This window comes from Photorhabdus bodei, assembly GCF_003287735.1.
In the GTDB taxonomy this organism is placed as follows: domain Bacteria; phylum Pseudomonadota; class Gammaproteobacteria; order Enterobacterales; family Enterobacteriaceae; genus Photorhabdus; species Photorhabdus kayaii.
The window spans coordinates 1-57305 of record NZ_NSCM01000028.1 but is presented as its reverse complement, the minus strand read 5'-3'; the positions used below and the strand labels follow the sequence as shown (position 1 = coordinate 57305).

Annotated in this window: 47 protein-coding genes and 2 pseudogenes; 35 read left to right on the top strand and 14 right to left on the bottom strand. The window is 41.1% G+C overall.

Annotation, left to right across the window (positions count from 1 at the left end; translation table 11 throughout):
* Positions 1-107 (top strand): annotated as a pseudogene (locus CKY02_RS15240) (IS30 family transposase); the annotation flags it as partial.
* Positions 108-241: 134 nt separating this feature from the next.
* Here the strand turns inward: CKY02_RS15240 and CKY02_RS15235 are convergent.
* Positions 242-1627 carry an amino acid permease gene (locus CKY02_RS15235; RefSeq protein WP_112895946.1) on the bottom strand — a complete coding sequence of 462 codons (1386 nt, stop codon included), beginning with the start codon at positions 1625-1627 and terminating at the stop codon, positions 242-244.
* Between the two features lie 170 nt (positions 1628-1797).
* Here CKY02_RS15235 and queE point away from each other — a divergent pair, with 170 nt between their 5' ends.
* The gene (queE, locus tag CKY02_RS15230) at positions 1798-2469 is read left to right on the top strand and encodes a 7-carboxy-7-deazaguanine synthase QueE (RefSeq protein WP_112895945.1); all 672 of its coding nucleotides are present in this window, start codon (positions 1798-1800) and stop codon (positions 2467-2469) included.
* Positions 2470-2513: 44 nt separating this feature from the next.
* Here the strand turns inward: queE and queD are convergent, their stop codons facing one another.
* Positions 2514-2876: a 6-carboxytetrahydropterin synthase QueD gene (gene queD, locus CKY02_RS15225; RefSeq protein WP_112877133.1), complete on the bottom strand. Its 363-nt coding sequence runs from the start codon at positions 2874-2876 to the stop codon at positions 2514-2516.
* A 266-nt stretch (positions 2877-3142) separates the two neighbouring features.
* Here queD and cysJ point away from each other — a divergent pair, with 266 nt between their 5' ends.
* From cysJ to CKY02_RS15145, 16 genes are all read left to right on the top strand, one after another.
* Positions 3143-4945 carry an NADPH-dependent assimilatory sulfite reductase flavoprotein subunit gene (gene cysJ / locus CKY02_RS15220; RefSeq protein ID WP_112895944.1) on the top strand — a complete coding sequence of 601 codons (1803 nt, stop codon included), beginning with the start codon at positions 3143-3145 and terminating at the stop codon, positions 4943-4945.
* Positions 4945-6675, top strand: a complete 1731-nt coding sequence (gene cysI, locus CKY02_RS15215) for an assimilatory sulfite reductase (NADPH) hemoprotein subunit (RefSeq protein ID WP_112895943.1) — start codon at positions 4945-4947, stop codon at positions 6673-6675. Before cysJ ends, cysI begins: the two co-directional genes overlap by 1 nt.
* Positions 6672-7406 carry a phosphoadenylyl-sulfate reductase gene (locus tag CKY02_RS15210; RefSeq protein WP_112895942.1) on the top strand — a complete coding sequence of 245 codons (735 nt, stop codon included), beginning with the start codon at positions 6672-6674 and terminating at the stop codon, positions 7404-7406. The genes cysI and CKY02_RS15210 overlap by 4 nt, the downstream gene beginning before the upstream one ends.
* A 224-nt stretch (positions 7407-7630) precedes the next feature.
* Positions 7631-9043, top strand: coding sequence for a siroheme synthase CysG (gene cysG / locus CKY02_RS15205; RefSeq protein ID WP_112895941.1), 1413 nt, complete (start codon positions 7631-7633; stop codon positions 9041-9043).
* Between the two features lie 9 nt (positions 9044-9052).
* On the top strand, positions 9053-9961 hold the full coding sequence (cysD, locus tag CKY02_RS15200) for a sulfate adenylyltransferase subunit CysD (protein ID WP_112895940.1): 909 nt from the start codon (positions 9053-9055) through the stop codon (positions 9959-9961).
* An 11-nt stretch (positions 9962-9972) separates the two neighbouring features.
* On the top strand, positions 9973-11415 hold the full coding sequence (gene cysN, locus CKY02_RS15195) for a sulfate adenylyltransferase subunit CysN (RefSeq protein WP_112895939.1): 1443 nt from the start codon (positions 9973-9975) through the stop codon (positions 11413-11415).
* A gap of 1 nt (position 11416) precedes the next feature.
* Entirely contained in the window at positions 11417-12049 is a 633-nt protein-coding gene (gene cysC, locus CKY02_RS15190; RefSeq protein WP_112895938.1) for an adenylyl-sulfate kinase, read from the top strand.
* A gap of 146 nt (positions 12050-12195) precedes the next feature.
* Positions 12196-12516 (top strand): cell division protein FtsB, encoded by a 321-nt coding sequence (gene ftsB / locus CKY02_RS15185; RefSeq protein WP_065390098.1) that lies wholly within the window; start codon positions 12196-12198, stop codon positions 12514-12516.
* Between the two features lie 5 nt (positions 12517-12521).
* Positions 12522-13253, top strand: coding sequence for a 2-C-methyl-D-erythritol 4-phosphate cytidylyltransferase (gene ispD, locus CKY02_RS15180; RefSeq protein ID WP_112895937.1), 732 nt, complete (start codon positions 12522-12524; stop codon positions 13251-13253).
* 13 nt (positions 13254-13266) lie between these two features.
* A complete protein-coding gene (gene ispF / locus CKY02_RS15175) occupies positions 13267-13740 on the top strand; it encodes a 2-C-methyl-D-erythritol 2,4-cyclodiphosphate synthase (RefSeq protein ID WP_112895936.1) in 474 nt (157 codons plus the stop codon).
* A 3-nt stretch (positions 13741-13743) separates the two neighbouring features.
* Positions 13744-14793, top strand: a complete 1050-nt coding sequence (gene truD / locus CKY02_RS15170; protein ID WP_112895935.1) for a tRNA pseudouridine(13) synthase TruD — start codon at positions 13744-13746, stop codon at positions 14791-14793.
* Positions 14771-15535, top strand: coding sequence for a 5'/3'-nucleotidase SurE (gene surE, locus CKY02_RS15165; RefSeq protein WP_112895934.1), 765 nt, complete (start codon positions 14771-14773; stop codon positions 15533-15535). Before truD ends, surE begins: the two co-directional genes overlap by 23 nt.
* Positions 15529-16155, top strand: coding sequence for a protein-L-isoaspartate(D-aspartate) O-methyltransferase (locus CKY02_RS15160; protein ID WP_112877122.1), 627 nt, complete (start codon positions 15529-15531; stop codon positions 16153-16155). Before surE ends, CKY02_RS15160 begins: the two co-directional genes overlap by 7 nt.
* Positions 16156-16324: 169 nt before the next feature.
* Entirely contained in the window at positions 16325-17302 is a 978-nt protein-coding gene (gene nlpD / locus CKY02_RS15155) for a murein hydrolase activator NlpD (RefSeq protein ID WP_162120904.1), read from the top strand.
* Between the two features lie 51 nt (positions 17303-17353).
* A complete protein-coding gene (gene rpoS / locus CKY02_RS15150) occupies positions 17354-18352 on the top strand; it encodes an RNA polymerase sigma factor RpoS (protein ID WP_112895932.1) in 999 nt (332 codons plus the stop codon).
* 321 nt (positions 18353-18673) lie between these two features.
* Entirely contained in the window at positions 18674-18910 is a 237-nt protein-coding gene (locus CKY02_RS15145) for a HigA family addiction module antitoxin (RefSeq protein ID WP_193493140.1), read from the top strand.
* Positions 18911-19411: 501 nt separating this feature from the next.
* On the opposite strand, the gene CKY02_RS15135 is transcribed toward CKY02_RS15145, so the two are convergent.
* From CKY02_RS15135 to mutS, 3 genes are all read right to left on the bottom strand, one after another.
* Positions 19412-20086 (bottom strand): hypothetical protein, encoded by a 675-nt coding sequence (locus CKY02_RS15135; RefSeq protein ID WP_112895929.1) that lies wholly within the window; start codon positions 20084-20086, stop codon positions 19412-19414.
* Positions 20087-20483: 397 nt separating this feature from the next.
* On the bottom strand, positions 20484-21245 hold the full coding sequence (miaE, locus tag CKY02_RS15130; RefSeq protein WP_112895928.1) for a tRNA isopentenyl-2-thiomethyl-A-37 hydroxylase MiaE: 762 nt from the start codon (positions 21243-21245) through the stop codon (positions 20484-20486).
* A 4-nt stretch (positions 21246-21249) separates the two neighbouring features.
* Positions 21250-23805 (bottom strand): DNA mismatch repair protein MutS, encoded by a 2556-nt coding sequence (mutS, locus tag CKY02_RS15125; RefSeq protein WP_112895927.1) that lies wholly within the window; start codon positions 23803-23805, stop codon positions 21250-21252.
* 302 nt (positions 23806-24107) lie between these two features.
* On the opposite strand from mutS, the gene CKY02_RS15120 reads away from it, so the two are divergent.
* A complete protein-coding gene (locus CKY02_RS15120) occupies positions 24108-24881 on the top strand; it encodes a type IV toxin-antitoxin system AbiEi family antitoxin (protein WP_065390107.1) in 774 nt (257 codons plus the stop codon).
* The gene (locus tag CKY02_RS15115) at positions 24874-25791 is read left to right on the top strand and encodes a nucleotidyl transferase AbiEii/AbiGii toxin family protein (RefSeq protein WP_112895926.1); all 918 of its coding nucleotides are present in this window, start codon (positions 24874-24876) and stop codon (positions 25789-25791) included. Before CKY02_RS15120 ends, CKY02_RS15115 begins: the two co-directional genes overlap by 8 nt.
* Positions 25792-26178: 387 nt before the next feature.
* Here the strand turns inward: CKY02_RS15115 and CKY02_RS15110 are convergent, their stop codons facing one another.
* From CKY02_RS15110 to CKY02_RS15080, 7 genes are all read right to left on the bottom strand, one after another.
* Entirely contained in the window at positions 26179-27309 is a 1131-nt protein-coding gene (locus CKY02_RS15110) for a PLL family lectin (RefSeq protein ID WP_112895925.1), read from the bottom strand.
* Positions 27310-27961: 652 nt separating this feature from the next.
* On the bottom strand, positions 27962-29077 hold the full coding sequence (locus CKY02_RS15105; protein ID WP_112895924.1) for a PLL family lectin: 1116 nt from the start codon (positions 29075-29077) through the stop codon (positions 27962-27964).
* A gap of 594 nt (positions 29078-29671) precedes the next feature.
* Positions 29672-30790 carry a PLL family lectin gene (locus CKY02_RS15100; protein WP_112895923.1) on the bottom strand — a complete coding sequence of 373 codons (1119 nt, stop codon included), beginning with the start codon at positions 30788-30790 and terminating at the stop codon, positions 29672-29674.
* Positions 30791-31371: 581 nt separating this feature from the next.
* Positions 31372-32499: a PLL family lectin gene (locus tag CKY02_RS15095; RefSeq protein WP_112895922.1), complete on the bottom strand. Its 1128-nt coding sequence runs from the start codon at positions 32497-32499 to the stop codon at positions 31372-31374.
* Positions 32500-32932: 433 nt separating this feature from the next.
* Positions 32933-35536, bottom strand: coding sequence for a TonB-dependent receptor (locus tag CKY02_RS15090; protein WP_112895921.1), 2604 nt, complete (start codon positions 35534-35536; stop codon positions 32933-32935).
* 64 nt (positions 35537-35600) lie between these two features.
* Positions 35601-36641, bottom strand: a complete 1041-nt coding sequence (locus tag CKY02_RS15085) for a FecR domain-containing protein (RefSeq protein WP_112895920.1) — start codon at positions 36639-36641, stop codon at positions 35601-35603.
* A complete protein-coding gene (locus CKY02_RS15080; RefSeq protein WP_112877108.1) occupies positions 36620-37129 on the bottom strand; it encodes a sigma-70 family RNA polymerase sigma factor in 510 nt (169 codons plus the stop codon). The genes CKY02_RS15085 and CKY02_RS15080 overlap by 22 nt, the downstream gene beginning before the upstream one ends.
* 703 nt (positions 37130-37832) lie before the next feature.
* Here CKY02_RS15080 and CKY02_RS15075 point away from each other — a divergent pair.
* The 10 genes and pseudogenes from CKY02_RS15075 to CKY02_RS15030 all read left to right on the top strand — a co-directional run.
* The gene (locus CKY02_RS15075) at positions 37833-38864 is read left to right on the top strand and encodes a hypothetical protein (RefSeq protein WP_112895919.1); all 1032 of its coding nucleotides are present in this window, start codon (positions 37833-37835) and stop codon (positions 38862-38864) included.
* A gap of 502 nt (positions 38865-39366) precedes the next feature.
* Positions 39367-39921: a dihydrofolate reductase family protein gene (locus tag CKY02_RS15070; protein WP_112895918.1), complete on the top strand. Its 555-nt coding sequence runs from the start codon at positions 39367-39369 to the stop codon at positions 39919-39921.
* Between the two features lie 165 nt (positions 39922-40086).
* Entirely contained in the window at positions 40087-40575 is a 489-nt protein-coding gene (locus tag CKY02_RS15065) for a Fic family protein (RefSeq protein WP_238399197.1), read from the top strand.
* Between the two features lie 520 nt (positions 40576-41095).
* Positions 41096-43813 carry a CRISPR-associated helicase Cas3' gene (cas3, locus tag CKY02_RS15060; protein WP_112895917.1) on the top strand — a complete coding sequence of 906 codons (2718 nt, stop codon included), beginning with the start codon at positions 41096-41098 and terminating at the stop codon, positions 43811-43813.
* Positions 43814-43827: 14 nt separating this feature from the next.
* Positions 43828-45432 carry a type I-E CRISPR-associated protein Cse1/CasA gene (gene casA / locus CKY02_RS15055; RefSeq protein WP_112895916.1) on the top strand — a complete coding sequence of 535 codons (1605 nt, stop codon included), beginning with the start codon at positions 43828-43830 and terminating at the stop codon, positions 45430-45432.
* Positions 45432-46013, top strand: coding sequence for a type I-E CRISPR-associated protein Cse2/CasB (casB, locus tag CKY02_RS15050; protein ID WP_112895915.1), 582 nt, complete (start codon positions 45432-45434; stop codon positions 46011-46013). Before casA ends, casB begins: the two co-directional genes overlap by 1 nt.
* Before the next feature lie 20 nt (positions 46014-46033).
* Positions 46034-47068: a type I-E CRISPR-associated protein Cas7/Cse4/CasC gene (cas7e, locus tag CKY02_RS15045; RefSeq protein ID WP_112895914.1), complete on the top strand. Its 1035-nt coding sequence runs from the start codon at positions 46034-46036 to the stop codon at positions 47066-47068.
* Between the two features lie 11 nt (positions 47069-47079).
* Positions 47080-47826: a type I-E CRISPR-associated protein Cas5/CasD gene (gene cas5e, locus CKY02_RS15040; RefSeq protein WP_112895913.1), complete on the top strand. Its 747-nt coding sequence runs from the start codon at positions 47080-47082 to the stop codon at positions 47824-47826.
* On the top strand, positions 47813-48487 hold the full coding sequence (cas6e, locus tag CKY02_RS15035; RefSeq protein WP_112895912.1) for a type I-E CRISPR-associated protein Cas6/Cse3/CasE: 675 nt from the start codon (positions 47813-47815) through the stop codon (positions 48485-48487). The genes cas5e and cas6e overlap by 14 nt, the downstream gene beginning before the upstream one ends.
* A 1053-nt stretch (positions 48488-49540) precedes the next feature.
* Positions 49541-49804, top strand: a pseudogene (locus CKY02_RS15030) (transposase); the annotation flags it as partial.
* A gap of 379 nt (positions 49805-50183) precedes the next feature.
* On the opposite strand, the gene CKY02_RS15025 reads toward CKY02_RS15030, so the two are convergent.
* Positions 50184-50798 (bottom strand): plasmid pRiA4b ORF-3 family protein, encoded by a 615-nt coding sequence (locus CKY02_RS15025; RefSeq protein WP_112895911.1) that lies wholly within the window; start codon positions 50796-50798, stop codon positions 50184-50186.
* A gap of 672 nt (positions 50799-51470) precedes the next feature.
* Between CKY02_RS15025 and CKY02_RS15020 the strand changes: the two genes are divergently transcribed.
* Positions 51471-53048, top strand: coding sequence for a phosphoethanolamine transferase (locus CKY02_RS15020; protein WP_112895910.1), 1578 nt, complete (start codon positions 51471-51473; stop codon positions 53046-53048).
* A gap of 373 nt (positions 53049-53421) precedes the next feature.
* On the opposite strand, the gene CKY02_RS23965 is transcribed toward CKY02_RS15020, so the two are convergent.
* Positions 53422-53661 carry a hypothetical protein gene (locus tag CKY02_RS23965; protein ID WP_146747454.1) on the bottom strand — a complete coding sequence of 80 codons (240 nt, stop codon included), beginning with the start codon at positions 53659-53661 and terminating at the stop codon, positions 53422-53424.
* 468 nt (positions 53662-54129) lie between these two features.
* Here CKY02_RS23965 and CKY02_RS15015 point away from each other — a divergent pair, with 468 nt between their 5' ends.
* The 4 genes from CKY02_RS15015 to CKY02_RS15000 all read left to right on the top strand — a co-directional run bounded on the left by CKY02_RS15015 (position 54130) and on the right by CKY02_RS15000 (position 57031).
* On the top strand, positions 54130-54651 hold the full coding sequence (locus tag CKY02_RS15015) for an AidA/PixA family protein (protein ID WP_112877097.1): 522 nt from the start codon (positions 54130-54132) through the stop codon (positions 54649-54651).
* A gap of 36 nt (positions 54652-54687) precedes the next feature.
* Positions 54688-55278, top strand: a complete 591-nt coding sequence (locus CKY02_RS15010) for an AidA/PixA family protein (RefSeq protein ID WP_112895909.1) — start codon at positions 54688-54690, stop codon at positions 55276-55278.
* Positions 55279-55813: 535 nt separating this feature from the next.
* The gene (locus CKY02_RS15005; protein WP_112895908.1) at positions 55814-56395 is read left to right on the top strand and encodes an AidA/PixA family protein; all 582 of its coding nucleotides are present in this window, start codon (positions 55814-55816) and stop codon (positions 56393-56395) included.
* A 39-nt stretch (positions 56396-56434) separates the two neighbouring features.
* A complete protein-coding gene (locus CKY02_RS15000) occupies positions 56435-57031 on the top strand; it encodes an AidA/PixA family protein (protein ID WP_112895907.1) in 597 nt (198 codons plus the stop codon).
* The last annotated feature ends 274 nt before the right edge of the window (positions 57032-57305 follow it).

Below are 57305 nucleotides of genomic sequence, written 5' to 3'. Positions count from 1 at the left end.
TAAATTTTGTGGTAAACCGGTTAAATCATCGTCCCCGAAAGACACGGGGTGGGAAAACACCGAATGAATTATTTAAGGGAATACGAACATGTTTACTTCCAGATTAACGATGTTGCACTTATTATGTGAATCTACCTATTTTAATTAATATGTTGAAATTATATTAAGATAAATATTAAATATATTTCATTTGGATAAATTAAAATAAATGCCAGATTAATCTGGCATTTATGAATGAAAATTATTTGTTTATCTGATGGATTTGAGAAATATTTTTCTTTTTGCTAAAGAAATAGGTGATTGATAATAAGATCACCCATGTGATTCCCACAATTAATGCAATGCGGGTTTTTTCGAAATAGCCCAGTAATGCAATAACAAATATCATAAAGATAATGGTTAATGCAGGTGCTATTGGCCACATAGGAACGGGGAATTTCAGGGCCTTAACTTCTTCTTTGCTCATTTTGCGACGCATAGCAACCTGAGAAAGTAGGATCATTAACCATACCCATACAGTAGCAAATGTTGCGATAGAGGCAATGATAATGAAAATTTCTTCCGGAATCATATAGTTGAGTATAACCCCAATTAATAGAACTGCTGACATAACGATTACAGTCATCCAGGGTACGCCATTACGGCTCAGCTTGGTGAATGATTTAGGCGCTTGTCCTTCTTGGGCCATGCCGTACATCATACGGCCAGCACCAAAAATATCGCTATTGATTGCTGAAACTGCGGCAGTAATCACTACGATATTGAGAATGTTAGCAGCAGAATTGATACCCAAGCTAGAAAAAATCTGTACGAATGGGCTACCTTCTTGACCGATCTGATTCCACGGATAGATACACATTAAAATAAACAGAGTCAGTACATAGAACAGCAGAATACGGAAAGGGACAGCATTGATTGCTTTTGGAATCGTTTTCTCGGGGTTTTTTGCCTCACTGGCAGTAATACCAATGACTTCAATACCACCAAAAGCAAACATCACAATGGCGAGTGAAGCTATCACGCCACTGATGCCATTAGGCATAAAACCGCCATATTCCCACAAACTGGCAATACCGGTTACATGATCTGTTTCTTGGCCGAATCCATAAACCATGATGGTCATGCCACCGATAATCATAGCGATAATTGCGGTGACTTTCACAATAGAAAGCCAGAATTCCATTTCACCGAAAATCTTCACATGACAAAGATTAATTGCGCCAATAAAGCAGACAATGCTTAGTACCCAGATCCACTGTTCCACATGAGGGAACCAGAGCTTCATATAAAAACCAAATGCAGTAACGTCAGCCAGGCAGACGATCAGCATTTCGAATATATAATTCCATCCGGTTAGAAATCCGGCTAAAGGTCCGAGGTAATGGCTGGCATAGTGTGAAAAAGAACCGGCTACTGGATGGTGAACAGCCATTTCACCTAATGCACGCATCACCATAAATACGGCAGCACCGCCGATTAAATAGGCGAGTAATACGGCGGGACCAGCTTGCTGAATAGCAGCTGCGGAGCCATAGAACAGCCCTGTGCCTATTGCGGAACCTAATGCCATAAAGCGGATGTGCCGCCCGGTTAGACCCCGTTTCAGCTGAGTTTCATTATTCTGCATTATTTATTCCTGTCACTTTCTCAGTGCTAGATATATTTTAAGCACACAATGCCTCGACAAGTCGCATGTTAGCTAAGCGAAGCAAACCCCGTACCTTATCATAAAGATTGATGTTCGAGGGATAGATATCTGCAATAATGCGCCCTTGCCTAATGAAACCAGAGATTTTTATGTTTTACCCGATTAACGAAATATTCCAGACATTGCAGGGAGAAGGTTTTTTTACCGGAGTCCCGGCAATTTTTATTCGTCTACAAGGGTGTCCGGTTGGTTGTAGCTGGTGTGATACTAAGCACACTTGGGAGAAAGAAGCGGAAAAGCAACGGACACTGGAAACAATTTTGCTGAAGACGAGTGAAAGCAATGAATGGAGTGAAGCATCGCCTAAGCAAATTGCGGCGCTGTTTGTTCAACAGAAATATACCGCACGTCACGTTGTTATTACTGGTGGTGAGCCTTGTCTTTATGATCTTACTCCTCTGACCGAAGAGTTAGAAAGCCTTGGCTACCAATGCCAGATAGAAACTAGTGGAACGTATCATGTTAAATGTTCTGTTGCTACTTGGGTGACAGTTTCACCAAAAGTTAATATGCGTGGTGGTTACCAGGTATTGCAGCAAGCTTTACAAAGGGCTAATGAAATAAAATATCCGGTTGCGAGGGAAAGAGATATTGAAGTATTGGATGAGTTATTGGCGACATTAGATGGCAACTCATCACGCATTATTGCACTGCAACCGATTAGCCAGAAAGAAGATGCTACCCGTTTATGTATTGAAACCTGTATTGCCCGTAATTGGCGGTTGTCTATGCAAACACATAAATATTTGAATATTGCCTGAGAAAAGCTTACTGCACTGGAGGTTTCCTGGTGCAGTAAGTTGTTTCATTTGCCGCGGAAAATACATCCCGCATTACAGGTTTCTTTCACCATAACGGCACTGAGTTGTGGAACTATTGGTTTAACTTTATGCCAAATCCAGGTTGCCAATACTTCGCTGGTTGGATTTTCCAGTCCAGGGATATCGTTCAGGTAATGGTGATCTAGCTGTTCCCAAACAGGTTTGAATAGGGCTTTTAAATCGGCAAAGTCCATAATCCAGCCACTATGAGGATCGACCTCCCCGGTAATTTCCAGTCGTACCATAAATGAGTGTCCATGCAGACGACCGCATTTATGGCCTTCTGGGACATGTGGCAGACGGTGGGCGGCTTCAAACTGAAAATCTTTAAAAATCGTTGTGCTCATAGTGGTTCTCCCTGACTTCAAAAAACCCGCTATTCTACCCGATCTTCTGAATTAAACCTGGTTTTTTCATTTTTTTGCCATTGCTCTTATTAACTGTTTTATAGATATATTAAATCTGTAAATATGGTTAGGCGTTTTGGTTATTTGATATTGCGATAGTTTCTTTAAATAGTAACAAGTTGCTGAGATAACCTTACAAACCATCCCCATTTATTTTCTCTACTAAAAATAACGGACATTGGTAATCGTAAAGGGCAGCACAGGACATGAGCATAAAACCACCTTCAATTTCACTTATTCCGGTTTCACCTGAACAGCTAGTGCGTTTGCAATCGGCAATTGGGGATTTTTCACCAACTCAATTAGCCTGGCTGTCTGGTTATTTTTGGGGAATGGTAAATCAACAACCACAGGTTCAGGCTGTGGCTCCGGCGGTTCCGGCACAGGAGACGATTACATTAATTTCAGCTTCACAAACCGGTAATGCTCGTCGTTTAGCTGAGCAGCTCCGTGAGGATTTGTTGGCACAGAAACTCAATGTCAATCTATTCAACGCTGGTGATTATAAATTCAAACAAATTGCTCAAGAAAAGATACTGATAATTATTGCTTCTACTCAAGGTGAAGGAGAACCTGCTGAGGAAGCAGTTGCATTGTATAAATATCTCTATTCTAAAAAGGCGCCGAAGCTGAATGATACGGTATTTGCGGTTTTTGGTCTGGGTGATACCTCTTATGAGCGTTTCTGCCAGGCTGGAAAAGATTTCGATAATCGTCTGAATGAATTAGGTGCTCAACGGCTTCTGGAGCGTGTGGATGCTGATGTGGAATATCAACAAGTTGCGGCTCAGTGGCGTAAACAATTAACTGGGATCCTGAAACAGCGTATTCCGGCTGAGACAGGAACTGCGATTACTCCTGCACAGAACAGATCGGTAAATGAAGTTTTTTCAACTTCTTATACTAAACAGGCACCATTGACCGCGGCTTTAGCTACTCGTCAGAAAATAACGGGTCGTGGTTCTGATAAAGATGTTCGCCATATTGAAATTGATCTGGGTGATTCAGGTTTGCGTTATCAGCCAGGTGATGCTTTGGGTGTTTGGTTTGAAAATGATCCGGAGCTGGTGGATGAAGTGTTGAATTTGCTCTGGTTGCAGGGAACAGAACAAGTTGAGGTTAATGGTCAGAAATTGTCATTAAGAGAAGCGTTGATCAGCCATGTTGAGCTAACCCAAAATACCAGTGTGATTGTGGAAAAATACGCGGTTCTCGCGAAAGATGAAAAATTACTTTCTTTGATTGCTGATAAACAAGCATTACAGCAATACGCTCACAACAAACCGATTGCCGATATGATAAGAGAAGCGGCTTCTCAACCAGAGGCGCAGCAATTTATTGATTTGCTACGGCCTTTGACACCAAGACTTTATTCAATTTCTTCTTCTCAGGCAGAAGTGGAAAATGAAGTTCATCTTACAGTTGGTGTGGTTCGTTATGAAATTGATGGGCGAGCCCGCACCGGCGGTGCATCCGGCTATCTAGCAGATCGCTTACAGGAAAATGGCGATATTCGTATTTTTATTGAGCATAACGATAATTTTCGTCTGCCTGCTGATCCACGCACGCCTGTCATCATGATTGGGCCGGGAACCGGAATTGCGCCATTTCGGGCGTTTATGCAGCAAAGAGAGGCCGATGGCGCGGAAGGGAAAAATTGGCTGTTCTTTGGTAATCCACATTTTACTGAAGATTTTCTCTATCAAGTGGAGTGGCAGCGTTATGTCAAAGATGGCCTGTTAACCCGTATTGATCTGGCATGGTCCCGTGATCAACAGCATAAAGTTTATGTTCAGGACAAGCTGCGTGAGCAAGGTGAAGAAGTATGGCGTTGGATAAAGGAAGGAGCACATCTGTACGTGTGTGGTGATGCAAACCGCATGGCGAAAGATGTGGAACATGCGTTGTTGGATATTATTGCTGAACATGGCGGTATGGATACCGAACAGGCAGATGAATTTTTAAGTGAACTGCGCCTTGAGCGCTGTTATCAGAGGGATGTGTACTAATGAATGATAAACAACATGGTCCTTTGATTGTCGAAGGTAAACTGGCTGACAGTGAGCGTATGAAGCAGGAGAGTAATTTCCTGCGAGGTACGATCAGTGAAGATTTAACTAATGGCTTGACGGGAGGTTTTGAAGGGGACAATTTCCTGTTGATTCGTTTTCATGGCATGTATCAGCAGGATGATCGTGATATCCGTGCTGAACGCACAGAGCAAAAACTGGAGCCACGTCATGCAATAATGTTGCGCTGTCGTCTGCCGGGTGGCGTGATTACGCCACAACAATGGTTGGGCATTGATAAGTTTGCTGAAGAGAATACCCTTTATGGCAGTATCCGGTTGACTAACCGCCAGACATTTCAATTTCATGGCATTCTAAAAGGGAATGTAAAACTTGCGCATCAATTGCTGAATCAAGTTGGACTGGATTCGCTCGCGACGGCGAATGACGTTAACCGCAATGTGCTTTGTACCTCGAATCCTATTCAATCAGAGCTACATCAGCAAGCTTACGAATGGGCGAAGAAAATCTCAGAACATTTACTGCCGCGTACCCGTGCTTATGCTGAACTCTGGTTGGATAAAGAAAAAGTCGCAACGACCGATGAAGAGCCGATTCTTGGCTCGACTTATTTGCCGCGTAAATTCAAAACCACGGTAGTTATTCCTCCACAGAATGATGTTGATCTGCATGCCAACGATCTGAATTTTATTGCCATTGCAGAAGGTAGCAAGCTGGTTGGTTTTAACGTGTTGGTGGGTGGTGGTTTGGCGATGACTCACGGTGATAAAAATACCTATCCAAGTATGGCGAGTGAGTTTGGTTATATCCCGCTTGTACATACGCTGGCAATTGCGGAAGCTGTGGTGACAACTCAGCGTGATTGGGGTAACCGGACCGAGCGTAAAAATGCCAAAACCAAATATACGTTGGAGCGGGTTGGTGTTGATACTTTTAAAGAAGAGGTAGAGAGACGCGCTGGCGTGAAATTTGAGGCAATCCGACCTTATGAATTTACTGGTCGAGGTGATCAAATTGGCTGGCTGAAAGGCATCGATGATAAATGGCATTTGACGCTGTTTATCGAGAATGGTCGCCTTTTGGACTACCCTGGCAAGCCGCTGAAAAGCGGTGTTGCTGAAATTGCAAAAATACATAAAGGGGATTTTCGCCTGACGGCCAACCAGAACTTAATCATTGCTGGTATTCCTGAAAGTGAGAAACAACGCATTGAAACTATCGCCCGTGAGCATGGGTTGATTGATGATAAAACCACCGTTCAGCGTGAAAATTCAATGGCCTGTGTTTCTTTCCCAACTTGTCCGTTGGCAATGGCTGAGGCTGAACGTTTTTTACCGGAGTTTGTCACTCATGTTGAACAATTGATGAATAAACACGGTATTGGTGATGAACATATTGTTTTGCGGGTGACAGGTTGTCCGAATGGTTGTGGTAGAGCGATGTTGGCGGAGGTAGGGCTAGTCGGCAAAGCGCTTGATCGTTATAACCTTCATCTTGGTGGTAATCGGATTGGTACCCGTATTCCACGCATGTATAAAGAAAATATCAGCTCACAAGAGATCTTATCCATCATGGATGAACTTATTGGGCGTTGGGCGATAGGTCGGCAGCCAAATGAAGGTTTTGGTGATTTTCTGATCCGCACGGATATTATCAAACCGGTACTGGATTCAGCCCGCGATTTTTACGATTGGCAGGAGGCGGTATGAGCCAATTCAGCTTGTCTCAATTTGTTAGTATGACTGCTGAACAGCAAGAGCAATCATTGGCTGAGATTAATCTTCGGCTTGAAATGATGGATGCTCACCAGAGGGTAAACTGGGTATTGGAAAATTTGCCAGGGGAGTTTGTTCTTTCCTCCAGTTTTGGTATTCAGGCGGCGGTATGTCTTCATTTAGTGACACAGGAATATCCTGACATTCCGGTCATTCTTACTGATACGGGTTATCTATTCCCTGAAACTTATCAATTCATAGATAAACTCACAACGCAGTTGAAACTGAATTTGCAAGTATTCAGTGCTGAGTATTCTCCGGCTTGGCAAGAGGCTCGTTATGGGAAATTGTGGGAACAAGGTGTAGAGGGAATAGAGCGTTACAATCAGATTAATAAGGTTGAACCCATGAATCGGGCTTTGAAAAATCTGAGAGCACAAAGTTGGTTTGCTGGTTTACGCCGTCAGCAATCTGAAAGTCGATCAAAATTACCGGTTCTGGTTGTACAGCGGGGAATATTTAAGATTTTGCCGATTATCGACTGGGATAACCGACGTGTGCATCAATATCTGACAAAGCATGGCTTGGAATATCATCCATTATGGGAACAAGGTTATCTCTCTGTTGGTGACATCCATACAACCCAAAAATGGGAACCGGGCATGAGTGAAGAACAAACCCGTTTTTTTGGCTTGAAGCGAGAATGTGGGTTACATGAGAATTAAAAATCCGGTATTTCCTGAGTGGGAATTTTGAAGTCATTTACTTTTCCTGCCCTTAGCAATTTAGTGCAAAAAAACACATTAGCCTTGTTCTAGAGAGGTTGGCTATATTCCATTACAGAACAATTAATTCCTTTTTGTCATTTTATAACTTTACCGCCGACTCATATATTCATTCGAAACAGTTTCAGTACTTATAAATATTTCACTGGATATCAAGGGCAATCGTGGATTACTTACCGATATTTGTTGAGCTGAAAGGGCGGCTTGTATTGCTTGTCGGTGGTGGAGAAGTGGCCGCACGTAAGGCGACTCTACTACTACGGGCAGGTGCATTATTACAAGTTGTAGCGCCTGAATTGTGCTCTGAATTACAACAGCGTTATCAAGCTGGTGAGTTGGAATGGTATAAGGAAGAATTCCAGCCTGAATATCTTGATGGCATCTTTTTAGTCATTGCTGCGACTGATGATCGCATTCTAAATAATCGGGTTTTTTCTGAGGCTAATAAGCGCGGTATTTTGGTCAATGTGGTTGATGATCAAGCTCATTGTTCATTTATTTTTCCATCAATTATCGACCGCTCTCCGGTTTTGGTGGCGATTTCATCGGCGGGAAAAGCGCCAGTATTGGCGCGTTTAATCCGTGAGAAATTAGAAGCGTTACTGCCTTCTAGTCTTGGCGCGATGGCAAACATCGCCGGGAATTGGCGTGATCGAGTAAAACAGCGATTAACTTCCATGCGCCAACGTCGTTCTTTTTGGGAACAGGCTTTCAATGGTCGTTTCGCTATGTTGGTTGCAAACGGTCAGATCCAACAGGCGGAAAAACAGCTTGAGCAACAACTAGAACAGTCTGATTCTCAGGGAGAACTGGCTTTGGTTGGGGCTGGTCCTGGTGATCCGGGATTGCTGACGTTAAAGGGGTTACAGGTTATTCAGCAGGCAGATGTGGTGCTTTATGATCATTTGGTGAGCAGTGATGTACTGGATCTGGTTCGCCGTGATGCAGATAAAATTTGCGTTGGCAAAAGAGCGGGTAATCACTCTGTTTCTCAGGAGGAAATTAACCGATTGATTGTGAAATTTGCCGGACAGGGGAAAAAAGTGGTTCGCCTTAAAGGCGGTGATCCCTTTATTTTTGGCCGTGGCGGTGAAGAACTACAAGTTGCAGCATCGGCAGGTATCCCTTTTCAGGTTGTACCGGGCATTACCGCCGCCATCGGGGCGGCGGCTTATGCAGGAATTCCGCTAACTCACCGGGAACATTCACAGAGTATCACTTTTATTACCGGTCATTGTCGAGAAAAGGGTAATGAGTTGGATTGGCCTGCTTTGGCTAGAGGTCATCAGACGCTGGTGATTTATATGGGGACGGTAAAGGCAGCCTTGATAAGTCATCAATTAATTTTACATGGGCGAGCGAAAGAGACACCAGTAGCCGTCATTGGTTGTGGTACTCGTCCAGAGCAGCAAGTGTTAACCGGCACTTTGCTTGAACTGGAACAGTTAGCACAGAGGGCACCGTCGCCGGCCTTACTGGTGGTGGGAGAGGTGGCTCAACTCCACCATCAGATAGCTTGGTTTGGGCAGCAATCTATTGCCAAGATAAGCCGTCCGGCAGTAGTCGATTTTGCATAAGGAGTTGTAATGGATGAGAAAAGATTGACACACTTGCAGCAACTTGAAGCTGAAAGTATTCATATTATACGGGAAGTGGCCGCCGAGTTTGAAAACCCAGTGATGCTTTACTCTATCGGTAAAGATTCTTCGGTCATGCTTCATCTTGCACGCAAGGCGTTCTATCCGGGAACATTGCCATTTCCTTTGCTGCACGTGGATACGGGCTGGAAATTTCGCGAAATGTACGAGTTTCGTGATCGTACTGCTAAGAATTACGGCTTTGAACTATTGGTGTATCGCAACCCGCAAGGGGAAGCAATGGGAATCAATCCATTTGTGCATGGTAGTGCCAAACATACTGACATCATGAAAACCGAAGGATTAAAACAGGCGCTGGATAAATATGGTTTTGATGCCGCTTTCGGCGGTGCTCGTCGTGATGAAGAGAAATCACGTGCCAAAGAGAGGATCTATTCCTTCCGTGATCGTTCACATCGTTGGGACCCTAAAAACCAGCGTCCTGAATTGTGGCGTAATTACAACGGCCAGATTAACAAAGGTGAAAGTATTCGCGTATTCCCATTGTCTAACTGGACTGAACTGGATGTTTGGCAATACGTCTATTTGGAGCAAATTGATATTGTTCCCCTTTATTTTGCCAAATTACGCCCGGTATTGGAGCGTGGGGGTACGCTGATTATGGTTGATGACAATCGGATCGATCTGAAACCTGGTGAGGTTATCAGCCAGCGCAAAGTTCGTTTCCGTACTCTTGGTTGTTGGCCGCTGACGGGAGCAGTGAAATCTGATGCTGAAACATTGCCGGAAATTATTGAAGAGATGCTGATATCGACGACAAGTGAACGGCAAGGGCGGCTGATTGATAGTGATCAATCTGCTTCTATGGAACTGAAAAAACGTCAAGGTTATTTCTAAGGAGTACAACCATGTCAGCACTTGCACAGAATGAAACTATTGCTCATCAAATTAAACAACAGGGCGGTGTGGAAGCTTATCTGCACGCTCAACAAGAGAAAGGATTACTGCGTTTCCTGACGTGTGGCAGCGTGGATGATGGCAAAAGTACTCTGATTGGACGCTTGTTACATGATACCCGTCAGATCTACGAAGATCAGCTTTCAACATTGCAGAATGACAGTAAACGTATCGGTACTCAGGGTGAAAAATTAGATCTGGCTTTATTGGTGGATGGTCTTGCCGCAGAGCGCGAACAGGGTATCACCATTGATGTGGCTTATCGTTATTTTTCAACAGAAAAACGCAAATTTATCATTGCTGATACACCGGGACATGAGCAGTACACCCGTAATATGGCAACGGGTGCATCGACCTGTGATCTCTCTATTCTGTTGATTGATGCGCGTAAAGGTGTTCAGGAGCAGACCCGTCGTCACAGTTTTATCAGTACATTGCTAGGTATTCGCCATTTGGTGGTAGCGGTGAATAAAATGGATCTGATGGAATATCGTCAGGAAGTTTTTGATCAGATCAAACAGAATTATATGAATTTCGCTGCTCAATTGCCGACAGATTTGGACGTTCATTTTGTCCCAATCTCTGCACTTGATGGCGATAATATTGTCACTAGAAGTCGAAATATGGATTGGTATGAAGGACCAATGTTGTTGGATATTCTTGAGACAGTTGATGTAAAAAAGGAAGCCTCGAAGCAGTTACTGCGCTTCCCGGTACAGTATGTTAGTCGGCCTGATCTCGATTTTCGTGGTTATAGTGGCACACTTTCGTCTGGGATTTTACGTAAAGGGCAGAAAGTTAAAGTCATGCCATCCGGTATCTGCTCTCAGGTGGAGCGGATAGTGACTTTTAATGGTGATTTGAATTTTGCTGTTCCGGGTGAAACCATGACGGTGGTGCTGAAAGACGAAGTTGATATCAGCCGAGGTGATCTCCTGATTTCTGCCGATGATGAGATGATGGTTACCCGGCATGCGCTGGTGGATGTGGTATGGATGTCTGAACAGCCTTTGGTGCAGGGGCAGAACCTTGATATCAAAGTGGCGGGTAAAAAGAGCCGTGGGAAAGTTGAGAACATTCAATATCAAGTGGATATTACTCACCTGACACAGCGGGTGACTGTTGATTTACCATTAAATGCCATTGGATCGGTGGAATTTTCTTTTGAAGAACCATTAATGCTCGATAGCTATCAGCAAAATAGCGACACTGGCGGCATTATTTTGATCGATCGACTGACTAATGTCACTGTTGGTGCGGGGTTGGTACGTGAAATTCAGACAGATGTTTATGAAGGGCCAAAAGAATTCAGCGAATTTGAACTGGAATTGAATCGGTTGATTCGTCGTCATTTCCCTCATTGGGGAGCCAGAGATTTACTGGGAGGTAAATAAATTGGCTGACATTGAAAATTTGCTATCAGAAAATGTTGTCTGGCATCCACATCAACTGACCAGAGTGCAGCGGGAGATTGAAAATGGACATCCTGCATTGGTTATTTGGTTCACTGGTTTATCGGGTTCAGGGAAATCCACTGTGGCCGGGGCTTTAGAGCAGGCCCTGTTTCAACGAGGAATGAAAACTTATTTGCTTGATGGTGATAACTTGCGTCATGGCCTTTGTAGTGATTTGGGTTTCTCCGAACAGGATAGGCAGGAAAATATCCGCCGTGTGGGTGAAGTTGCCAGTTTGATGGTCGATGCGGGTTTAGTCGTGCTGACGGCTTTTATCTCCCCTCATAAAGCAGAGCGGAAAAAGGTTCGTGAACTGTTAGAACCAGGGCAATTTATTGAAGTTTTTGTCGATACACCACTGGAAATTTGTGAATCCCGTGATCCGAAAGGATTGTACAAAAAAGCCCGTGCCGGTGAAATTCGTCATTTCACGGGGATTGATTCAGTCTATGAGGTTCCCGATAACCCGGAAATTTATCTTCCAGGCCAGCAATCCGTTGAAATCTCCGTGGCCCAGTTGCTGGTGGAATTGGAAAAGAGCGGCATTATACGCTCAATGATTCATCACGGATAACGTCAACAAAAAGCACATTATTGCGTTTTCAGTGATGTGCTTGTGTAAAATAGCTGCATTCAACTATTTTTCTCATACCCTGTTTTGTGATAGTGGCGTCATTCTTTGAGTTATGGGATGATTGACAGATATTTTAGGGGGCGGAAATGGGTAAACTGACGCTACTATTACTGGTTTTACTTGGATGGCTACAGTATTCACTGTGGCTTGGTAAAAACGGCATTCATGATTATGTGCGGGTTAAGAATGATGTTGCGATGCAAGAGCGTAATAACAGCAAACTTAAAGCGCGTAACGATCAGTTATCGGCGGAAATTGATGATCTTACGGGTGGACAGGAAGCCATCGAAGAGCGATCCCGTAGTGAATTGGGTATGATCAAACCGGGTGAAACTTTCTATCGTTTAATCGTTGATAAATCTAAAGAAAACACTTCGCGTCCCTCGACTCCAAATAATACTCAATAATTAAAATGAACAATCTATTACTTCGTTCCTGTGCTGATATTATTGCTTTGGTACCAGCAGCGGGTATTGGTAGCCGAATGAATTCGGATTGCCCAAAGCAATACCTGTCTATTGTTGGAAAGACTATTATTGAGCACACCTTGGCTGCATTACTTGCTCATCCCCGTATTCAGCATGTTGTGATTGTTTTAAATCCCGCGGACACACAGTTTCAATCCCTTGAGATTGCATCAGATTCGCGCATTACTACGGTAACCGGTGGTGAACAGCGAGCAGATTCTGTGCTGGCTGGTTTAAATCATCTGGTTCATTTGACTGGCAGTGATCATTGCTGGGTTTTAGTGCATGATGCGGCCCGCCCTTGTTTACACCATGACGATCTTGACCGTTTGTTACAATTAGCAGAAGCCGATGAACAGGGAAATATGGCATGCGGTGGTATTCTGGCATCGCCGGTCCGCGATACGATGAAACGCGGACGGGTTGGTCAGATTATTGACCATACAGTAGAACGGCAAGATCTCTGGCATGCACTGACACCTCAGTTTTTTCCATTGATGTTACTAAGGGATTGTTTATCAAAAGCACTTTCTCAACACGCTAATATTACAGATGAAGCTTCCGCACTGGAATATTGTGGTTATCAACCGGTGTTGGTTAACGGGCGTTCGGACAATATAAAAGTCACGCGCCCTGAGGATTTGGCATTGGCAGAATTTTATCTGTCTAGAAAATAAAGGAACAGACATCATGAGGATCGGACACGGTTTCGATGTACATAAATTTGGTGGTGAAGGACCGATTATTATCGGTGGTGTTCGTATTCCTTATGAACAAGGGTTGTTAGCGCATTCCGATGGTGATGTTGCTCTCCATGCAGCAACGGATGCTTTGTTAGGTGCTGCGGCATTGGGCGATATCGGGAAATTATTCCCAGACACTGATCCAGCGTTTAAAGGGGTGGATAGCCGTAAATTATTGCGCGAAGCCTATTCACGTATCAGAGAAAAGGGGTATCGAATTGGCAATCTGGATATTACGATTATCGCTCAAGCACCCAAAATGTTGCCGCATATCCTACAAATGAGAGTCAATCTGGCAGAAGATCTGCAATGTCACATTGATGATATCAATGTTAAAGCCACAACCACCGAAAAATTGGGATTTGTTGGGCGTAAAGAAGGTATTGCTTGCGAAGCGGTTGCTTTGCTGGTTAAGGAATAATTGATGGTATTGGCTGAATTAAATTGGCTGTATGGGCAATCGGAAGCGACGGGGATATTAAAGGCTTCGCCGGAAGATTTTATTGTCTGTGAAGATTTGGGATTTTCTCCTGATGGAGAAGGTGAGCACTTAATGGTGCATATTCGTAAAACGGGTTGTAATACTCAATTTGTTGCAGATAACCTCGCTCGTTTCGCTGGTATACCGTCTAGATCGGTCAGTTATGCTGGTTTAAAAGACCGTAATGCAGTGACAGAACAGTGGTTTTGTTTGCACTTACCGGGCAAACAGGATCCTGATTTTGCCTCGTTTCAGCTTGAGGGATGTGAAGTTCTGACGACAGCCCGTCAGAAACGTAAATTGCGCATTGGCGCATTGAAAGGAAACTCATTTACACTTATTTTGCGGGAAATCAGTCATCACCAATTGGTTGAAAACAGACTACAGTTGATTCAGCAAAGTGGTGTGCCTAACTATTTTGGTGAACAGCGTTTTGGTCGGGATGGGCAGAATCTGATTCAAGCGCAGCGTTGGGCAAATAATGAAATCCGAGTAAAAGAGAGAAATAAACGCAGTTTTTATCTATCAGCTAGTCGTAGTGCTATGTTTAATGCGGTAGCCAGTGCGCGGGTTGCTCTGAAACAGCAACAACAGGTAATGAAGGGTGATGCCCTACAATTAACAGGGCGTGGTAGCTGGTTTGTTGCTGACGAAGCTGAATTGCCTTTATTGCAACAGCGGGTGATCGATGGAGAATTACAAATAACTGCACCGCTGCCTGGTGACGGTGAATTGGGAACACAACACCAAGCTGTGGATTTTGAACGGCAATATTTGCAGCCTTATGAATCGTTGTGGGAACTTATCAAGCGTGAAAGGGTGGAGGGTTCTCGTAGGGCGATTCTGGTGCAGCCTCAGAATCTGAGTTGGCAATGGCAAGATAATGACACGGTAAAAATCAGTTTCTGGTTGCCTGCTGGCAGTTTTGCTACCAGTGTGGTCAGGGAAATAATCAATCAGGATCAAAATAATGTTACGAATATTGTTGAGTAATGATGATGGTGTGACCGCTCCAGGGATTCAGGCTTTGGCGGCTGCATTGCGTGAAAGTTATCATGTGCAGGTTGTTGCTCCTGATCGTAATCGGAGTGGTGCATCTAATGCATTGACCCTTGATCGTTCATTAAGTGTTAATACGCTGGAGAATGGTGATATTTCGGTATTGGGCGGCACACCAACAGATTGTGTTTATCTCGGTGTTAATCGGCTGGTTCTTCCGCGCCCTGAAATTGTTGTTTCTGGTATTAATCGTGGCCCTAACCTTGGGGATGATGTGATTTATTCCGGTACGGTTGCGGCTGCGATGGAAGGCCGTCATCTGGGGTTGCCGGCATTGGCTATTTCACTTGATGGCGAATTGCATTATGAAACAGCGGCAGAAATCACATGTCGTTTGTTACAAATGCTACAAACAACGCCTTTGAGAGCGGGTAATATTTTAAATGTGAATGTTCCTGATCTGCCACTTGAGCACATTAAAGGTTTTCGGGTGACACGTTGTGGTAGCCGTCATGCCGCGGAAGAAGTTTATTCCATGCAAGATCCGAAAGGTAACATGCTTTACTGGTTGGGGCCACCGGGAGATAAATATGATGCTGGCCCTGAAACAGATTTTGCGGCGGTGGAACAGGGATATGTATCTATTACGCCATTACAGGTAGATCTGACTGCGTATAAAGCGCAGGCGTTAGTAAGAGATTGGTTAGCTAAAGCTGAGGTTGATGGAGAATGCTGAGTCGGGCAATGAAAAATTTGCTGACACAATTACGCCAGCAGGGAATAGATGATGAACGTTTACTGGCCGCCATTTCTGCCGTGCCTAGAGAACGTTTTGTCGATGAAGCACTGGCACATAAAGCGTATGAAAATACGGCCTTGCCTATTGGTTATGGGCAAACAATTTCTCAGCCTTATATTGTTGCCCGTATGACTGAGCTGCTTCAGTTAACACCGGATGCTAAGGTTTTGGAAATTGGTACCGGCTCTGGTTATCAGACAGCAATATTAGCGCATTTAGTCAAACATGTTTTCTCGGTAGAACGGATCAAGGGCCTACAGTGGCAGGCTAAACGGAGATTGAAACAGCTTGATTTGCATAATGTTTCAACCCGTCATGGGGATGGTTGGCAAGGATGGCCGTCGCGTGGGTTATTTGATGCTATTATTGTGACCGCTGCGCCTCCCTATATCCCACAAGAATTGATGCTTCAGCTTGCTGATGGTGGTGTGATGGTTTTGCCCGTTGGCGAGCATACACAAATTCTTAAATCCATGAAACGTCATGGCAATGGTTTTCATAGTGAAGTGATCGAAGCTGTGCGCTTTGTGCCCCTTGTGCAAGGGGAACTGGCTTAAATTCATAGTCTATTGCAACTATTTTTCAATTAATGGTTATATTTGCTTTAATAAGCGAAATTATTTTCGTTTCGAGATTTTTGTGGTTATGTATAACCTTTAAGAATTATTAATTTTTACGCTTATCTTTGCCGTTATGGGGGAAGGAAATATGAATTTGGGAAGCCCAATGAAAAAAATACAGCGGATTGTAACGTGTTTATTGATGGGAGTCTGGTTAGTAGGCTGTACAAATACACCAACTCGTCCTGCACCTATCACTAGTATTGATCAAAAACAAAGCAGCGGGAGTCGTTATCCGGTAATATCTTCCGGCCATGCTGCTGTATCTACGCCAATGCCATCTTCACCTTCGTCGATGAGTGAGGCTGATAGCAATTTGCAGGGGAAAATCGTTTATAGCCGTGATTATGACAGTATTCCTAAAGGTAGCTATAACGGCAGTACTTATACAGTCAAGCATGGTGATACTCTGTTTTATATTGCCTGGATCACAGGTAGTGATTTTCGTGATCTTGCAAGCAAAAATAATATTTCAGAACCTTACAGTTTGACGGTGGGGCAGACTTTGAGGACCGGTAGTAGCGGGATGTTAACCACTTATAACCATAATCAAATTCAAACAACCCTGGTTGATTCTCAATCAACTAATGCGTATCCTGCAGATTCCGGGAAGCAAAAGAGTGTAAAAATGTTGCCACGGGCAACTACATCAACAGTAAACGATACGTATTTAGAGTCACCGACGACAACCGCAAGCAGTGGAAACAGCGCTGTCAGCAGTTGGATGTGGCCGGCTGAAGGTAAAGTGATTGAGAGTTTCTCTGATACCCAAGGGGGTAACAAAGGGATTGATATTGCAGGTAGCAGGGGCCAGTCAGTATTCGCAACAGCAGGTGGTCGGGTTGTCTACGCCGGAAATGCCTTACGTGGATATGGAAATCTGATAATTATAAAACATAACGATGACTACCTGAGTGCCTATGCTCATAACGATACAATGCTGGTTCGTGAGCAACAGGACATCAAGGCAGGGCAAAAAATTGCCGCTATGGGTAGCACGGGTACCAGCTCTGTAAGATTACACTTTGAAATTCGTTACAAGGGAAAATCCGTAAACCCGCTGCGTTATCTTCCGCAGCGATAAACTGGGCAGAGTGCTGAATTCTGCCTGCATTATCATGGGTAGGGGCAGCTTATGAGCCAAAATACGCTGAAAGTTAACGAGTTGTATGATGATGCGGATTTAGATGAAAGTGGTATTGAAGCTGACGACTTCGATGAGAAATTATTGAAGAACAATGAGGGTGATCTAACTGATTTTGAGAATGATTTAGATGTATTGCAGGGCATGAGCCAGCGGGTTCTTGATGCAACACAGCTTTATCTCGGCGAGATTGGTTTTTCTCCTTTGCTGACGGCGGAAGAAGAGGTTTTTTTCGCAAGGCGGGCATTACGTGGTGATGTTCTGGCCCGCCAGAGAATGATCGAAAGTAACTTGCGATTGGTTGTCAAAATTTCCCGCCGTTACAGTAACAGAGGCTTAGCTCTTCTTGATTTAATTGAAGAAGGTAATCTTGGCCTTATCCGTGCTGTTGAAAAATTTGACCCGGAGCGCGGGTTCAGGTTTTCTACCTATGCAACATGGTGGATTCGGCAAACCATTGAACGGGCGATTATGAATCAAACCCGTACTATTCGGTTGCCAATCCATATTGTTAAAGAGCTCAACGTCTACTTGCGTACAGCAAGAGAACTTGCCCATAAATTGGATCATGAACCTAGCCCGGAAGAGATAGCTGAGCAACTGGATAGACCGGTTGATGACGTAAGCCGTATGTTGCGATTGAATGAACGTATCATTTCGGTTGATACCCCTATTAGCAGTGATTCTGATAAAGCCCTATTGGATGTTTTATCGGATGAGAATGAAACCGGGCCGGAGGGAACAACACAAGAAGACGATATGAAAAAGAGTATCGTCAAATGGCTGTTTGAGTTGAATTCGAAGCAACGTGAAGTATTAGCGCGTCGTTTTGGTCTTTTGGGATATGAGGCTGAAACGCTGGAAGATGTGGGCAAAGAGATCGGTTTGACAAGGGAAAGAGTGCGTCAGATCCAAGTCGAGGGTTTGCGACGTCTGAAAGATATTATGCAAACTCAAGGTTTGAATATTGAAGCGTTATTCCGTACTTAATTGTTGAATAGTTTGGCTACTTGGGTTCTGAAGAACAGTTGCTCGTATTTTTGCATTGTTGATGCTTGGTATTATCAAGTTCTTCAGTACCCGGTAGGATTCCTCTAATTTTGTCTGAGATGATGATAGTAAATTTCAATCGAAGATTTCTGATATTTAAATTGCAGTGATGTGATTAACGCCCCTTTTTTAACTTCTTTCCTGATTCCCTTTTTCGGGAAGTTGTGTGGTGGTGATGTCTATATATTGTGAACGGTGAGGATTACTACTAATGGTTATGATGTATAACCCCTGCATCCTGGAATATTGGTTAAAGAGGCTATGGAAGCTCTGAATTTGAGTGTTAGAGGCTTGGTTAGGGCACTGGGTGTAGCGCCATCAACTGTGCAACGTTTGGTTGTTGGCAAGTCTGATGTTTCGCCAGAAATGGCACTGAAATTGTCTGTTGTTATCGGCAGTTCACCTCAAGTTTGGATGGGGATGCAGGTAGACTATGAGTTATGGCAGGCAAAACAGCATATCGATGTGTCTCACCTTCATCGATTGCACATAGCTTGACCAGTTACCAGCCAACTTGAGGTTGTCCTTCTGAACCTAAACGACGCGTTAATAAATTTAATCGAAAATGATTGATAATTGTGTCACAAGTCACTATTTTGATTATTATGCAAACTTAATAGCTTTAAAAAAACTATTATTTTTAATAAAATTGGCTGTATAATTAAAGAAAAATTTTTCAACAAAGGATGTGGAATGATATTTCTGTTATCACGACTCATTGATACCATTGTTTTTTTTCTGTTATTTGTAATAGTTAATTATTTTTTTATTTTAGATAAAAACGTCAAAAAAACATTAATATCATCGGTGGCAAGTGTTATTATTTTCATTTTAGTTGGTATTTTTTCCCCACTGCTACTTTACTGTTTCTTAAATCTATCTGAGTTCCTATATTATGTCGTGCATTAAATGCACGACAGTAAATATCCGCTATTGTTTATCAATTAACGGCTTGATTTTATTATCATATATATTTTTATCGATATTGAAATTTACAGGCTATTTCCATGCTCCAGTTATATCAAATGGGGTTCCATTGGGGTTAAGATCCTTTTTAACCCAATTGAACGTATCATATGGATCTGTAAATTTATCATAAAGCTTGTAATGTATTACCCCAGATAAATTATATTTATTTCCTCTAGTTTCTACTTTAACATCAGTTAATTTTCCACTGACCTTAGCGCCACCGATAGCCCATAATGGGTCATTAAAATGTCTGGATTCAGTGCCAAAATCGTACGCATTATTAAAATGAGTTCGATCACCGTTTTGAATCTGTGAGATAAAACGCGATTGAATACTGGTACCATCTGTTCTTTTAAAAGCACCTGGTGTTTTTATCAAATTGCTAATTTTGTTTTGTACACCTATTTTAGAAAGAGTTATTTCCTGACCTGAATCTCTTCTATAATGATTAAATAGACCAATTGAACTCATGCTTTTGTCGTTTTCTATTGTCTCATGATTGAAATTACTATAATAATGAGAAAAACGTTGCACGCTTATTTTTTTTATCTTAAGCATATCATCTTTAAAATAGGCTTCCACAATTTCGTTCATACTGTCTCTCATATGCTTCATTTTATTGTGGATAGGGCATTCCTTGTCTCCGCATGCCGGACAAAGATTTTTTTCTAACACCTTCATAAAATCAACATCTTTTTTGGGCATATTATTTCCTTAATAAATGTAAATCTATGTTACTGGGTATATATAGCATTATTTAATAAATTAAGTTATATCAAAACTTATATGTTTATTATGTTTAAATATGTAACTTTATCGATATGAAATTTTTTTACATTTCATATAGTAGTATTAAAATGGCATGTATCGTTATCAGTACAATTGGATAGAATAAATTAATAAAAAACTCACCATTTAAGTCTGGTTATTTTTATGGCTTACAATAGCGCATTCGTGGTTAATCAAATTAACCTAATGGGGAAAAGGGGTCTGAACATTTTTAAAAGGAAAAATAAACCCCGTTATTTTGAACGAGGTTTGTCATCGATTTGAAAGGTGAGTATAAGCTCACCTTTCTTTTGTTAATCAATCTACATTCAGTTCAAATTACAGGAATGCCACTGTGAAATTTAAAATCGCTATCTGGATTTTGAATCAATTCAGCTTCAACACGGCCAAAATAGTTTACCCGTTCGGTAATATCTTCATTAGCAATAGATTGCGCTAGTGAAAGATAGTCTTGGTAGTGACGTGCTTCAGAGCGTAGCAGCGAGATATAAAATTTCCTCAGATCTTCATCCAAATGAGGGGCCAGCTTGGCGAAACGTTCACAAGAACGCGCCTCAATATAAGCGCCGATAATTAGCTTATCCACCAATGTATAAGGTTCATGGTTGGTGATATGGCTAAGCATGCCTTTAGCATAACGGCTGGCAGTGATACTTTCATAGCTGATATCGCGTGCGTCCATGATCTCCAGCACTTGATAGAAGTGATGTAGCTCTTCTTTAATCAGCAATACCATTTTATCAATCAGATCCTGGCTATAGGGTGAATTAGCTTTGGCGGTGATCTGTTTGGTCGCTTGGTTTTGACCTCTTAATGAATTGAGATCGCCAACTTTCTTGTAAGCAAAATCTTCATAAGGTTTAAACCATGCCAGAAGTGTATCCTCACTTCGCTGATCTACGGCATACTTGCGGATCAAAAACATAGCGCTCTGTGCTGCTTTCAGCTCGCATAACAGATGATCCCGTAAAAGCACAGGTAAATTTTCAGGCTGTTTTGCTCTATCTACCCACAAATCCGGGGTTTCACATTGCAAAAAATGGTATATCGGTTGTAAGAGGCTTTTGTCAAACATGTTCTTACACCATATCTTTTAGCCGATAAATCCATTCCAATGCTTGACGCGGAGTCAGTGAGTCTGGATTGAGATTTTCCAATGCTTCAATCGCCGGTGATGTCTCTTCTGTTAGTAGTGCAAGTTGTGGTGTATCGACATGACTTGCTGTTGCATGGTTGGATAGCGATTCCAGCTCTTTAAGTTTCTGGCGAGCTCGTTTAATCACTTCACGTGGAACGCCAGCGAGAGAAGCAACTGCCAACCCGTAACTCTTACTGGCTGCACCCTCTTGCACGCTGTGCATAAATGCGATGGTATCTCCATGCTCTACCGCATCGAGATGAATATTAACCACGCCTTCAAGTTTTTCTGGCAACGTGGTCAGCTCAAAATAGTGAGTAGCAAACAGAGTCATTGCTTTAATGCGGTTTGCCAGATTTTCTGCACATGCCCATGCCAGAGAAAGTCCATCGTAGGTTGATGTCCCTCTGCCAATCTCATCCATCAATACCAAACTTTGCTCTGTCGCATTGTGCAAGATATTGGCGGTTTCGGTCATTTCGACCATGAAGGTTGAACGGCCGGATGCCAGATCATCGGAAGCCCCCACACGGGTAAATATACGATCAACCGGGCCGATGACCGCTTTTTCAGCCGGTACAAAGCTACCGATATAGGCCAGAAGTGTAATAAGTGCCGCCTGACGCATATAGGTACTTTTACCGCCCATATTTGGACCGGTAATAATCAGCAGACGCCGCTGTGAAGATAAAGAGAGTGGGTTTGAGATAAATGGTTCACTCAGAACTTGCTCAACAACCGGATGACGACCACCGGTGATTTGAATTCCCGGTTTATCGCTCAATGTTGGGCAAACATAATTCAGGGTTTCAGCGCGTTCTGCCAGATTTGCCAATACATCAAGTTCAGCTAGTGCTTCGGCGCTGGTTTGTAATTTGGCCAAATGAGGCAGCAGCAGATCGAATAATTCTTCGTAAAGCGCTTTCTCTATTGCCAGAGATTTCCCTTTAGAGGTCAGAACTTTATCTTCATATTCTTTTAGCTCGGGGATGATATAACGCTCAGCATTTTTCAGTGTCTGGCGGCGGACATAGTGAATTGGCACCAGATGGCTCTGCCCTCGGCTGACTTGAATATAGTAGCCATGAACACCATTAAAGCCGACTTTCAGAGTATCAAGACCCAGCTTTTCTCGTTCACGGATTTCCAGTTGTTCCAGATAGTTACTGGCACCATCAGCCAGTGTGCGCCACTCATCCAGTTCACTGTTATAACCCGGTGCGATTACGCCACCATCCCGAACTAATACCGGAGGTGTTTCTACAATCGCTTTTTCAAGCAATTCCTGTAATTCATCAAACCTGCCGATATTTTTCTGCAATTGCTTGATATAAGGGGAATCTGAGGAGTCCATAACTTGATGGATATCCGGTAATTGCTGGAATGCATGACGCATTCTTGCCAGATCCCTTGGCCGAGCAGAGCGTAGAGCCAAGCGTGCTAGCACACGTTCGAGATCACCTATCTGTAGCAAAAATGGCTGCAACTCCAACCCAATCTCCTGCAAGGTAGAGATAGCTTGTTGACGATTTTCTAATATCTGGCGGTCCCTGACAGGCGCATGCAACCAGCGTTTCAACATTCGGCTACCCATTGGGGTAACACATAGATCAAGGACAGAAGCGAGCGTATTATCTGTACTGCCAGACAGGTTTTGTGTCAGTTCCAGATTACGGCGGGTTGCGGCATCCATAATAACCGTATCTTGCTGACGTTCCATCGTAATGCCACGGATATGTGGCAGCGCCGTGCGTTGAGTATCTTTGACGTATTGCAACAGGCAACCAGCGGCACGCAGAGCGAGAGCTGCTTTTTCCACACCAAAACCGACGAGATCACGGGTACCAAATTGTAGGTTCAATTGCTGTTTTGCGGTATCCAGTTCAAATTCCCATAAAGGGCGACGGCGCAGGCCATGAAAATTTTCAATTAGAGCCATATGCTCAAAACTTTCAGGATAGAGCAATTCAACAGGGCGGCTACGTTGCAATTCAGCGGCTATCGTTTCCAGCTCTGCCATTTCAGATATTTGGAAGCGGCCAGATGTTACATCCAGTGTGGCATAACCAAACCCTTGATTATCGTACCAAATAGCCGCCAGCAGGTTATCTTGCCGTTCCTGTAATAGTGCTTCATCTGTCACGGTGCCGGGGGTAACGATGCGGACGACTTTACGTTCAACCGGGCCTTTGCTAGTGGCGGGATCGCCAATTTGTTCACATATAGCGACCGATTCACCTAATTGAACCAGCTTAGCTAAATAGTTTTCCACTGCATGATGTGGCACACCTGCCATAGGGATAGGATTGCCGGCTGATTGACCTCGTTTGGTCAGGGAAATATCCAGCAATTTTGCCGCTTTTTTGGCATCGTCATAAAACAGCTCATAGAAATCTCCCATTCTATAAAACAGCAGAATATCAGGGTGCTGCGCTTTAAGACGGAGATATTGCTGCATCATGGGCGTGTGAGTGTCGAAGGTTTCTGTATTAATCATGCAGTGGTCTTAGTTAAGTTTGTGAATCAATTCTTTCGTTATGGTATCGCACCAAGCTTTAAACTTACACAAGTAAAATCTGGAAGCAATTCGCAAATTTAGTTGTAATTTTGGTCTGGTTAATTTGGCTGTGTGTAGAAGATAAAGCTGCGTTGCCGAAGTGGTTGAAAGAATTTCCCAATGTTGACTGGCTTTTGCTTTCTAATACAACGATATTATCGATGAGATGACTGCTCAAAAAATTGACACCTCAGCAACCAGTGGTTTACTATTTGTAATATTGTTACACCAAGGGTGAATCTATGTCATCAAAATTAAACTGGCTTTTGCAAAACACTACGCCGGGCTCCTTAGTGTTGCAATCTTGGCTAACAAAGCACAGCATCAGCCCCTCTTTGGCGAATAAGTATATGAATAGCAACTGGCTGCAAAAATTGCGAGCCGGGGTGTATGTACGAACAGGACGTGAGCCTGAGTGGAGTGATGCTGTGCAATGTCTGCAAAATCAGCTTTCTATCCCGGTTCATTTAGCGGGACTTACCAGTCTGGCGTACCAAGGCCGTTCTCATTATCTACAGTTAAATCAGCAAAAGATCTGGCTCTATGTGGAAGACAAAGCTGCGTTGCCTAAATGGTTTAAAGAATTTCCTGATATTGACTGGTTTTTGCTTTCTAACCAAAAGTTATCCCTACTTGATGAGAAATACCTGACAGAAGTTGAAATCAAAGGAAACCAGCTAAAAGCCAGCACGCCTGAATTAGCTGCTTACGAAGTTTTAGATGCTGTGCCTGTATCGTTTTCTTTTGAACATGCTGCGGAGCTTTTCCAAGGTTTGATTAATCTCAGCCCGCGTAAAGTGGAAATACTTCTTCATTCCAGTCATGCGATCCAAACTAATCGTCTATATCTTTTTTTAACCGATTATTATGCTCACACATGGGCTAAACGTGTTGATAAAACTAAAGTTGACTTAGGGGCAGGGAAGCGTCAAGTCGTGTTAGGAGGAAAGTTGGATAAGCAGTATCAGATTACGGTTCCGGAACAGTATTTGAACAATGGATTATCTCATGGATAAATATTCTCCATATTATCGACAAGTTGTGTTGTTGATGAGTGTACTGCCTGTGGTAGCAACAGAGAGCTGTTTTGCGTTGAAAGGTGGGACGGCGATTAATTTGTTTGTACGTGATTTTCCCCGTTTGTCAGTTGATATTGATCTGGTTTATATACCGTTGGAAAGCAGGGAGCTAGCGTTACCCAATGTTCGAACGGCATTAACTAGGATTGTCGCTTTACTCCAACAACAAGTAGGGGTTTTTGCAGCACTACAGACAAATAATCCTAATGAAATGCGTATTATTGTTACTTCTCAAGAGGCGCAGATAAAAATCGAAGTCTCACCGGTTGCGCGCGGTACTCTGTATCCACCTCAAGGGCGTGATGTTGTTGAAGTTGTGGAAGATGAATTTGGTTTTGCCTCTATTCAGGTCGTTTCGATTGCTGATCTTTATGGTGGTAAGCTATGTGCAGCGTTAGATCGCCAGCATCCACGTGATCTTTTCGACGTCAAAATGTTGCTTGAAACGCAGGGGATGGATCGTTCTATCTTTAATGGATTTGTTACCAATTTACTTAGTCATCCTCGACCGTTGTCTGAAGTGCTTAATCCTCGATGGAAGGATATTTCTGAGCTTTATATGAATGAATTCAGAGGAATGACATTTAACAAAGTGTTGTTGGAAGATCTTAATTCCGTACCTGAATTGATGATTTCAGCACTTAAGGAGCAATTTACCTCGCAGGATTCTGACTTTTTGATGTCTTTCAAAAGTGGCAAGCCGGATTGGCATTTATTCCCAGAAAGCCAAATTCAACATTTACCAGCGGTAAAATGGAAGTTACACAATCTCGATTGTATGCCAAAAGGTAAACATATTCAGGCGTTGGATAAACTAGAGAAAACTCTGGCTGAGTGGCTGGGTTAGTTTATAATTCGTGATATACATTCACTTTAAGTATCACTATATATTTATTTTTAAACCATTGTCATTGGATGATGATAATTGAGTGGGACAGTAATAATAGATGAGTTAATCAATTATAAATGCGTGGTTAAAATATAGTTTTTACATACAGAAATTCAAAAATAAGAAATTATAAATGAATTGTTTTCCAAGTATATTCAACCAAAAGTATATCTTTGTCATAAACAATAATACATGAGTTTGAACCCGTATTGAGCTTACATGTCGAATATTGGGTTAACTCCAGCAAATTAAGTACCACTGGCCCGATGCAGCACAGTGAATATTTTTTTAATGCATCGGGCCAGAAGATTACGCTTGTCTTGTGAGAAGTTGGTTCCTTCCAGATTATTTGATCACAGAAGCGTCGATCAAGGTGATGCCACCGATGAGAGCCCAGGTGGTCCACGATGATGTGGTTGATGAAGTTGTTTGCCAGAGGTGCCAGAGCGCTTTGTCAAGGCCAAGCACAAAGACCTCGATCCGACCGTCTGAATTCTTCGCTACCGTTGGGGCACTGGCGATAATGCCTGTAAATGAGCTCCAGTTAGACCACGGGCCGTTATGGGAAGTTTGCCAGGTGCGCCAGAGCGTGTTATCAGCGCCGCGAGCAAAGACTTCAAGCTGGCCAGAGATATTCTTCACCGCCGCTGGGGCGCTAGTGATCACACCATCCAAACATTGCCAGTTTGACCATGAAACGGAATCAGAACCGATCTGTGAAATGTGCCGGAGTGTGCTATCGGCACCGCGAGCAAAGACTTCGAGCCGACCATCGCAGTTGTCGATGACCACTGGGTCGCTAGTGATTACACTTTTTAGTGACTGCCAATTTGACCATTGATCAGTGTGAGCAGCCGTTTGCCAAATGTGCCAAAGGGCATTATCGGCACCGCGAGCAAAGACTTCAATCCGACCATCGGCGTTGAGATGTGCAGCCGGGTTACTCGTGAGCGTGCCGCCCAGAGATTTCCAGTTTGACCACGAATTGGTATGGGCTGCGGTTTGCCAGATGTGCCATAGCGCGTTATCCGTGCCGCGAGCAAAGACTTCAAGTCGGCCGTCAGAGTTGAGACATACCTCAGGGTTGCTGGTTATACCTCCATACAGCGGCTGCCAGCTTGACCAAGTATTGGTATCAGCGGCGGTCTGCCAGTTGTGCCAGAGTGCATTATCCGTACCACGTACGAATACTTCCAATCGACCGTCCGAATTACGATGAACGGCGGGTTTGCTGGTTACTACTCCGTTAAACTTGTTCCAGCCTGCCCAGGAGGAGTTTGGGAGCGGTGCTGTTTGCCAATTGTGCCACACTGCGCTGTCAGTGCTTACACCGAAAACCTCAAGCCGATTATCGGCATTGTTTGCTACTGAGACAATTCCAGATAACGCTATCGCAGAGTTCTCGATTTCTACTTCACCTGCAACATATGCTTCGGTATTATCTGGATTTGGCATTTTAATAGGTTCTTTTTTCATATGTATATTCTCTTTAAAAATAATTTTTCGGATTTAGAAAATAATCATTTAATGAGAGAGGGATTCGTATTTATATATTGATGTTTTCACTGGTCTCCTATGTAATTTTATTAATAAAATAAAGGGTAGATGTTTTTTTTGTTAGTTATTGACTTGTAAAATGTTAATTAAATATAGTCTCACATTATGTGATTACATATTGTTTTGCACGAAATTATTTAAGTGGAATAAATTTAAAATAAACTGTTTTTCATTTTAAAGTCCCCGCTGTTTTCTATTTTAAATGTATTTGTTTCATGTTTTTTTAATTTTTTTAAAATATTTTATTGAATCATTATTAAAGCACAAAATTCATAATCTGGCTATTGAGAAACGTAGATCCTGATTTAATCATGTACCTAAAAGAGGTTATTCTGTTTGAAGTTGTCTTCCAGGTATATTCGACTAATAGTCTGTTTCAGATAGACAAAATATCTCCTTGTCATCAACGATAATATGCCAACTCGAATCGATGCCAGGTTTGTGTATCGAATATGAGATTTTTACCGGCAAATTAGGTACCACTGGCCCGATGAAGCACAGTGAATATTTTCCTTAACGTATCGGGCCAGAAGGTGACGTTCGTCCTGTGCAAAGCTGGATTCATTCCAGATTATTTGATTGCTGAAGCGTCGATTAAGCTGCCTTTGAGGGATACCCAAGCGGACCACGATGGTGTGGCTTGCCAGATGTTCCAGAGTGCGTTATCGGTGCCACGCGCAAAAACTTCAAGCCGACCATCGGCGTCTTCCACTGCCGTTGGCGCGCTGGTGATCGTGCCATTTAACGTGGCCCAGTTAGACCACGGACCGGAATGGGAAACCGTTTGCCAGATGTGGTAGAGCGCGTTATTGGTGCCGCGTGCAAAAACTTCAAGCCGGCCATCGGAGTTCTTCACCACCGCAGGAGCACTGGTGATCACGCCATTCAACGAAGCCCAGTTGGACCACGGGCCGCCATGGGGAATGGTTTGCCAGATGTGGTAGAGTGCGTTATTGGAGCCGCGCACAAAGACTTCAAGCCGGCCATCAGCGGTGCCGATGACGACAGGATCGCTAGTGATTACACCACCGAGTGAATCCCAACCTGACCACTGATTGGAATCAGGAGCGGTTTGCCAGATGTGCCAGAGTGCGTTATCGGTACCACGCGCAAAGACTTCAAGCCGGCCGTCGGAGTTGATATGAACCGCCGGGTTGCTGGTGATCACGCCGTTCAAAGATTGCCAGCTCGACCACGGACCGGAATGAGCGGCAGTTTGTGAGATGTGCCAAAGTGCATTATCGGTGCCACGTGCAAAGACGTCGAGCCGGCCATCGGTGTTGACATATATCGCGGGGTTACTAGTAATTGTACCCCCTAAAGATTGCCAGTTTGACCAACCGGCATTGGTGGCGGTTTGCCAGATATGCCAGAGCGCATTATCGGTGCCGCGTGCGAATACCTCTAGCCGACCGTCTGTATTGATATAAACGACAGGTTTGCTGGTTACGTTTCCGCTGAGTGAGATCCAGCCGGACCAGGAAGAGCCTGAGTGTGGTGCCGTTTGTCTGTTGTGCCACACGGCATTGTCAGTGCCCACACCAAAAACTTCGAGCCGTCCATCGGAGGTGTTTACTACTGAGACAATTTCAGACAACGCGATTGGTGCGTTTTCGATTTCTATCTCATTTGCAGCAAGTGACTCGGCATTATCTGGCTTTGGTATATTAATAGGTTCTTCTTGCATATATATCCTCGTTAAAAATAATTTTTTAGATTCACTATACCCTATGGATTTCAAGATGCATCGCGACGGCAAGGGAGTGAATCCCCGGGAGCATAGATAACTATGTGACCGGGGTGAGCGAGTGCAGCCAACAAAGAGGCAACTTGAAAGATGACGGGTATAAATAGTCATTTAATAAGCAAGATGTTTAATTCTGTGAATCAATATTCTCACTTTTACTCTTTATTCTTTGAAGAAATAATTAATGCTTTATTTGATGTTGATTGATGGTCCGTGAAGTATTAAGTGGATGAGATGCTACATTATAAAATCTCGTGTGTTTATATGTATTTTTACATACAGCTATTCAAAAATAATAAATTATAAATAAATTATTTCTCTGTTTTAAGGTTTCATTTTACTTATATTTGAAAAATATATTTTTATCATAAATAACGGGAGCGAACTTGAGTGAATACCCGGTTTGTGTGTCGAATATTGGGTTAATTTCAGCAAATAAGGTACTACTGGCCCGATGCAGTACTGTGAATGTTCTCCTTTAATGCATCAAGCCAGAAAGTTATGCGTGTCTTGTGTGAAGCTAATCTTTCCAGATTATTTAATGGCTGAAACGTCGATTAAGTTGCCGCCGAGGGATGCCCAGCTAGACCATGACGATGATGTAGTTTGCTGAATATGCCAGAGAGCGTTATCGGAACCGCGTGCAAAAACCTCAAGCCGGCCATCGGCATTCTTCGCCACCGCAGGCGCGCTGGTAATCGTGCCTGACAATGAAGCCCACTCAGACCATGAACCCGATGCTGCTGTCTGGCTGATGTGCCAGAGTGCGTCATCGGGGCCACGCGCAAAGACCTCAAGCCGACCGTCGGCGTTGATATGTACCGCAGGGTCGCTGGTGATGGCACCAGACAGTGACCGCCAGTTTGTCCAACCAGCATTAGGAGCAACTTGCCAGATATGCCAGAGAGCATTATCGGAACCACGTGCAAAGACCTCAAGCCGACCATCAGCGTTGGCGATCACTACTGGATTGCTCGTTATCACGCCGCTCAGTGACTGCCAGTTTGTCCAGGGATAGGCATGAGAAGTCGTTTGCTTGATGTACCAGAGAGAGTAATCGTTGCTGCGCGCAAAGACCTCAAGCAGACCACTGGCATTGATATATACCGCGGGATCACTGGCAAGCACGCCATTTAGTGACTGCCAATTAGACCACGGACCGACATGGGGAGCGGTTTGCCAGATGCGCCAGAGAGTGTTATCGGAACTGCGTGCAAAGACCTCAAGTCGGCCATCGGAGTTGACATATACCACTGGGTTGCTGGTGATCTGACCACCTAAAGATTGCCAGCCTGACCAACCGGCGCTGGGTGCGGTCTGCCAATTATGCCATAGCGCATTATCGGTGCCACGCACGAATACTTCCAATCTGCCGTCTGAGTTAATGTGAACGGCGGGTTTGCTAGTTGCTATTCCAGTTAGCGAGTGCCAGCCGGACCAGGAAGATCCGGTGTTTGGTCCCGTTTGCCAGTTGTGCCATACAGCATTGTCGGTGCCTATACCGAAAACCTCAAGTCGACCATCCGCGTTGTTTGTCGCCGAGATAATTCCGGGTAACGCCGTCCAAGAAATTTCCTGGGGTGTTTCTATTTCTTTTGCGACAGATGACTTGGTATTATCTGGAGTTGATGTATTAATAGATTCTTTTTTCATAATATATATCCTCTTTAAGCAATATACCCGTCATCTTTCAAGTTGCCTCTTTGTTGGCTGCACTCGCTCACCCCGGTCACATAGTTATCTATGCTCCCGGGGATTCACTCCCTTGCCGTCGCGATGCATCTTGAAATCCATAGGGTATATATTTAATATTTACATTAATATTCTTGCTTGTGTTTTTTTATTAGGGAAAGACATGATGAATATTTTTATTTGATGATGACTTCTGATCTGTGAAATATTGGGTGAATGTGATGTTACATTATAAAATTCATACGTTTATATATATTTTTACATACGGTGATTCAAAAATAATAAATTATAAATGAATTGTTTTTCTGTTTTAAAGTTTCACTGTTCTTGTGTTTGAAAATATATCTTTGTCATAGCTATTTTAATTTTATTCAAAGCATCTGATAACCAATCGGTTATTCTGTTAGAGATTGCTTTCCAGACATATTCAATTAAGAATCTATTTTGGGTACTACTGGCCCGATGCAGCGCAGTGAATGTTCTCTTTAATGCATTGGGCCAGAAAATGACGTATGTATTGTGCGAATCTAGCTCCTTTCAGATTATTTTATAGCTGAGGCGTCGATTAAGGTTCCCCCTAGGGATGTCCAATTAGACCACTGATTGGAATGGGGGACAGTTTGCCAGATGTGGTGGAGTCCATTACCGTTATCGCGCACAAAAACATCAAGTCGGCCATCAGCGTTCTTCGTGACATCTGGGGCGCTGGTGAGTCCGCCACTCAATAAGGCCCAGCCTGACCATGAACCGGAATGAGTGTCAGTTTGCCAGATGTGGTAGAGTGAAAGTTCTTTGTTGGCGCCGCGTGCAAAGACTTCAAGCCGACCATCGGAATTCTTCACCACCGCTGGGGCGCTGGTGATCACGCCACTTAATGAAGCCCAGTTAGACCACTGACTAGAATGGGGAGCTGTTTGCCAGATATGGTACAGTGCGTTATCGGCACCACGCACAAAGACTTCGAGTCGACCGTCAATGGTGCGGATGACCACTGGATCACTCGTGATGGAGCCACCTAATGACTGCCAGCTTGACCAATAACCGGTATGGGGAGCAGTTTGCCAAATGTGCCAGAGTGCGTTATCGGCACCGCGGGCAAAGACTTCAAGCCGACCATCGGAATTGATATGGACTGCTGGGTTACTGGTGATCACGTGGCCTAGAGAATACCAGCTTGACCAGGAATTGGAGTGGGGAGCGGTTTGCCAGATGTGCCAGAGTGTGTTATCGGAGCCACGGGCAAAGACTTCAAGCCGACCATCGGCGTTGATATACACCGCAGGGTTACTGGTGATTGCTCCGCCTAAAGATTGCCAGCCTGACCAACCGGCATTAGGAGCGGTTTGCCAGTTATGCCACAGCGCATTATCCGTGCTACGTACGAATACTTCTAATCGACCGTCTGAGTTGAGGTAAGCGGCAGGTTTGCTGGTCGCTTTTAAGCCAAGTGAGGTCCAGCCGGTCCAGGAAGCGCCTGTATGTGTCGTTTGCCCATTCCGCCATACTACATTGTCACCACCCACACCGAAAACCTCGATCCGACCATCAGAGGTGTTTGCCACTGAGACAATGCCAGACGTCGCGATGGCAACATTTTCGATTGCAACCTCATTTGCATCAGATGATTCGGTATTATCTGGATTTGATGTTTTAATCGGTTCTTTTTTCATATGTATATCCTCGTTAAAAATAATTTTTTAGATTCAAAAAATAGGCATTTAATAATCCATATTTTGATTTTTTTAAATTAATCTTTTCGTTTATTTTTTATTTTCTCTTAAAAACAATGGCTAATGTTTTATTTGAAATTAACTTATGACAATTAAGTTATCGAGTAAGGTATGATTGTATATTATAAATCTCTATAGGATGATGTATATTTTTACATACGATAATTTAAAAACAATTAATTGCATGTAAATTATTTCATTGTTTTAAAGTTTCATTTAATTTCTATTTTAAATATATTTTTAAAATTGCTTTAACTTCGACTCCAGAGAAATAAGAGAAAATAATTTATATTGATATATTGCTTTCACTCTAATTACATTCTTTTCCAGAAAGTGGCATATCATGGATATGCCACCAGTTTAACGAATGAATTTAAAAATAAGTTGTGATACCGGCACGAAACGTTCTTCCCGGTGAAGGGATATAACCGAGGCTAAGTGGCTGGATATAATATTTGTCGAACACATTATCCACGCCAAACTCAAATTCGACATGCTTATTTATGCGAGCAGTCAGAGAGATATCGGCCACAGTTGCAGGCCGCCAGATAATGGGTGCCAATAAAGGAGCAGAACCGCGTCCTGGTTTTCCTGCTGGCACAGATCGTTGACCATAATGGGAAATTCTGGCGTTGGCAGATACATTGTCATTTAAGAATCGCTGTGTCAGATCGAGTGATACCGCATATTTAGGAGGAATGTGATTAGTCGCATAATCCGAAGGGAGGCTACGTGCGACGCATCCTTCATTTTCCGTACAGAATTTGACTTTTGTGTAGTAATTCATCGATAAACGCGCATCAAAGTGATCGCTATGGTAAACACTCGCCAATTCCAGTCCGGCAAATTTTGCTTCTTTAATATTACTGATGTACATACTCCAGTAATCACCCATCCATGCTCGGCTGATATAATCCTTTACCCGGTTATCAAAGTAGGACATTTTGATATCGAAGCTATCATTTTGAGCAATGATATTCTGGAAGCGTGATGTCAGCCCGACTTCGATATTTTTTGAAATTTCAGGTTTTATATGATCGTCAACACTCATCATATAGCCACGAATACCTTCAACCATTGATGGAAAACGTGGGGCATAGGTATATTTGGCATGCAGTGCTGTTTCATGATTAAGTTCAAGCTTAGTGCCTACCCAATAGCCGTGAGCGTGATCTCGCTTGTTGTTTACTTTCCCAGAGGTGAGCTGTGGTAACCAAGAGCTACCCGGACGAGCTGGACTGTCATCTTCGATCTGGTAGGATTTAAAATCCCATCCGCCCATTAGGGTCAGACGGTCGGCAAGCATATAGTTCCCGTTTAGGAAAAAACGGCCTTCTTTACGCTCTCCTTCCCGATTAACGGCATATTTCCATTTACCTGCGCTTGGGCCAGTGCGTTCACGAATAAAGCTGGTGCCGTAGTTTAACTCAATATCTTGCATTGAAAGCTCAAATAATGAGGTGTTACTCAAATTCATCCCTATTGTACGCATGAATTTTTTATCACCGAGGGTATTATTTGCGGTTCGAGGGCGATCGTTAACCCGTGTTTGCCATACTCCGATATCCAAATTAATCCAGGGATTTGACGCAGGTTCCCATTTATAGTTGAGGCTGTGTCTGTTCATGTTGAGTCGTGTCAGTGGCCCCTGTTCCAAGATCATAAATGTTTGGCTTAGGTTTGCCATATCCGCGACATAGGATTCTCCGTAGAGATTTTGGTAATGGCTAATGATAGTGGAGATTTCATGGCCATCGCCAAAACGAACTTTTCCTTTACCCAGTAATGACTGGCTATCTTCAGAAGTGTTAGGTACGGTATCTCCCATTGCGTACAGCGAATAACCGGCCATTTGTTCACTGAATTGTGGAATGCGGCAATCTTGTGGATCACTCTCACACAAATAGCCTGGCATGCCACGTTTCTTAGCGCCCGGTCCGTGTTTGCCAGAGTGGTAATTGCCCCGCTTGCGCTGAGAAGCGCCAAACAGCAATTCATAAGAAGGTTCGGCTATCGCGAAAACAATACTCCCGGTGCGATTCTTTGCGTCGAAAAGAGAGGTTTTTGATGGGGAAGCCCAATCATTGCGTTGATAATCGTCAGGATTGGAATGGTTGTTCAACAGACTTCCTTTCAGGCGTAGTCCTACCTTTTGTCCATCGAGGAGGATATCACTGGCTTCAATGGTTTTTATCTCCACCGTTCCCCCAATAGCTCCCATGCCGCCTTTTCCTGTCGGGCCTTTACTAATATCTACCCGGCCAATGAAATCGGGATCAATAAAGGAACGGTTGGAGACACCTTGATAGCCGCGGTATAGCGCGGTCTGGTTAGATGCACCATCAACGGTGGTTAGGACTCGGCCTTGTCCTTGCAAGCCCCGGATATTCACATCCAGGCTGCCTGAACTGCGTGCTTCGCCGGATAATACCCCCGGTGTTGTTTTGAAAATATCAACGGGGTGGATCACGCCGAATTTTTCAATATCTTTGCCTTTGATGGTAGTACTGTCGAATCGCAATGGTTCATTACCTGAATACCCGCGATTGCCTGCTACCGTAAGGGGGTTTAGTACGACTACACCTTCATTGACCATTTTCTTTGTCATTTTTACCAGCGTATAACTGCCATCGGTACGTTGGGACAGTTGTAAATGACTGCCTGTGAGCAGTTGTACTAAACCTTGATGAGCGCTGAAACTGCCGTTTAATGACGGTGCTGTTAGCCCGTTGGTTAAATTTGGATCGAAAGAGAGCGCCGTACCGGTTTGCGCCGCAAAGTGGGACAAAGAATTACCTAATGAACCTGGCGGAATATGAACGGAATAGAGTGTATCTGCTGGTGTGGTAGCGTAAAGGGGGCGTGCTGGTAGCAGTATTAATGGCAATAACAGTGTGGCTAAAGACTTTTTCTGCCAACGTGGTTGTGAATCTCGGCAGTCAACATGATATGACATAGTAAGTTCTTGATATGACATAGTAAGTTCTCCATAACTTTTTAAACTTCTTTTATTTCCATGCCGTATGAGATTGAAAAAAGTGTCAGTAAAAATGATTATTTTTATTAACTGGGTGAGGTGAGTAGAGGGTAATCCAATAGCGGGTCAGGCTGCGCATTGAGAGCGGATAAGTTTGTAATAGCATATGCAGCGCCAAATCCGTATCCCGTATGGGAAAAGCACCAGAAACCCGCAGATTAGCGACTGCATCATCACAACGGATGACACCGGAACGATAGCGATTCAGCTCAGTAACCACTGTTGCCAGCGGCAAGTTATCAGCTACCATCATGCCCTGTAACCAGCTTAGGGATGCTGTTGAACGGGGATGTTGTGGGGCAACGGCAAATTGAGTGAAATGAGTTGCTTCTCCAGCATGCAATATGTGTGGCAAACCGTTATCTGGCGTAATGCGAACCGCTCCTTCTACTATTTCCACCTGAGTGTGTGAGGCTTGTTGGCGGACGCTGAATTTTGTGCCCAATGCCACAATAACGCCTTGCTTAGTTTGTACCTTAAATGGGCGAGCCGGATAGCGACTATCTTTATGGGTTTCGATATAGATTTCCCCTAGCTTTAGACCAATAAGCCGTTGGGTATCGTCATAATGAACATCTGTTGAGCTTTGAGTATTTAAAGTCACTTGACTGTTATCCGGTAATGACCAGCACTGAATTTGCCCGGTTGCAGTGTGATAATCGCCGGTGAGAAGCTGAAATTGCTCAGAGCGCCAGAAGAGCGATGATGCGCCAGCCGGTATTAACAACATGAGTGTAAGCTTTCTGATGGCTTCTCGACGAGAAAGGGGCTGTTTGTTGTTTAACAGAGGTGAGGCGATATGCGGTGGTAAATGGTGTAACCGTGCTAACAGACATTGTGCCCGTTCCCAGGCTTGAGCATGTTCTGGACTTTGTGCGCACCAGGCAGCGCAGGCATTCCGATCAGCTTCGCTGGCATGACTATCATGCAAAACGGTCAACCATTCTGCGGCTTCGGCAAGTATCGTTTCAGAAGGTGTACTTGATGAAGAAGATGTGTCGGTGGAAGCCATACCAATCCCTCTTATGCCATCGCTATCAGACATTGATAAAAGCCTTGTTTCATATAACGTTTTACTGTGGACAGCGAAATATTCATCTGATTTGCAATATCTTCATACTTCATCCCTTCTATCTGGGAAAGTAAAAAGACAGTTTGCACTGGCGCGGGGAGTTGACTAAGCATAATGTCAATTTCCTGAAGTGTTTCGAGGATGATAAGTTTTTGCTCTGGTGCGGGAATAAGCGGTTCAGGCAGACTGACGAGTAAGTCCAGATAAGATTGTTCAAGTGAGCGGCGGCGATACCAGTTAACCATCAACCCCTTGGCAATAGTGACGATGTAGGCACGAGGTTCATTGAGTGGTTGTGGTAAAGGTGAACGAAGTAACTTAACAAAAGTATCTTGGGTCAGGTCTGCGGCAGTTTCATCGCAGTTAAGACGATGCTTAAGCCAACGAAATAGCCAATCATGATTGTGGATGTACATGCACTGGATCTGTTGAGTGTCAGAAACATTAACGGTCATTTTCATGTTATGCTATCAATGTAAATGCAAATCATTATCATTTTTGTATGTTACAGGTAATTGCTTTCCGTTACCAATAAATAATGGATGCGAAGCGGCTGATCTAATGCATTTTTATTTACTATAAAGCAAATTAATGAATTAATTTGTAGTTTTGATCGTGATTGACAGGGATAAATTATAAGTGCCTTAAACAGAGATCGAGAATTTAAACTAAACATTCCTTTATAGTGCTATAGAATATGAGTAGCACTTCAAGGCAATTAAGATGATGATTAAGGCGTTAATAACGTATATTTTAAGGTTAAATCAATGGAGAAACTGATTCTTATTTATGGCCTAATTGATTTGATCTCTTGTTCATCCTCTATTGAGTTTTACTGTTAGTAGAGTGTTTAAGGTGTTGAGAATATCTGAATTGTTATTTTTTTAATAGTTTCAAATTGAATTTAATATTAAAAATATTTTCACAAGGGAAAATTTTAAATCATTTTAGATTTAGGGGTAAGGTAATATGATGTTGGGGTTATTGATGAGTGCCTAATATATCATGTAATTATCTTTTAATATTGATGTAATGTAGGAGGTTGGAATAATAAATTTGACGTTCAAAAATAGCAAAATTCAGATATATAGCTATAATAGATAATTATATATACGATCATTACAGTGGTTAATATATTAAAAGCTTAAATGAACGAGGGATAAGATGGAAGGTACTTTAATTATTTGTATTGATTCGATTCTGAGATTTCGTTCAGATTACGATACGACAATAGCTGTACCGATGTTATCAGTCCAGGAACAGTTAGGGAAAAATGATCCGTTATTTTTCCTGAAATATTTCAGAAATAAAGTCCTAATAGAAAAAGGAGTGACAATATCAAATATATTTCTCGCGATAGAACCGTGGCAAGCTATGCTAAGCACTTGGTTGGAAATTGATATTGCTGCTTATATTGCAGAGATTAGAAAGCCTTCGCAAGAAGAACCGATATTTGATTGGATCAGTATTCAGAGAATCACATCGGTTCATCGGGTATATCAGCGAAAAGATATGAAAGATAATGAAAAACTGTCTGAATATTTTAATCGTGAACATACGCCAACAAAATATTTTAATATTGAATCAGTTTGTATGGCATCGGGTTATAGAAAAGGCGATAGAGAGCATTACAGTATCAGTGAATATATCCATGAAATTAAAAATATCCCAGTTATTGCCAGTGACAGACAAATATTAATTGGCTATGATGATAATAACACGGATATTTTGAATGATAAATGTTTTGGTATATATGATAATAGAAATATCAAATACATACAGGGAACAACCTCGTTTGCGTTTTATGAATTGATGGAGGCTATTTTTAATGATGGTTTATTCTACAATTCACCACAAACAGCTTGCCATAGCTTAGAGATGATAAAGGAGATGTTAGAAATTATAGATCGCGGAAATATGAATCACGAAAAGGATAATAAAGGGTGTATTAATCAACAAGAAAATAATAATAGAAATATTAATGGAGGTAATGATGATGGAGAATTAAATGTTGAATTTTATGATAGTGCTTTTGATCCACTGATAGAGCATATAGAAACAGAGAGGGAGTATTGGAATTATATAAAATTATTATGTCATTCGCATGGTCATTTGCCAGTAAGAATTGGCACGATTAATGAAGCTAAAGTTCCTGAATATCGCTTCTATAACAATATTATAGATGATGAAAGTTAGCTTTTATGGATGAGCTATGTTTCATCATCAAGTGTTAAAGTGCTAATAGATATTATCTTTTTGTATCTGGTCTTATTTTATTGGCTAAGTTGTTTGTTTTACTTTTTATTTTAATTTCTTGGGTTTTTCATATCTGTGACTAAGTGACATTGAATGATGGAATTTAGGTTTTAGGGTATGGAAGCAATGTTTTAGTGTTTTACTTTTTCATGTATTGTGTTGGAGAAAATATGAAGTAACGAAAGTGAATATGTGTGGTAATATATATCTTATAAAGTATAATTTCTTAGAAAATACGCGTTATCTTTTGAAGGAAGTTTGAAAATATTTTAACTATACCCCATGGATTTCAAGATGCATCGCGACGGCAAGAGAGCGAATCACCGGGAGCCTGGATAACGATGTGACCGGGGTGAGTGCAGCCAACAACTTGAAAGATAACGGGGATATCATCAATCCGGGCGTATAGCGTTTTAACATCGTGTTTAATAGGAAGGTAATAATGCCGAAATTAATTTATTACGTCGCTGCGACAATAGATGGTTATATTGCTAATAAAAACAATGAACTGGATTGGTTGTATGAGTTTATGCTTGGGGATGATGTAACACCTTATGATGATTTTTATCGAGGTATTGGTGCTGTGATTATGGGAGCAAAAACATACGAATGGATAATGACAAATTCACCGGATGATTGGCCATACAAAAATGTTCCCGCCTTTGTTCTTTCTCATAGGGCGCTGTCAACGCCTGAAGGGTTGAATATCACCATAACCAATGAAACAGTAAGAGCTATTGCTGCCAGAGCGAAGAAAGAGGCTAATGGTAAAGATGTCTGGTTAGTTGGGGGAGGTAAAACCGCTGCACATTTTGCTGAGGCTGGTGAATTACAACAAATATTCTTAACCACGATTCCGGTATTTTTAGGTGAGGGCGTTGAGGTTCTTCCTGTAAGTGAAAAAGTACATGTCATACCTAAGACGCAACGTTTTTTACGTAGCGGCGCTATTGAAAGTTTGCTGGATATAGTTGGTGCAATCTTACTCCGTAAATAAGATGACTGCCGTCATGTTCATTTGTCCTGTTTTCAGCTAAACAGGTTTAACGCTACAGTCAGATGTATTGCCCACATTAATCGCGCCATATTGATGGTATAAAAGTGGCGCGATTATCTGAATTGCACCATAATCGTGCCAGTATTCTTACTGGGGATGATCCACTTGCCGTATTTACAGCCTTTTGCTGATGTAAATAAGCGAACTTCCCGCCTGGCAGCTAATTTTCCGTTGATTCGTTCAAATCTATGTCCGTTAACTTTTGTCGATGTACCGGAAGAGGCATATAGCCGTGCAATGCTTGGTATTTATGAAATGACCCGAGTTGAATTACTACGGGATCTTTATCTATGGGCTTATGAGCGTTCTGCCCGAGAATATTTGGCTATCACGCAGGGAATCACCACACCAGATCCGTTAAGATTACAATATCGAAATGTGATTAAGCAGATCGTTTATCGGGTAGTTGCCACGCCGGAGACGGATTCAATTGACGTTATAGATAAATTAATTTCCGATGAATTAAGCCAATCTGAGCGTGACACGTTAAAGGCATTGGTTATTGAAGAACTACGGCGATTATATGAAGGTGTGTTGGCAAGGTATGGCCTCCGACCTCCACAATTTGAAAAATGGAAGCGAAAACACCGATAGTCTTTGTATTCACGCTATTGAATTGCCGCATGGTCATAAAAAATTTCTGGATTAATTACATCATTATCTTAGATAAGCTATTAATTAGCTCTTTTGTTATGCCGTCGCATCAGAGCTTAAATTTATACAGATAAGGATTAAAAGCGATTTGTGGAATAATTGTAATTGACATCGCTAAACACCCATCAGTACTTTCATCTCACCTTGGCCTGACATCATATACGCAGGGTTATCAGTGTAAATGAACCTTTGGTAAAACGGGTACAGACCTTAAAATATAATTATCTTTATTTATCAGATAGATGAATATAGGTTGGCTACCCAGTCAAACTGCGCCTTGCACTACGATGTCACTTTAATTCTGGCTTATGCTCAGAAGTAGGCCAAAAATTCATCTGTTTAGGTAGTGAGTTTTTATACAGAATTATCCTAAAAAAACAGAAACTAGTATTTTTCTGATCTAAATTTTCGCATTATGTTCTAAAAATAGGTAAAAGAGATGTTTAAGTAAGGATTTTAGATGGAAATGCCGATTTATTTTCAATACTGGGGTAAGGCGAAGCGAGTCTTAGAGATTGATAGTGCAGATTATCATCTACTTCCTTACCATTGTTTAGATGTTGCTGCGGTAGGAATGCAGTTGCTCTCTTTAGAAAGGTCGCTAACTAGAGATCTTGCTAACTTTTTAGCGTTATCTACGCAGCAGTTACGAAGCATGGTCTCTTTTATATTGGCTTTGCACGATATTGGTAAATTTGCATCTGCTTTTCAAAAATTACTTCCCGGTTTGGCAGTAGGTCTGCATCGACCAGATTGCCCTAAAGAGTATGATGGCCGTTATTTTTGTCATGATCGTATAGGATTGTATTTCTGGGAAAATATCAAAACGGGGTTACTTAATAGACTTGTTAATATTGAAGGTGCTGAACAAAGAGAACAGCGAGAGATGTTTGATACCTTAATGGTATTCATTGATTGTGTATTAGGGCATCACGGCCGGCCAATTGAGAAAACAGGCTATAAAGCGATTAAACATTTTACTGAACCTCATAATTTTAATGCTGCCACACTCTTTGCACATCATTTGGTTGAATTATTTCAACCTGAGTTTCCCATTGAAAAATTACAATCCAAAGAGTGGCGACGGCAATTAGAACAAGTGAGTTGGCAGTTTGCTGGTATTGCAATATTGGCGGATTGGATTGGTTCTGATAGCCATTATTTTACGTATCAATCTAAACCTATGCCGTTAACAGATTATTGGAAACATGCTCAAGCAATGGCAAAAAAAGCGGTTATGGCGATAAATTTAGGTAGAACGCCGGTAATCAAACCGTTTATTTCCATTCAGAAATATTATGGTTTTGCTGCAACACCATTGCAACAGTGGGCCGAATCAATACCTGTAGATGATTCTCCTCAGTTGTTTATTTTAGAAGATGTTACTGGAGCTGGTAAAACAGAAGCGGCTCTTGCTCTTACACACCGTTTGATGCAGGCAAAAGCCGCTGATGGTTTTTATTTCGGTTTGCCTACAATGGCGTCTTCTAATGCAATATTTAGCCGAATTGCTAAACATTACCAGCAAATGTTCTCGATAGAGGATGACGGTAAACCAAATATCGTTTTAGCTCATGGTACGTGGGGGGGGAATAATCAATTTCGTGAACCCGTTTTAGCGTTAGGTCACTCAGATAGAAACGATGGTAAAACAGATATCGCTGCTTCAGCGCAGTGTAATCAATGGCTAGCTGACCCACGTAAGCAGGCGTTGTTAGCGCCTGCCGGAATCGGAGCGATTGATCAGGCTTTATTGTCTGTATTACCAAGGCGCTATCAATCATTAAGATTATTTGGGCTTAATCGTAAAGTATTAATCGTTGATGAGGTTCATGCGGCTGATGAATTTATGTTTAATTTACTGGAAAATTTATTAGCGCTGCATCTTTATCAGGGGGGTTCAGCTGTTTTATTGACAGCAACATTGACCTTTAAACAGCGTCAACGCTTAACGGATATTTGGCTAAATGTTGGCGGATTGAGTTCTCAATTATTGCAAAAAACCGATTTTCCTTTAGCAACCAAAATAAGTTTAAATGCCACATTGCCCGTTATTGAACAACCGTTATCAAGCCGAAAAGATGTTAGCCGGGAAGTCAAAGTTGATTTCTTAAATAGCTTTGGCAGTTGTGTTGAAAAGGTATTAGCCGCCATTGTACAAGGGCAATGTGTCGTTTGGATACGAAATACAGTAGATGATGCTATTGAGGCTTATCAGACACTGCGAAGTTTACTTACTGAACCTGAGCGTTGTCTGTTATTTCATAGCCAGTTTATATTGCAACACCGAAAAGAGATTGAAGATCGTGTATTGACTATTTTTGATAAAAATAGTCATGGTGAATTGCGGCGGGGCAAAGCATTAATTACCACACAGATATTCCAGGAGAGTTTAGATACTGATGCCGATGTCATGATTTCAGATATTTGTCCTATTGATGATCTCATTCAGCGAGCTGGGCGTTTGCATCGCCATACTCGCGATAGTGATGGTATTTATCGGTGGGGTATTAAAGATTCACGCCCTGCACCAATATTGTGTATCTATGCGCCTGAATGGAGGGAGCAACCTGGATCAGATTGGCTAAGCCATAATTTTCGTAACACACAATATGTTTATCGCTCGCCTGCGCGTTTGTGGTTAACCATGCGCGTGTTGAGAAAACTGGGTGCTATACGTATGCCTGCGGAAACGCGTCAATTAATTGACGCGGTTTATGGTCATGCTTATGAGCAAACGCTTGAAGTATTAAAACATCAAGAGAATGAGTTAATTGATGAGGAGCGAAGTCAGACAGCTAAAGCTAAGTCTTATTGGTTACAGTGGCAATTATATGGTTATTGTGATCGAAGTGCTGATAATTGGTATGAGGATGATTCAGATATTAATGCTCGCTACAGTGATATTGAAACCGTTGAGGTATTATTACTGAAAAAAGGTGATTCAGGACAACTTGTACCTTGGGTAAATTCAGACGAATTTTCAGTGTCACTGAGTACGATTAAATTATCCAGAAATAAGTATGCGGATAAATTAGCCCCAATTCCAACAGAATTAATACCTGCTCTCAATGCATTGCAGCAGAGATATTACCAAATTAGATATTTGCAACCTTGGTTGCCAGATCAAGATCCAAATTTTACTTATTCTTCAACAATAGGTTTTTGTGAAAGATAAAAGCAGGAGGTGTTATGAACTTAGTTCAGGACCCGTGGTTGCCCTTTCGGTTACGTGATGGCAGTGAAAAAGTACTGCCCATTAATGCGATATGTGATCATGATGTTATGGACTTTGCTTTACCGCGTGCTGATTTTCAAGGAGCAGCTTGCCAATTTGCCATTGGTTTATTACAAACCGTTTTTGCGCCGGAAGATAAATATCAATGGCATGCTCTGTATGAAACATCACCTGATAAGAAGGTATTACAACAAACTTTTAATAAAGTGATACATGCTTTTAATGTTACCGGTATAGGGCCTCTTTTTATGCAGGATTTCGATCCGCTGCAAACAGTAAAATCAACCACTGTAGCTGGATTGTTAATTGAAGCACCGGGAGCGAATGGTTTAAGACTTAATACGGATCATTTCATTAAACGTGGCATCGGAGATGTGATGTCTCTTGAAATGGCGACTTTGGCACTGTTTACCTTACAAATTAATGCACCGTCAGGAGGGGTGGGACATCGAGTAGGATTACGAGGTGGGGGACCATTAACCACGTTAGTGGTGCCGCAACAAACGGATGCCACATTATGGCAAAAACTGTGGTTAAACGTTATTAGTCGAAGTGAATGGCATTATTCAGAACCTGATTTAACCAGTGCACAGGTTTTTCCTTGGTTAGCGCCAACAAAAGTGAGTGTTAATGAAGGGACAGAAATTCATGCTACGGATGTACATCCCTTACATATGTATTGGGCAATGCCGAGACGTATACGTCTTATAGTGGAAAAGGGTGAGAATATTTGCAAAATTTCAGGTAAATATTCTGAGTTCACTGTCTCTGAATATCGGACACAAAACTATGGCGGCAATTATACCGGTAATTGGACCCATCCGTTAACGCCCTATAAATGGGATACTAAAAAACCAACACAACCCTTATCTATTAAAGGCCAACCGGGAGGGGTGACATATAAAATTTGGGATGCTTTAGTATTTACCAGCCATGAGAGAGGACAGCGTTGTGCGCCGGTTGTGAGTCATTTTTATTCTTTATGTGGTCATTTTGCTGAACTCCGAAGGGCAATGCCTCGTCTATGGGTATTTGGCTACGATATGGATAATATGAAAGCACGTTGTTGGTATTCTGTCACTGTGCCGTTGTTTTTTGTCTTACTTGAACAACAGGAAAAGATTCTATATCAAGTCAAAGAGCTGCAAAAACTGGCAATCAATATGATTTGGCTATGCCGGAATCAAATAAAAGCGGCTTGGTTTGAAAAGCCCATTGATGTGAAAGGAGACACTTCCTTTATTGACCTGACTTTTTGGCAACAAAGTGAATCCCTATTCTTTTCTGTGGTGCATCAACTTATCAATAATGCAAATTCCGATGTGCCGTTTCTGACACCAGAACAGGCCAAACATTGGCTCAATACCTTGCGTTATCTCTGTAGAGATTTATTTGATGAATATGTTGCTTTATCTGAATTAGGTAATGAGCGTTCAATGGCGAAACGTATGAAAGCGCGTCAGCAGTTAATTATCGGGTTATATGGACAAAAAGCGTTAAAAGAGATCAAAACATTTATCACTAATCATCATATTCACTCCGGGAAAGAGGAGGTGTAATGGACAGTAAGAGTGAAATCATATTATTGCATTGGTGGCAAAGTATGTTTATGTCACCAAAACAGCTAAAAGAGAAAGGTATTATTCCAGCGCCTTCTACTTATAGAGCCCAGTTAAAGCGCTGTGAAAGTGTTGAGATGGCCATGTTGACTGAAGGCTTTCGGGCTTTATGGCTCAGCTTACCTGATGAAATTAGCTTATCAGATAATCCGGCACAATTGGAATATTGGGCCACGATGGCGGTGGCATTAGTTTATGTTAAAAACAACAGTGATATCAAATTGGCGGTAGCGGCGGGTAAGAAAGGAGGAGGAAATAAACCGGTGGTCAGTGAATTAAGATTTTCACAATTACAAAATGCTAAAACACCGAATGAATTATTACGTCGATTACGTCGGGTTTTGCAGCAAATCAAAGGCAATATTTCTGTTTTGGCTTTAGCGCGGGATATTGAGGAGTGGTTTGCTGAATATGGACAATTACAGCCATGTAAGGCGGATAGGCGTATCAAAGTGAGGTGGGTTATGGATTATTACCGTGCTGCTAGTGGTAAATCAGTTGATTTATCGGATTTTTATTAATTGAGTTTAGGATGATTATTATGAGTCAGTTTATTCAATTACACCTATTAACTTCCTATGCGCCATCTAATCTGAATCGTGATGATTTAGGCCGGCCTAAGACAGCGAAAATGGGCGGTTTTGAACGTTTACGCGTGAGTTCTCAAAGTTTAAAACGTCACTGGCGTACTTCTGAATTGTTTGAACAGGTGCTATCAGAGAATATGGGTATTCGCACCAAGCGACTTGGTATCAAGGTGTTTGAAACGTTGATCAATGCTGGCGTGAACGAAAAATCTGCGAGAGCATTGGCTACGACTATTGCTGGTGTTTTTGGAAAAACGAAAAAAGATGCTTTAGAAATTGAACAATTGGCACATATCAGCCCGGAAGAGCAACAATCCGTCATGTCGTTGATTGCGGTGCTGACGGAAGAGAACCGGGCACCAACGGCTGAAGAGCTTAATTTATTAAAAACTAAGCAAACCGCGGTGGATATTGCTTTGTTTGGTCGGATGTTAGCTTCAAGTCCGGCATTTAACGTCGAGGCTGCCTGTCAGGTCGCTCATGCTATTAGTGTACATAGTGTGGTTATTGAAGATGATTATTTTACAGCGGTGGATGATTTAAATGATGGTAAGGAAGATACGGGGTCGGCCCATATAGGGGAATTGGGTTTTGCCGCCGCGCTGTTTTACAGTTATATCTGCATTAATAAAACGCAATTAATAAAAAATTTGGATGGTGATGAAGCCCTTGCTAATAAAGCGATTAAAGCATTAACAGAAGCCGCTGTGAAAATATCGCCTACGGGTAAACAAAATAGTTTTGCTTCTCGTGCTTATGCCAGTTTTGCTCTCGCTGAGAAAGGCGAACAACAACCTCGTTCTTTATCTGTTGCATTTTTAAAGCCCATTAACGACAGCGACCAGGGCTCATCGGCAATTGATGCATTAGAAAGCCAAATGCGCAATATTGATCTGGTTTACGGTACTTGTGCCGATGCCCGCTATAAATTCAACACATTCACCGGGGAAGGAACTTTGACCGAGCTGCTTGAATTTGTTGCACAGTAATGGGGGGCAGAATGAAAGCATATTTAGTCTTCCGATTATATGGCCCGATGGCAAGTTGGGGACAACCTGCGGTTGGGGGGGAGAGGCCAACGGAATTGTATCCTGGTCGCTCTGCGATTTTGGGGTTATTAGGTGCAGCGTTAGGTATTCGACGAGATAATGAGTCTGAATTAGCAAAATTACAAAAAAGTGTGTTAATTGCAATTAAGCAGACAGTTCCTGGCTCTTTAATGCGTGATTATCATACGACACAGGTGCCGACGCACAATAATAATGTGGTTCATCAGAACCGTAAAAGTGAATTAAGGTCAGATAAACTTAATACCATCCTGTCTAATCGTGATTATCGTTGTGATGGTATTTGGATCGTTGCTATTACATTAACTGAACACGCTTGTTTTACGCTTGAACAATTCCGGGATGCTTTACTTAAACCCGTATTTATCTTACATCTTGGACGTAAATCTTGCCCGCTTGCTTTGCCTCTCAGCCCTAAACTCATTACGTCATCGGCATTAAAAATGGCATTGGATATCTCTTTTCCACCGCTGATTCATTCTGATAGCGAAGATAAGTTGTGGCTAGGCGCAAACGGTATTGTGACTTATTTTTGGGAGGGAAATAAAGATGAAATTATCTCTTCAAATATCTTAATCAGCCATCCTTGGGATGAGCCGATTAACCGAGGGCGTTGGCAATTCCGGCAACGTACTATGTATCAACTTTCTATCGAGGAGGGTGTTGATGTATTTGTCTAAAATTGTGCTTCGGCAATCGAGTCAAACAGCAAATATATTAGCAAAATTGGGTGCAAATGGCGTTTATACTTCTCATCAATTGTTATGGAAATTGTTTTCAACAGACGAAAAACGGCAATTTCTATTTCGGGAAGAGATCGGAATAATGGGATTACCTGTATTCTATGTTTTATCTAAAACCTCACCTCAAACTCAGTCACCATTGTTTGAGGTGGAAACGAAAGCATTTTATCCTCAATTGAAGGAGGGGCAGCGTTTAGCTTTCAAATTACGCGTTAATCCAACAATCTGTATTACTGATCCTTCTGGAAAACGTCAGCGTCATGATGTCTTGATGCATGCTAAGTTTCAGGCAAAACAGCAAGGTGAAACGGAACAGGGGAAAATAAAAGTTATGATGGAGAATGCTGCCCGTAATTGGCTGTTAAATCATCGTCGTATGCAGCAGTGGGGTATTCAGTTTGACGATTTACTGGATATTGAAGGTTATACTCAGCATCGAAGTGTAAAAAAGCAGGGGCAAAAAATACAATTTTCCAGTGTTGATTTTCAAGGGCTTCTGACGATTACCAACGGTGAGCTATATTTGGAACAGTATGCGAAAGGCTTTGGTCGTGCTAAAGCGATGGGATGTGGATTGATGTTAATCAGAACAGTATAATGGCATTGATGTCATTTAAATTTATTTTTGTTGAAGATCGTAATGCAGTATTCTTTGTTGTATGAGGATATTGATGTTAAAGGTAGCAAATTCGCTGTTGTTAGGCGTTCGTGTTATGTCTCAAAAGCATGGTAAAAAGTGATATTGCTAACTAATATCATCCTGTAGAGTAAGGCGTGGTCGTTACTCTCGGAAATATTGATAAAATAATTACCGTGTTCCTCACCTCTGTGGGGATAAACCCGAATTTTGGTATACATTTGCACAGGGAAAAATATGTTTCCTGTGTTTAATGGGATAAACCGCTATAATTAGTGGTAGGATATCGTGTTAGTGAGTGTTCCTGGTCATTACCGGGGTAAACCAAACTCGATAAATCTCGTTAAAGAGAGAATTTAAGTGTTCCCTGTATTTGCGGGGATAAACCGCGGCATGAGTGATGCTTTACTATGTTCACTAAATGTTCCCTGTACTTATGGGGATGGACCCAGCAGTGCTCCAAATAGTTATATAGCTAAGGATGGGTTCCCTGTATTGTACCCACGGGGATAAACCGTACGAGAATGACACTGATCATTGGCTTCCTTGGTGTTCCCTATCTCTCTGGGGATAAACCGGACAGTAACAGTGATAGAGTCGGTAGTAATTGGTGTTCCTTGTGTCCACGGGGGTGAACCGAACTGATACTGTTGTGTTTTGGATTTGGAAGCGTGTTCCCTGTACTAACGGGGATAAACCGAACAGTTAGCGTTTGAGCTGGCAGAGATGGACTTGTTCCCCGTTTCTACGGGGGTAAACCGCTAAATACAGAACTATCTCCATTTGTTGCAATTTGATCCCCGTAATCTACGGGGATCAACCGTCATCCGGAAAGGTAATTGACGTAAAAGGTCAGAGTTCCTTGAATTGATGGGGATAAACCAGATTCAGGTTTCATGATGATAGTTGAAGTAGAAAAGTTCCCCGTTTTTACGGGGACATGATGATTGTGTTGTTGATTATATTGTTGATTCTCTCTCAGCTTTCAATAAACCTTTGGGAAGGGGAGTCGTCAGTAAGGTTCATCTTGTTAAGGAGTGGGCTTATGTTAGCAATATTAAGTTACATTACCTTCCTCCCTATAGCCCAAATTTAAACCCAATAGAGCGATTATGGAAGGTCATGAATGAACAGGTTCGAAATAACCGTTATTTCGCGGATAAACATGAATTTCGAGACAAAGTCTTCAAATTTTTCACCACAACGCTACCGGATATAGCGGACTCGCTGATGTCGAGAATTAACGACCATTTTCAGGTGCTAAAAACTGCATCTTGAAGTTTCTTGGGTATAGTCGTTGTTTTAATAACTTTGTTAATGCAGCCGGAAAGGAGTGGTGAAAGAAGAGAATCTTATATGCATGCTTCGTTTTTGCATGTGGTTTGTATTTCCTATTGATTGATAAGAATCGCCGGCAATAGTAATACCTTCTATGATAGTTACTGTATTTAATATCAAATGAGTGATGATAATGGTGTTAAATACCAGTGCAGCTTGATAGGGCTAATCTGAAAATACCGCAGAAACTGCACTCGATACTGAGTTAAGTATCATCTAATTCCATGGGAAAAATTAATTCAAATCAAGTCACGATGTTTGTCATAGTGACTCATCTGAAACTTTTCCCAATGATGATAGATTTGTCCCTTTGTTAAATTCACTCCCAATCCCACAAGAGATGGTAACGATCTCGTGACCAGCGATAATAGAGCGCCAAGAAAGCATTAATATTGTTAATGTGAAATTGCTCGAAGTCGAAATGTTCATCTTCATCCAAATCAAGTAATTCGCTTATCCATAGCCGCGTTTCTGCATATTCCTCATGGCAAGGATCATTCAGTATTGCGATTAAATCTTCATAACCATCAATCCCGCCGGTATCTTCAAAGGGACAGGCGCGAGCACCATCCAGACAATAAAAAGGAAGCGGAAGATCATTTGCCGGATAATCACTGTTTTCTAAAGTAATTTCGTGTTCCCATTCATCGCCAAAATCATAGAGATAGGTAAAAGATTGCCCTTTTTGTTTAATCAGATCAGCCAGACGGTATAAATCTTCTTCCTTGCCATCAGATGGGCTTTCTGGCATTTCTGTTAGTCGCAATTTGCCAATACGAAATTCATGTAGATGACTATCCTGCCATCCCATAACGATCTGTATCACGTCATGCAGCCTGTCAAATGAAATAGAGGCGGGAACGACAAATTGCCGCCAAATAGCGGGTTTTGAGTCTGTGAGCGTTACTTTTAATTGATAAAATCTTTCATTCATCACTAACCTCCTAATGGTTTTGAGATGATTCTTTCCATGTGTGCTATCTATTGTCAATATTTTATTGAATTTTCCTGGCTGGATTTACTGGAATGCCAGCATGTTTAGCTTTGTATGAAAAGCTTGGGCCATGTCATCAATTTCAGCGGCTAATGTTCATAATAGCTTTTAACAACAGATAACTTGACCTGACTCGTTTTCTCTTTACTGAATATCGATTGAGAGGATAATGTTTCTTTAAGATACACAGTGCTTAAGGTAGATATTTTAACTATTTTTCAGTTAGTTATCAGTTTCCTCGGATATATGCCTTCGTGCATGATTTACTTACTCAGTATAGTTTAAAATTACGAGCAGGATCGATATATTCAGAAGTTTTGCTATTAACAAAAAAAACGCATATCATTTACATACCGTTAATCAAATATAGAAGATTAATAACTGTCCTGACTCAGGAAATCCTTAACTAAATTACAGATAAATGAGTAAGGTGTTTTTTTATGCGTTAGTTTAATAGCTCAGTGTCGCAATCTGAATGGTGCTGCTTGAAGTTGTATCATGGATGGTAGTTGATTAATCACGGATTTTCTTATTGTAAAACCACTCCTATTAATAAGAAAAGGTTATGAATTTTTGGTGTTTTATTGCATAGATTAAAGGAAACGAGTAAGTATGCTGTTGAGTAAAAAAATCCAAGAAAATTTCACTTTGATATGCTTATTTGGTTTTATTTCATTGGCCCATTTAAGCCTTGGATATCAGCTAAAGTTTATATATGTATTTAGCGCTTTTTCAATTCTGATATTATTATCTAATTTTAACAAATATATATATTATATTTTTGTATTCATGATTGGATTAGTTGGCGTGATCTATTCTCCTGTTGGATTGAATTATGGTTATCCCGATATAAATTCAGTGGGATCTTTAATTTATACGAATAAAAATGAAGCGTTCGAATTTATCAGCGGGCTGCCTATTTTTACCTATTTAGTGGTGTCAGCTATTATTATATTAATGATTTTATCTTTTAAGGTAAAAGCGACGCTGAAGAGAAAGAGTACAATATTTTTATCACTATTTTTTGTGTTGTCAGCTTTCTGGTCACCGGTAAAAGGATATATAAATTCCGGTTTCAATCCTGATTTTAATCTATTGGCATCAGGATTACCCGAAATTAGATTTTTTAGTGATGTCGTTGAGAGCTATAAAGAAGTTAATTCAGAAAGAATGAGGTTCGCTGAAATAATAAAACAGAAAGACTCTTGGCAGCCGGTGGTAAAAGAGGATAAATATGAAACCTATATCATGGTCATTGGTGAAAGTGTTCGAAAGGACTTTATGAATGCGTATGGTTTTCCTTATAACAATACGCCGTGGCTGGACAAGGCGAATGGCAAGATATTTACAAATTACATCTCATCAGCGGCATCGACTCAGTTATCTTTGACTAACTCACTGGCTCTGAAAGGTGAGAATGCGATCAATTTGAATGATAGTGTCATAACATTGGCGAAAAAAGCCGGGTTTTATACTTATTGGATATCTAATCAGGGGATGAAGAGTGCTTTTGATTCTCCAGTTGCGTTGATTGGACAACAGGCAGATAGCGTCCACTTCCTGAAAAGTGGCAGTTCTGATGACCGGCGTTATTTGCCTGATGATAAATTGATGCCTTATATTAAAGAAGCATTGATACCAGAAAAGAAGAAGAAACTGATTGTTATTCACCTGATGGGATCTCACCCACAGGCGTGCGTCAGAACGAATGGAAAATATGATCTGTTCTTACAATCGGAAGAAATTTCTTGTTATATAAAAAGTATATCTAATACAGATAAATTGCTTTCTGAAATTGCGTCTGAGGCTAATCATCATCATTTAAGATGGACGATGCTTTATTTTTCGGATCATGGGCTTTCTTATGTTGATAAAGGAACCGATCAGGAAAACTTGACACATGATGATGAAAATAAACAGAGTTTTCAGGTGCCGTTTTTTATTACTGGCAGTAATTATTCTTATCGTGAAGAGATAACGGCACAAAGAAGTGGATTGCATTTTCTGACTCTATTTTCTGAGTGGCTTGGAATAAGAGAAAAGAATATTCCCGATGATTGTAATATGATGTCTAATAGTCAATGTAGTGGGCAAAATAAGATTGTTACCTTTAAAAATGAAGTTAAAGATTATGATGAATTAAATGAAGATCTTCCAGATACACAATTCTTGTCGAAGAATATCAATTGATAATTTATGTTAATTAATTATTATAGTGATGATTTAATCATTGAGTAAAATTAAATGACACAAGGGATTTCTTCTAAAGAAGAGATCCCTTTTACAATCGTCCACATTTTAGTTGAGTGCTGATGAGATATAATGTTTCATCTTATGTTATCGGTGTTTTGTTATTCTTAGGCTGATTCCAATAATATAGCTTGCTTCTTTGGTGCTGCTTTAGCTAAAAAAATACACTTTGTGATTAGATATAGGAAAGCGTATCTTTAATACCAGAGGGAATAAATTAAACGCTGAGAATTTTTTAAAAGCTTACAAACCTTCGCTACAAGACGAGCATCTACATCAATATTATATGGGGAGGTGTATGATAAATGAATATTTATTCAATGCTATACCCGTCATCTTTCAAGCTGCCTCTTTGTTGGCTGCACTCACTCACCCCGGTCACATAGTTATCTATGCTCCCGGGGATTCGTTCCCTTGCCGTCGCGATGCATCTTGAAATCCATAGGGTATATATAAATAATTTATAATATTGATAATGAATCGAAGAATATATTATATACCTGTCATCCTTCAAGTTGCCTCTTTGTTGGCTGCACTCACTCACCCCGGTCACATAGTTATCTATGCTCCCGGGGATTCGCTCCCTTGCCGTCGCGATGCATCTTGAAATCCATAAGGTATAGTGTCAAACTTTTGAATCAATAAAATAAATGATAATTTACTGTTATATATAAGTAAAATATAAGGAAGGTCATAATGTAGAGTTTGTTAATATAAAAAATATCGATAAGGTTAATCTCGTTGAGATCAAGTTAAATATCACCAACAACGACATCTTAAAAGAATACTAATCTGTTTATGAACTAATGTCATCATGATATTAGTTTGATATAAATTCTTTTTTTAAAACAATAAATTATCGGTGGGATTTGGCTGTGTCTAAAAAGACTTCTGATAAATATATAAGTAATTTTCTTATCTAAACTGTGATTTATACCAGTAGTTATTTCAGGTTTAGTAGTTAATTATTAGAATGATAGAGGACTCTTAGTGCAACTTAATCCAATGAAGGGGTACAAAAATGAATGAAGCTGTAGATGTTCTTATTTGTGTGGATGTTGATGGTATCATTAATGATTATAATAAACTAGGAGCAAATCCAGACAACTCTACAATGGTAGATAATAAATATTTTCATTACATTACTAATAATGAAAATGCTTATACACCTAAAGACAATGCTACGGGTGAATTGATAGTAAAAATGGGTGTTGGCGATACTATCAGGTGGAGAGTAATATCTTTAACTCAACAGTTGATACATTCAGTAAACTTATACAAAAAAACTAAAGAAAATAGCTATAAAGCGATAGCACCGATAAAATATACTCAAGAAGTAACAAGGGTCAATTACCCAGAACAAGATGATAATCAATTACCCGGTACACCGTTTAAATATGGAGTAGAATCTGTAACACAATCCTGTATAGAATCAGAAGGTAAGAAATCAGGTAGAGAAAGATTGACTTTTATAATAAGCATACATTATAACCTTGAGTTAATTGGGTATATTTCTCATAGCTCTTTTATTCACGTTTTGTAAACTACAAAATTAATATAAGATAATAGGGATAACATTATGAATACTACTGATAATGCTGAATTTTCTAAGAGTATAGATATTTTAATATGTATTGATGTGCAATCTATCTTAAATAAATTTGACAGTCTGAGCCAGGATTATAAAAAGCCGACTAAAATTGATGATAACTTGTTATATTATATTACCACTGAGAATCAAGTGTATTCTCCCGAGAAAAACGCTACAAATTCACTTAAGGTTACAGGTAAGGTAGGTGATGTAGTTAGGTGGCAATCTTCTAGCATATCTGCTCAATTTAACCATAAGGTGTTTTTATATCGTATGGAAAAAAAGGATGCTAATGATTGCATTTCTCAACCAATGACGGTATATACATTAACTAATGTTGTTGTCCCTAAGCTTAAAAAAGCGCTAATACCTCCAGAAGAAGATATTATTGAATTGCCACAAGCGCCTTTATCCGATTTTATCTATGAAAAAAGACATATTTACTATCAAAAATCTACGCTGCGTAGCCCAGGTATAACTCAATATGCATGGTATATATCTATCTATGATGACTTAAATAAGCTGATTGGTTATTGCTATCATACGCCATTAACGAGTATCGTTATTTCTGAGGATTAATTGTAATTTAATCATTTAACCAGCTAATGTAACTTAGTATTTTAATTTGTCGAATTAATATACGTGTTACGCCAAGGATAGGCAGAATTGCATTGAATATAAAAATTAAAAGTTTCACTGCCATATTACTTAATAAATATATCAAATTTATTTTCATTTTATTATTAAACTAGAAATTTATAGTTAAATTAATTATTCGGTATTTTATTTTTTTACTACATGTTTTTATTGTTAATTTCTTATAAATAACAATAAAAAATTAATTTTACAGTTAAATATCACAAAAATATAATATTAACTCAAGAGAGGATGTTGAATTACTCATGTTTGCAAATGGTGATTTAATACTAAAAATAATAATTACTCATTTCAATATTAATATGAAGTTTATTTATATATTAAATAATTGTTGCAAATATATAGATAATTTATTTTTAAAAACTATGATTTATATCAGTGGTTTTTTTGAACTTAATTATTAATATAATAGATGATTGTTAAACAATCTAACACTTTATTGTGAAGGAGAATAGATATGAGCGAAGCTATAGCGATTTCGAAATATCAAACTGTAGATATTCTTATTTGTGTGGATGTAGAAGCTATTATTAGTAATTATGATTTAAGTAAATCAAAAACACTAGGGACGGCGAAATCAGTACATAATAAATATTTTTATTATATAACAAGCAATGGTAATCTTTATACTCCTAAAAATAATGCTAAAGGAGAGTTGGAGGTAATTATTAATGTTGCTGATAGCATTAGATGGAGGCCAATGTCTTTGACGCAGCAATTTGAATATACAGTACTTTTATGCCGCATGAGATTACAAGCTGATGACGGTGGTGATGTTTCGCTTATAACATTACCGCAACTTGATTATGGTGATATTTCTATTCCTTATTTGGCTAAAGCTGATAATAATAATATAAGTAGTGTGGTATATAAAAGAGATGGAGAAAGTCATGGTGGACTAATAACACGATATTATCATGAATCAACAGCGCAGAGGGTGGGGCGTGGTTCGTATGTCTGGTATATGAAAATATATCGTAAAAAACAACTCATCGGATATATTGGTCATGATCCTTTCATTACAGTTCTAGATAATTAAATACTTATAAAACCAATATATAAAAACAGGAATAGTATTATGAATAATATTGAATATACAGAGCTGGAAGATGCAAGGTCCATTATTGGTGTACAATTGATTGATGTTCTTGCTATTGTTGATGTAAAAGCTATCACAAATGATCTCGGTAATTCTATTAGTAAGGACCCTGGCAAACCAACGGTAATGGATGATAAATACATTTATTACATTACTTCTCAAAATAATATCTATGTTCCCCAAAATAATGCTCAAGGTACACTTTTAATTCAAGGTAAGGTAGGGGATATCGTTAGATGGCGGGCCTCGACGCTATCAGCTCAATTTGATGATCAAGTATTTTTATATCATATGGCAGGGGTAGGTGCCCAATCGCTAGTTTCGCCTCCAACTCTAACTTCAGCTATATCTCAAGTTGCGGCTCCAAGTAAAGAGGCAACGTTAGGGACTAACCAAGACTATCCTGTAGTACTGGAAACTCGTAATATTTTCAATCAAGGATCTAAATTACGTACTCCAGGTATAGCCAAATATTCATGGTATATATCCATTTTCGAACGATGGAATGTTAAAGATAATATTGGTAATCTTGTTGGTTATCTTGCTCATTCTCCAAATATTCAAGTGGTTGATTAAAGTTAACATTACTTAAAAATTTAATAAATCAACCATGAAATATTAAAAGTTGGTAAGTAATCACTGGAAAACAGCGTATAATTTCCAGTGATTTTACTTTATTTACGATGATTAATCGTCATTTAATTATTCAACTAAATGATATATCCGTCATTCCGCACCGTATTTCTGATTTAAAAATAGTGTGATCTTACACAGGTTTTTTGTATTGATGATATCAGTGGGGTTGACGGTAATCGCCAATTTTGATCTATTACTTTTATTTACCGGAAAG

Bases quoted from the DNA above. Each gene is read 5' to 3' on its own strand.
- CKY02_RS15235 (WP_112895946.1), bottom strand. From the start codon at position 1,627: ATGCAGAATAATGAAACTCAGCTGAAACGGGGTCTAACCGGGCGGCAC.
- queE (WP_112895945.1), top strand. From the start codon at position 1,798: ATGTTTTACCCGATTAACGAAATATTCCAGACATTGCAGGGAGAAGGT.
- queD (WP_112877133.1), bottom strand. From the start codon at position 2,876: ATGAGCACAACGATTTTTAAAGATTTTCAGTTTGAAGCCGCCCACCGT.
- cysJ (WP_112895944.1), top strand. From the start codon at position 3,143: ATGAGCATAAAACCACCTTCAATTTCACTTATTCCGGTTTCACCTGAA.
- cysI (WP_112895943.1), top strand. From the start codon at position 4,945: ATGAATGATAAACAACATGGTCCTTTGATTGTCGAAGGTAAACTGGCT.
- CKY02_RS15210 (WP_112895942.1), top strand. From the start codon at position 6,672: ATGAGCCAATTCAGCTTGTCTCAATTTGTTAGTATGACTGCTGAACAG.
- cysD (WP_112895940.1), top strand. From the start codon at position 9,053: ATGGATGAGAAAAGATTGACACACTTGCAGCAACTTGAAGCTGAAAGT.
- cysN (WP_112895939.1), top strand. From the start codon at position 9,973: ATGTCAGCACTTGCACAGAATGAAACTATTGCTCATCAAATTAAACAA.
- ftsB (WP_065390098.1), top strand. From the start codon at position 12,196: ATGGGTAAACTGACGCTACTATTACTGGTTTTACTTGGATGGCTACAG.
- ispD (WP_112895937.1), top strand. From the start codon at position 12,522: ATGAACAATCTATTACTTCGTTCCTGTGCTGATATTATTGCTTTGGTA.
- ispF (WP_112895936.1), top strand. From the start codon at position 13,267: ATGAGGATCGGACACGGTTTCGATGTACATAAATTTGGTGGTGAAGGA.
- truD (WP_112895935.1), top strand. From the start codon at position 13,744: ATGGTATTGGCTGAATTAAATTGGCTGTATGGGCAATCGGAAGCGACG.
- surE (WP_112895934.1), top strand. From the start codon at position 14,771: ATGTTACGAATATTGTTGAGTAATGATGATGGTGTGACCGCTCCAGGG.
- CKY02_RS15160 (WP_112877122.1), top strand. From the start codon at position 15,529: ATGCTGAGTCGGGCAATGAAAAATTTGCTGACACAATTACGCCAGCAG.
- nlpD (WP_162120904.1), top strand. From the start codon at position 16,325: ATGAAAAAAATACAGCGGATTGTAACGTGTTTATTGATGGGAGTCTGG.
- rpoS (WP_112895932.1), top strand. From the start codon at position 17,354: ATGAGCCAAAATACGCTGAAAGTTAACGAGTTGTATGATGATGCGGAT.
- CKY02_RS15145 (WP_193493140.1), top strand. From the start codon at position 18,674: ATGGAAGCTCTGAATTTGAGTGTTAGAGGCTTGGTTAGGGCACTGGGT.
- CKY02_RS15135 (WP_112895929.1), bottom strand. From the start codon at position 20,086: ATGCCCAAAAAAGATGTTGATTTTATGAAGGTGTTAGAAAAAAATCTT.
- miaE (WP_112895928.1), bottom strand. From the start codon at position 21,245: ATGTTTGACAAAAGCCTCTTACAACCGATATACCATTTTTTGCAATGT.
- mutS (WP_112895927.1), bottom strand. From the start codon at position 23,805: ATGATTAATACAGAAACCTTCGACACTCACACGCCCATGATGCAGCAA.
- CKY02_RS15120 (WP_065390107.1), top strand. From the start codon at position 24,108: ATGTCATCAAAATTAAACTGGCTTTTGCAAAACACTACGCCGGGCTCC.
- CKY02_RS15115 (WP_112895926.1), top strand. From the start codon at position 24,874: ATGGATAAATATTCTCCATATTATCGACAAGTTGTGTTGTTGATGAGT.
- CKY02_RS15110 (WP_112895925.1), bottom strand. From the start codon at position 27,309: ATGAAAAAAGAACCTATTAAAATGCCAAATCCAGATAATACCGAAGCA.
- CKY02_RS15105 (WP_112895924.1), bottom strand. From the start codon at position 29,077: ATGCAAGAAGAACCTATTAATATACCAAAGCCAGATAATGCCGAGTCA.
- CKY02_RS15100 (WP_112895923.1), bottom strand. From the start codon at position 30,790: ATGAAAAAAGAATCTATTAATACATCAACTCCAGATAATACCAAGTCA.
- CKY02_RS15095 (WP_112895922.1), bottom strand. From the start codon at position 32,499: ATGAAAAAAGAACCGATTAAAACATCAAATCCAGATAATACCGAATCA.
- CKY02_RS15090 (WP_112895921.1), bottom strand. From the start codon at position 35,536: ATGTCATATCAAGAACTTACTATGTCATATCATGTTGACTGCCGAGAT.
- CKY02_RS15085 (WP_112895920.1), bottom strand. From the start codon at position 36,641: ATGTCTGATAGCGATGGCATAAGAGGGATTGGTATGGCTTCCACCGAC.
- CKY02_RS15080 (WP_112877108.1), bottom strand. From the start codon at position 37,129: ATGAAAATGACCGTTAATGTTTCTGACACTCAACAGATCCAGTGCATG.
- CKY02_RS15075 (WP_112895919.1), top strand. From the start codon at position 37,833: ATGGAAGGTACTTTAATTATTTGTATTGATTCGATTCTGAGATTTCGT.
- CKY02_RS15070 (WP_112895918.1), top strand. From the start codon at position 39,367: ATGCCGAAATTAATTTATTACGTCGCTGCGACAATAGATGGTTATATT.
- cas3 (WP_112895917.1), top strand. From the start codon at position 41,096: ATGGAAATGCCGATTTATTTTCAATACTGGGGTAAGGCGAAGCGAGTC.
- casA (WP_112895916.1), top strand. From the start codon at position 43,828: ATGAACTTAGTTCAGGACCCGTGGTTGCCCTTTCGGTTACGTGATGGC.
- casB (WP_112895915.1), top strand. From the start codon at position 45,432: ATGGACAGTAAGAGTGAAATCATATTATTGCATTGGTGGCAAAGTATG.
- cas7e (WP_112895914.1), top strand. From the start codon at position 46,034: ATGAGTCAGTTTATTCAATTACACCTATTAACTTCCTATGCGCCATCT.
- cas5e (WP_112895913.1), top strand. From the start codon at position 47,080: ATGAAAGCATATTTAGTCTTCCGATTATATGGCCCGATGGCAAGTTGG.
- cas6e (WP_112895912.1), top strand. From the start codon at position 47,813: ATGTATTTGTCTAAAATTGTGCTTCGGCAATCGAGTCAAACAGCAAAT.
- CKY02_RS15025 (WP_112895911.1), bottom strand. From the start codon at position 50,798: ATGAATGAAAGATTTTATCAATTAAAAGTAACGCTCACAGACTCAAAA.
- CKY02_RS15020 (WP_112895910.1), top strand. From the start codon at position 51,471: ATGCTGTTGAGTAAAAAAATCCAAGAAAATTTCACTTTGATATGCTTA.
- CKY02_RS15015 (WP_112877097.1), top strand. From the start codon at position 54,130: ATGAATGAAGCTGTAGATGTTCTTATTTGTGTGGATGTTGATGGTATC.
- CKY02_RS15010 (WP_112895909.1), top strand. From the start codon at position 54,688: ATGAATACTACTGATAATGCTGAATTTTCTAAGAGTATAGATATTTTA.
- CKY02_RS15005 (WP_112895908.1), top strand. From the start codon at position 55,814: ATGAGCGAAGCTATAGCGATTTCGAAATATCAAACTGTAGATATTCTT.
- CKY02_RS15000 (WP_112895907.1), top strand. From the start codon at position 56,435: ATGAATAATATTGAATATACAGAGCTGGAAGATGCAAGGTCCATTATT.